The sequence below is a fragment of the Capnocytophaga sp. G1920 genome (genome assembly GCF_051417515.1).
The window spans coordinates 1-57,671 of the sequence record NZ_JBPRKH010000004.1 but is presented as its reverse complement, the minus strand read 5'-3'; the positions used below and the strand labels follow the sequence as shown (position 1 = coordinate 57,671).

49 protein-coding genes and 1 pseudogene (1 of these 50 running past the window's edge) are annotated in these 57,671 nt (G+C 40.4%); 27 read left to right on the top strand and 23 right to left on the bottom strand.

Features of this window, described 5'->3' with window-relative positions:
* The 5 genes from ACSQ7D_RS03910 to ACSQ7D_RS03890 form a co-directional block, all read right to left on the bottom strand.
* Positions 1-1,759, bottom strand: the 5' portion of a protein-coding gene (locus ACSQ7D_RS03910; protein WP_264852996.1) for an ABC transporter ATP-binding protein. 8 nt of this gene lie to the left of the window's left edge; the window shows 1,759 of its 1,767 coding nt (coding positions 1-1,759); it begins with the start codon at positions 1,757-1,759; its stop codon lies beyond the left edge, outside the window.
* A gap of 229 nt (positions 1,760-1,988) precedes the next feature.
* Positions 1,989-2,468 carry a DUF5018-related domain-containing protein gene (locus ACSQ7D_RS03905; RefSeq protein ID WP_009417582.1) on the bottom strand — a complete coding sequence of 160 codons (480 nt, stop codon included), beginning with the start codon at positions 2,466-2,468 and terminating at the stop codon, positions 1,989-1,991.
* A gap of 21 nt (positions 2,469-2,489) precedes the next feature.
* Positions 2,490-4,367, bottom strand: a complete 1,878-nt coding sequence (locus ACSQ7D_RS03900; protein WP_437135441.1) for a RagB/SusD family nutrient uptake outer membrane protein — start codon at positions 4,365-4,367, stop codon at positions 2,490-2,492.
* 12 nt (positions 4,368-4,379) lie between these two features.
* On the bottom strand, positions 4,380-7,136 hold the full coding sequence (locus tag ACSQ7D_RS03895) for a SusC/RagA family TonB-linked outer membrane protein (protein WP_437135483.1): 2,757 nt from the start codon (positions 7,134-7,136) through the stop codon (positions 4,380-4,382).
* 26 nt (positions 7,137-7,162) lie between these two features.
* Positions 7,163-7,462 (bottom strand): carboxypeptidase-like regulatory domain-containing protein, encoded by a 300-nt coding sequence (locus ACSQ7D_RS03890; protein WP_437135440.1) that lies wholly within the window; start codon positions 7,460-7,462, stop codon positions 7,163-7,165.
* Between the two features lie 878 nt (positions 7,463-8,340).
* Here ACSQ7D_RS03890 and ACSQ7D_RS03885 point away from each other — a divergent pair.
* The 7 genes from ACSQ7D_RS03885 to rpe all read left to right on the top strand — a co-directional run bounded on the left by ACSQ7D_RS03885 (position 8,341) and on the right by rpe (position 15,626).
* Complete coding sequence (locus ACSQ7D_RS03885; RefSeq protein ID WP_048746579.1) at positions 8,341-8,820, top strand: Dps family protein; 480 nt, start codon at positions 8,341-8,343, stop codon at positions 8,818-8,820.
* Positions 8,821-8,964: 144 nt separating this feature from the next.
* Positions 8,965-9,819 carry a hypothetical protein gene (locus ACSQ7D_RS03880; RefSeq protein WP_278589090.1) on the top strand — a complete coding sequence of 285 codons (855 nt, stop codon included), beginning with the start codon at positions 8,965-8,967 and terminating at the stop codon, positions 9,817-9,819.
* Positions 9,812-12,100, top strand: coding sequence for a DUF5682 family protein (locus ACSQ7D_RS03875; protein ID WP_437135439.1), 2,289 nt, complete (start codon positions 9,812-9,814; stop codon positions 12,098-12,100). The genes ACSQ7D_RS03880 and ACSQ7D_RS03875 overlap by 8 nt, the downstream gene beginning before the upstream one ends.
* Positions 12,101-12,104: 4 nt before the next feature.
* Positions 12,105-12,578, top strand: a complete 474-nt coding sequence (locus ACSQ7D_RS03870) for a DinB family protein (protein WP_009421924.1) — start codon at positions 12,105-12,107, stop codon at positions 12,576-12,578.
* A 120-nt stretch (positions 12,579-12,698) separates the two neighbouring features.
* Entirely contained in the window at positions 12,699-13,253 is a 555-nt protein-coding gene (locus ACSQ7D_RS03865) for a TlpA family protein disulfide reductase (protein WP_009417578.1), read from the top strand.
* A 160-nt stretch (positions 13,254-13,413) separates the two neighbouring features.
* On the top strand, positions 13,414-14,886 hold the full coding sequence (gene sufB / locus ACSQ7D_RS03860) for a Fe-S cluster assembly protein SufB (protein ID WP_437135438.1): 1,473 nt from the start codon (positions 13,414-13,416) through the stop codon (positions 14,884-14,886).
* Between the two features lie 89 nt (positions 14,887-14,975).
* Positions 14,976-15,626: a ribulose-phosphate 3-epimerase gene (rpe, locus tag ACSQ7D_RS03855; protein WP_437135437.1), complete on the top strand. Its 651-nt coding sequence runs from the start codon at positions 14,976-14,978 to the stop codon at positions 15,624-15,626.
* Positions 15,627-15,701: 75 nt separating this feature from the next.
* On the opposite strand, the gene topA is transcribed toward rpe, so the two are convergent.
* Positions 15,702-18,179, bottom strand: a complete 2,478-nt coding sequence (gene topA, locus ACSQ7D_RS03850) for a type I DNA topoisomerase (RefSeq protein ID WP_437135436.1) — start codon at positions 18,177-18,179, stop codon at positions 15,702-15,704.
* A 736-nt stretch (positions 18,180-18,915) separates the two neighbouring features.
* On the opposite strand from topA, the gene ACSQ7D_RS03845 reads away from it, so the two are divergent.
* The 9 genes from ACSQ7D_RS03845 (at position 18,916) to ACSQ7D_RS03805 (ending at position 29,522) form a co-directional block, all read left to right on the top strand.
* A complete protein-coding gene (locus tag ACSQ7D_RS03845) occupies positions 18,916-19,704 on the top strand; it encodes a tetratricopeptide repeat protein (RefSeq protein ID WP_181831112.1) in 789 nt (262 codons plus the stop codon).
* A gap of 3 nt (positions 19,705-19,707) precedes the next feature.
* Positions 19,708-20,193, top strand: coding sequence for a 6,7-dimethyl-8-ribityllumazine synthase (gene ribH, locus ACSQ7D_RS03840; RefSeq protein WP_178976876.1), 486 nt, complete (start codon positions 19,708-19,710; stop codon positions 20,191-20,193).
* Positions 20,194-20,288: 95 nt separating this feature from the next.
* Positions 20,289-21,002, top strand: a complete 714-nt coding sequence (locus ACSQ7D_RS03835) for a DUF4294 domain-containing protein (protein WP_437135435.1) — start codon at positions 20,289-20,291, stop codon at positions 21,000-21,002.
* Positions 21,003-21,057: 55 nt separating this feature from the next.
* The gene (locus ACSQ7D_RS03830) at positions 21,058-22,362 is read left to right on the top strand and encodes a cation:proton antiporter (protein ID WP_437135434.1); all 1,305 of its coding nucleotides are present in this window, start codon (positions 21,058-21,060) and stop codon (positions 22,360-22,362) included.
* A gap of 14 nt (positions 22,363-22,376) precedes the next feature.
* Positions 22,377-24,212 carry a GNAT family N-acyltransferase gene (locus ACSQ7D_RS03825; RefSeq protein ID WP_437135433.1) on the top strand — a complete coding sequence of 612 codons (1,836 nt, stop codon included), beginning with the start codon at positions 22,377-22,379 and terminating at the stop codon, positions 24,210-24,212.
* A gap of 13 nt (positions 24,213-24,225) precedes the next feature.
* A complete protein-coding gene (locus ACSQ7D_RS03820; protein WP_437135432.1) occupies positions 24,226-24,972 on the top strand; it encodes a hypothetical protein in 747 nt (248 codons plus the stop codon).
* A gap of 4 nt (positions 24,973-24,976) precedes the next feature.
* The gene (locus ACSQ7D_RS03815) at positions 24,977-25,411 is read left to right on the top strand and encodes a DUF4268 domain-containing protein (RefSeq protein WP_009417960.1); all 435 of its coding nucleotides are present in this window, start codon (positions 24,977-24,979) and stop codon (positions 25,409-25,411) included.
* 181 nt (positions 25,412-25,592) lie between these two features.
* Entirely contained in the window at positions 25,593-26,342 is a 750-nt protein-coding gene (locus tag ACSQ7D_RS03810) for an SDR family oxidoreductase (protein ID WP_437135431.1), read from the top strand.
* A gap of 21 nt (positions 26,343-26,363) precedes the next feature.
* Positions 26,364-29,522 (top strand): efflux RND transporter permease subunit, encoded by a 3,159-nt coding sequence (locus ACSQ7D_RS03805; protein ID WP_437135430.1) that lies wholly within the window; start codon positions 26,364-26,366, stop codon positions 29,520-29,522.
* Between the two features lie 726 nt (positions 29,523-30,248).
* Here the strand turns inward: ACSQ7D_RS03805 and ACSQ7D_RS03800 are convergent.
* From ACSQ7D_RS03800 to pbpC, 10 genes are all read right to left on the bottom strand, one after another.
* Complete coding sequence (locus ACSQ7D_RS03800; protein ID WP_437135429.1) at positions 30,249-31,412, bottom strand: OmpA family protein; 1,164 nt, start codon at positions 31,410-31,412, stop codon at positions 30,249-30,251.
* A 267-nt stretch (positions 31,413-31,679) separates the two neighbouring features.
* A complete protein-coding gene (groL, locus tag ACSQ7D_RS03795; protein ID WP_437135428.1) occupies positions 31,680-33,314 on the bottom strand; it encodes a chaperonin GroEL in 1,635 nt (544 codons plus the stop codon).
* Positions 33,315-33,338: 24 nt separating this feature from the next.
* Positions 33,339-33,617, bottom strand: coding sequence for a co-chaperone GroES (locus ACSQ7D_RS03790; RefSeq protein ID WP_002673428.1), 279 nt, complete (start codon positions 33,615-33,617; stop codon positions 33,339-33,341).
* 204 nt (positions 33,618-33,821) lie between these two features.
* Positions 33,822-34,199: a preprotein translocase subunit SecG gene (gene secG, locus ACSQ7D_RS03785; RefSeq protein WP_009417952.1), complete on the bottom strand. Its 378-nt coding sequence runs from the start codon at positions 34,197-34,199 to the stop codon at positions 33,822-33,824.
* An 11-nt stretch (positions 34,200-34,210) separates the two neighbouring features.
* Positions 34,211-35,047 carry a hypothetical protein gene (locus ACSQ7D_RS03780; protein ID WP_002673420.1) on the bottom strand — a complete coding sequence of 279 codons (837 nt, stop codon included), beginning with the start codon at positions 35,045-35,047 and terminating at the stop codon, positions 34,211-34,213.
* 27 nt (positions 35,048-35,074) lie between these two features.
* Positions 35,075-35,566, bottom strand: coding sequence for an LptE family protein (locus tag ACSQ7D_RS03775; protein WP_009419020.1), 492 nt, complete (start codon positions 35,564-35,566; stop codon positions 35,075-35,077).
* Positions 35,567-35,647: 81 nt separating this feature from the next.
* Positions 35,648-36,088 carry a PIN domain-containing protein gene (locus ACSQ7D_RS03770; protein ID WP_437135427.1) on the bottom strand — a complete coding sequence of 147 codons (441 nt, stop codon included), beginning with the start codon at positions 36,086-36,088 and terminating at the stop codon, positions 35,648-35,650.
* Positions 36,085-36,351: a hypothetical protein gene (locus tag ACSQ7D_RS03765; protein ID WP_437135426.1), complete on the bottom strand. Its 267-nt coding sequence runs from the start codon at positions 36,349-36,351 to the stop codon at positions 36,085-36,087. Before ACSQ7D_RS03765 ends, ACSQ7D_RS03770 begins: the two co-directional genes overlap by 4 nt.
* Positions 36,352-36,368: 17 nt before the next feature.
* Positions 36,369-36,953, bottom strand: coding sequence for a Holliday junction branch migration protein RuvA (gene ruvA, locus ACSQ7D_RS03760; protein WP_437135425.1), 585 nt, complete (start codon positions 36,951-36,953; stop codon positions 36,369-36,371).
* A gap of 672 nt (positions 36,954-37,625) precedes the next feature.
* Positions 37,626-40,004 carry a penicillin-binding protein 1C gene (gene pbpC, locus ACSQ7D_RS03755; RefSeq protein ID WP_437135424.1) on the bottom strand — a complete coding sequence of 793 codons (2,379 nt, stop codon included), beginning with the start codon at positions 40,002-40,004 and terminating at the stop codon, positions 37,626-37,628.
* 293 nt (positions 40,005-40,297) lie between these two features.
* On the opposite strand from pbpC, the gene ACSQ7D_RS03750 reads away from it, so the two are divergent.
* Positions 40,298-41,089, top strand: a complete 792-nt coding sequence (locus ACSQ7D_RS03750; RefSeq protein WP_128091032.1) for a DUF3108 domain-containing protein — start codon at positions 40,298-40,300, stop codon at positions 41,087-41,089.
* A gap of 75 nt (positions 41,090-41,164) precedes the next feature.
* Positions 41,165-43,600: a tetratricopeptide repeat protein gene (locus ACSQ7D_RS03745; protein ID WP_437135423.1), complete on the top strand. Its 2,436-nt coding sequence runs from the start codon at positions 41,165-41,167 to the stop codon at positions 43,598-43,600.
* Positions 43,601-43,776: 176 nt separating this feature from the next.
* Here ACSQ7D_RS03745 and ACSQ7D_RS03740 read toward each other — a convergent pair whose 3' ends face one another.
* Complete coding sequence (locus tag ACSQ7D_RS03740; protein ID WP_437135422.1) at positions 43,777-44,643, bottom strand: geranylgeranylglycerol-phosphate geranylgeranyltransferase; 867 nt, start codon at positions 44,641-44,643, stop codon at positions 43,777-43,779.
* A 28-nt stretch (positions 44,644-44,671) separates the two neighbouring features.
* Positions 44,672-45,994 carry a transglycosylase SLT domain-containing protein gene (locus tag ACSQ7D_RS03735; protein WP_437135421.1) on the bottom strand — a complete coding sequence of 441 codons (1,323 nt, stop codon included), beginning with the start codon at positions 45,992-45,994 and terminating at the stop codon, positions 44,672-44,674.
* A 361-nt stretch (positions 45,995-46,355) separates the two neighbouring features.
* On the opposite strand from ACSQ7D_RS03735, the gene greA (ACSQ7D_RS03730) reads away from it, so the two are divergent.
* From greA (ACSQ7D_RS03730) to ACSQ7D_RS03720, 3 genes are read left to right on the top strand one after another with little or no spacing between them, the layout of a single operon-like run.
* Positions 46,356-46,829 (top strand): transcription elongation factor GreA, encoded by a 474-nt coding sequence (gene greA / locus ACSQ7D_RS03730; protein WP_002673366.1) that lies wholly within the window; start codon positions 46,356-46,358, stop codon positions 46,827-46,829.
* A gap of 58 nt (positions 46,830-46,887) precedes the next feature.
* The gene (locus ACSQ7D_RS03725; RefSeq protein WP_437135420.1) at positions 46,888-47,127 is read left to right on the top strand and encodes a hypothetical protein; all 240 of its coding nucleotides are present in this window, start codon (positions 46,888-46,890) and stop codon (positions 47,125-47,127) included.
* A 30-nt stretch (positions 47,128-47,157) separates the two neighbouring features.
* On the top strand, positions 47,158-47,544 hold the full coding sequence (locus tag ACSQ7D_RS03720) for an HIT family protein (RefSeq protein ID WP_437135419.1): 387 nt from the start codon (positions 47,158-47,160) through the stop codon (positions 47,542-47,544).
* An 83-nt stretch (positions 47,545-47,627) separates the two neighbouring features.
* Here the strand turns inward: ACSQ7D_RS03720 and trxA (ACSQ7D_RS03715) are convergent, their stop codons facing one another.
* Entirely contained in the window at positions 47,628-47,948 is a 321-nt protein-coding gene (trxA, locus tag ACSQ7D_RS03715) for a thioredoxin (protein ID WP_002673363.1), read from the bottom strand.
* On the opposite strand from trxA (ACSQ7D_RS03715), the pseudogene ACSQ7D_RS03710 reads away from it, so the two are divergent.
* Positions 47,949-48,146: pseudogene (locus ACSQ7D_RS03710) on the top strand (DUF3108 domain-containing protein); the annotation flags it as partial.
* A 75-nt stretch (positions 48,147-48,221) separates the two neighbouring features.
* Positions 48,222-50,657, top strand: coding sequence for a tetratricopeptide repeat protein (locus tag ACSQ7D_RS03705; protein ID WP_437135423.1), 2,436 nt, complete (start codon positions 48,222-48,224; stop codon positions 50,655-50,657).
* A 176-nt stretch (positions 50,658-50,833) separates the two neighbouring features.
* Here ACSQ7D_RS03705 and ACSQ7D_RS03700 read toward each other — a convergent pair whose 3' ends face one another.
* The gene (locus ACSQ7D_RS03700) at positions 50,834-51,700 is read right to left on the bottom strand and encodes a geranylgeranylglycerol-phosphate geranylgeranyltransferase (RefSeq protein WP_437135422.1); all 867 of its coding nucleotides are present in this window, start codon (positions 51,698-51,700) and stop codon (positions 50,834-50,836) included.
* A gap of 28 nt (positions 51,701-51,728) precedes the next feature.
* Positions 51,729-53,051: a transglycosylase SLT domain-containing protein gene (locus ACSQ7D_RS03695; protein WP_437135421.1), complete on the bottom strand. Its 1,323-nt coding sequence runs from the start codon at positions 53,049-53,051 to the stop codon at positions 51,729-51,731.
* 361 nt (positions 53,052-53,412) lie between these two features.
* Here ACSQ7D_RS03695 and greA (ACSQ7D_RS03690) point away from each other — a divergent pair, with 361 nt between their 5' ends.
* From greA (ACSQ7D_RS03690) to ACSQ7D_RS03680, 3 genes are read left to right on the top strand one after another with little or no spacing between them, the layout of a single operon-like run.
* Entirely contained in the window at positions 53,413-53,886 is a 474-nt protein-coding gene (gene greA, locus ACSQ7D_RS03690; protein WP_002673366.1) for a transcription elongation factor GreA, read from the top strand.
* 58 nt (positions 53,887-53,944) lie between these two features.
* A complete protein-coding gene (locus tag ACSQ7D_RS03685) occupies positions 53,945-54,184 on the top strand; it encodes a hypothetical protein (RefSeq protein WP_437135420.1) in 240 nt (79 codons plus the stop codon).
* 30 nt (positions 54,185-54,214) lie between these two features.
* On the top strand, positions 54,215-54,601 hold the full coding sequence (locus ACSQ7D_RS03680) for an HIT family protein (RefSeq protein ID WP_437135419.1): 387 nt from the start codon (positions 54,215-54,217) through the stop codon (positions 54,599-54,601).
* An 83-nt stretch (positions 54,602-54,684) separates the two neighbouring features.
* On the opposite strand, the gene trxA (ACSQ7D_RS03675) is transcribed toward ACSQ7D_RS03680, so the two are convergent.
* Together trxA (ACSQ7D_RS03675) and ACSQ7D_RS03670 are read right to left on the bottom strand one after the other, a co-directional pair.
* Positions 54,685-55,005, bottom strand: coding sequence for a thioredoxin (trxA, locus tag ACSQ7D_RS03675; protein WP_002673363.1), 321 nt, complete (start codon positions 55,003-55,005; stop codon positions 54,685-54,687).
* Positions 55,006-55,112: 107 nt separating this feature from the next.
* Entirely contained in the window at positions 55,113-55,913 is an 801-nt protein-coding gene (locus tag ACSQ7D_RS03670) for a DUF4476 domain-containing protein (protein ID WP_264852974.1), read from the bottom strand.
* A 382-nt stretch (positions 55,914-56,295) separates the two neighbouring features.
* On the opposite strand from ACSQ7D_RS03670, the gene ACSQ7D_RS03665 reads away from it, so the two are divergent.
* The gene (locus ACSQ7D_RS03665) at positions 56,296-57,162 is read left to right on the top strand and encodes a lysophospholipid acyltransferase family protein (protein WP_437135418.1); all 867 of its coding nucleotides are present in this window, start codon (positions 56,296-56,298) and stop codon (positions 57,160-57,162) included.
* Positions 57,163-57,671: the final 509 nt, after the last annotated feature.

The following is a 57,671-nucleotide window of genomic DNA, read 5'->3' as shown; positions in this document are numbered from 1 at the left end:
TGTATTTCACTTCTTCCAAAAACTGCACCTCATACAAGTTGCGGTAATAGCCGTTTTCTATTTGCAACAACTCCTCGTGATTGCCTATTTCCACTATCTTCCCTTTGTCTAATACTATTATTCTATCAGCTTTTTTTACGGTGGTAAGGCGGTGTGCAATGATGATGGACGTGCGTCCTTCGGTCATCTTATCGGTAGCCTCTTGTATGAGCTTTTCCGAATGCGAATCTACTGAAGACGTTGCCTCGTCCAAAATAAGAATTTGCGGTTTGTGTACGTAGGCGCGCAAGAAAGCTATCAGCTGGCGTTGTCCTGCCGAAAGCATAACCCCACGCTCTTTCACGTTGTAATGATATCCCTCTGGCAAACTCATCAAAAAGTTGTGAACTCCTATACTCTTAGCAGCCGCAATCACTTCCTCTTCGGTGATAGCAGGATTTTTCAAGGTGATATTGTTGTAAATACTATCGGCAAATAGGAATACGTCTTGCAACACGGTAGCAATGTGCTCTCGTAGCGAACTGAGAGTATACTCCTCAATGTTCACCCCATCGATGTAAATCGCCCCCGAAGTCAAGTCGTAAAAACGGTTTAGCAAATTAGTGATAGTGGTCTTCCCTGCACCCGTTGCCCCTACAATCGCAATGGTTTCGCCTTCTTTTACTTCAAAACTAATGCCGTGCAAGATTTCTTCCCCTGCTACGTATTCAAAACGGACGTCTTCAAACTTAATATTACCTTTCACCTCCTTCAACTCTTTCTCACCTCCGGTTTCAGTATCCGTTTCAGTATCCAAAATAGCAAATACGCGGTCAGAAGCGATAATGCCCATCTGCAAAGTGTTGAACTTATCGGCTATATGCCTAATAGGTCGGAATAACTGTTGCGAAAGCTGTATGAAAAGGAAGATATTCCCTAAGTCGTACACGTTATCCCCTATAATTTGCCGACCGCCAAACCACACAATCAGCGCAATGGTAATCGATACACACAAGTCGCCAATCGGAAAGAAAATAGAGTTGTACCATATCGTTTTCAGCCACGCCTGTTTGTGTTTCTCGTTTATCTTTTTGAAATTCTCCAATTCTTCGCGCTCTTGCGCAAAAAGTTGTAATACTTTAATACCCGAAATGCGCTCTTGTACAAAGGCGTTTAGGTTTGCCACTTGGTGACGTACCTCCACAAAAGCAGCGTTCATTGAACGTTGAAACCAACGCGTAAAGTACAAAATCAGAGGCATCGTAGCATAGCTGATAAGCGCCAATTTCCAATCAATCACAAACATTACAATCGTGATAACAAACATTTTCAGTATATCGCTTGCCATCTCAAAAAGCCCCGAACTGAAAATTTCGCCTATCCGTTCCATATCGTTCACCGCACGCGTTACCAATACCCCTATGGACGATTTGTCAAAATACCGCATCTTAAAGCGCAACAAGTGCGCAAAAAGCTTTTCTCGCACATCGCGTATTACCGTTTGTCCTAGCCAGTTAGAGTAATAAGAAAACAGAAACTGCATTGTTACTTCCGCGCATAGTAAAGCTATGAGTATGTACACAATGCGCACTAAACCCTCGTAATCCTTAGGAGTGATATAATTGTCAATCGCTACTTTTATCAGGTAAGGTTGTGCGGTCGAAAAGATAGACGATAGCACTGCAAAGAGAGCTACGGCTATAAATACCCCACGATAAGGTTTTACAAAGCGCGACAGCTGACGAAAAGTATGTTTAGTCCGAGATGTTTTTTCTGACATTGTTTTCTTTTAAGGTGGCAAAATTACGAACTAATTCCCAAATCCCCAAATTTAACACTCGTCATTTATTCCCCGTTTCTTCTATCTCACCCCAGTTCTACCTCGTCTCACCAGTTCTCATTTGCTAATTTTCAAATCTGCTAATTAAATTGTCTTTCGTGCTACGACTATATAAAAAAATCGCTACAACCTGTGTAGCGATTTTCCTTATAAAAATTTAATAACCAAGTTACTTAGTAACGTTTGTTACTTCTACTGTCCACTCAGCGGTATTGCCATTAGCTGCCTCAATCTTGTATTTATGTGGGTTTGTCCAGTCTCCTGGAGTGCCCAATCGTGGTGCATCGCCTATCGGGAATACACGAGCAGCGGTGGAAACCGATAGAATAACAGTGAGATTAGCTTTGCTTACTTTATCTCTTTCCACGGTCGGGAAATCGCTATTGGCAGCAGGTACTGTTACTTCTATTTTTACAGTTTTATCGGTCTTGTTAATCTCCTTCTTGTTCACTGTTAAATTGATGAATTTCACAATCTTTTGGTTACTTGCCTTCGATATTTCATCGCTGATAAACCGATATTCCACTCTGTCTACATTGGTAACATCATTTTCTTCAAAGGCAGGCAACTCTTCCAAATTGCTTTTCAAACAACTGTTAAAGCCTATCGCTAAGATAGCAAAAAGTGCATATAATATATATCTTTTCATTTTTCTTTCGTTTTTAAGTTATTACCAACCTGGGTTTTGTGCGTCGTTTATACCACTTGCCGAGCGCTGGTCTAAAGTACCTTGTGGAATAGGCATCAAGTAGCGTTTAGTAGTAAAAGTGCGTTCCCACGCCCCGTTGCGGGTAATTTGGGCTACCATAAACTGCTTGCGGTCTTTGGTGATTTGTATCTTGTGCACAGGGGTGTTAAGTGCGTTTATCACTGCTCCTGCTGCAGCTCCGTCATTAGCATCACCTCCATATTGTCCCCAGCGCAAGAAACTCCAGTATAGGTCACCTTCGTAAGCCATTTCCACACGGCGTTCGCGTATGTAATCTTTCCAAGCATCGGCTAAGGTGGCTGCTGTCGAAGCAGGTAAGTTTCCGTGGGTTACGCGTGTTCTGTTAAGAGCGGTAACCGCTTGTGCCACATCACCTTTTAGCAAATAGGCTTCTGCCAAGTTCATATACATTTCACCCAATCGCGCTATTACAAAATGGTAATCTGTATTATTGCTTACGTACACGCGGGGTTCAACTTGCACCACAGCTTTGCGCCAGTAGTACCCCGAAGCGGTAGTATACCAAGAGTCCGATTGCCCTTCACGCACTCCTGCCCATAGGTTACCGCAAATATTGGTTTCCACCTCTTCTTTTAGCCAATTACTTTGGTCGTATACAACGGTTTGATAGAAACGGGCATCGCGGTGCTGATACATTAGCTTGCTGATGTTAGTCTCTGTGGCACTACTTTTTATTTTCCCGTAACGGGTGATGATATTCCCTTTGGCATTGGTTCCCAAATCGGCAGCTTCAGGTACATTGTGGCGCACGGTGTTTAAAGCGCCTTCAGTAAGCGATGAAATATCTCCGTTTTCCACATTGTTGAGGAACTGTGAAGTTTCATACCAAGGTTTAGCCGTGTGGTCTGCTTGGTCTACCACCAAATATTGGTCTATTAAATCTTGTGTAGGGAAGTAACTTGCCCAACCTTCAAACGAACGTCCTTTGGCATCGGCAAATTCTTTACCGCCTACAAATTTCACTTCGTTATTGTTGATATTCGGTACAACTCTTATCATCTCGTTAAAATTACCCACCGTTGTATTGAGGCTCAAGCGATAATGAGCTAAGATAATCTCCTTGTCATACTTGCCTGCCTCTACAAACATATTGCCGAAGTTTTCTGCCGAAGTAAGGGCGTATTTGCCTGAATTAATCACTGCTTTTGCCGATTCAATAGCGATATCTAAATAATGAGCGTCTTTGGTATAAGCGTAGGCTTGCAAGGCAGCACGGCTTCTAAAAGCGTGAGCTGCGTACTTGTTGGCTCTCCCTGGTGCCGAAGTCTCTGGCATTCCTTGGGTGGCTTTGGTCAAATCGTCCATTACATATTTGTAGCTCTCGGTAGGATTTTTGGTGTAGAGTGTCCTAAAAGCCTCTTTGTCTTTGGTGTTGAGCACCCTTAAAATGGGTACAAAACGTCCTTGCCAGCGTGTTTGGTGGAAAAATAATACCCCTCTTAGCAAATAACCTTCGGCTTTTAACGCCTCAGTAGGAGCTTTCTCTATAATCATATTGCACTCGCGCAAGTTGGCAAAAAAGTCATCAAGCCCTTGTGCCGAACCTGTAAATCTATCAAATCGCTCCACAGGAAATACATCTAAGTTGTTTAAATCGCTGTGGATACCATTAGGCGTAATACTTTCTGAATAAGCATAACCTGTAAAGTTGGTAATAGTGCCGTTATAAGAGTTGATTACAAACGACTCAGCCGACTCTTTACTGCCCCAAACCGTCTCGTCGTCATAACTCTCAAATGGTTTGGTATCAAGTTCATTACAAGCAGTGAGCCCTGTTAGAACTACCGCTATACTGATATATTCGATATATTTTTTCATATACTCTTGTTTTTATAGTGCGACATTTAAACCTAATGAAAACATTCGCTCATTAGGATATCCAAAGAAATCACTGTTCACTATTTCAGGATCCATACCGTACTTAGTGGCTTCCGAAATAGTAAATACATTTTGTCCGCTAAGGGTAAGCTTCATAGCGTATATCCACTTGTAGTCCTTCAAAGCGGCTTTCTTCAAATCATAAGAAATTGAAAAGTCTTTCAATCGCAAATAAGCCCCATTGATGAGCCAATGGTCACTACTTGCCACGTTATTATTGCCGTTTACTGAATGCGAAGATACTAATCGTGGAAACTTAGCTCCTGTATTGTCGGGGCGCCAGTAATCCAATTGGAACTCGTAGAAAGGCGTAGTACCCGCATTGGCACTTTGTCCCAAAATAGTACTACCTAAATAAATATCAAAACGTGTAGCCCCTTGTAAAAGCATATTAAACGAAAAAGCTTTATAGCTCACTCCTAAATTGATTCCATAGTTAGCTCGTGGGAAACCGTTTTTACCGATACGCGCAAAGTCAGCTCCATCAATCTTACCGTCTCCATTGAAGTCTTCGTATTTGATGTCTCCTCCTGTTAAGTGATGTGAGTTCACGCGCTTAGGATTGTTGTACACATCGTTAGCGTCTTGGTAATACCCCAAGGTGCGATAACCTGTACCGTAGTAACCTACTTGTTGAGTGGTACGCAAATACGGGTTTTTACGGTTTTCCAAGCTCTCATCAGGGTTATTAGCCCATAATTGGTCAAAGAAAGTAGTGTTCACCGAAACACTGTATTTCAGTTCGCCTATGTTGTCTTTCCAACCCAATTGCACTTCGTAACCCGCACGACGGTGTTCTTTGTTAGAGAGTACTTTAGGTAACGACTTTCCAAGAGGGGCGGTATACCCTACTTCCAATGGGTCTGGCGCGGTAAGATAACCAGTAGTTTTGTAGAAAAAGTAGTCAAACGAACCGTACAAGCGATTCCTGAGCGACTCGAAATCAAAACCTATGTCGGTTTGTTTGGTGGTATACCACGTAATATCGGACGAAGGAATATCGCCTTCCGAAAAACCTTGATAAAACTTGCCGTCAATCACATAACTTGTATTATTCAGGTTATAAGAGGGCAAATAAGCAAAACGCCCTACACCACTGTCCAAACCCACTTCTCCATAAGAACCGCGTAGTTTAAGCAAGTCGGAAATATGGCGCTCTTTAAGCGTTTTCATAAACACCTCATCCGAGAGTATCCAGCCGAATGAACCTGAGAAGAAGGTACCCCAACGCCTATCCTTAGGAAAGAGGTCTGACGCATCGTGGCGCATACTGCCTTCCACAAAATAGCGTTTGGCATAATTGTATTTCACTTGTCCCACAACACCAGCTCTACCGTTTTCGCTCTCTCCACCGCCTCCGTCCATACCTTCTTTAGGTCCTGGATTAAATTGGTCGATAGGAAAATTGTAGTTAATTCGCTTATGCCATAGGTTATTGTTAAAACCATAAGAGGCTTCATAACCCGCAAGTGCTGAAATACCGTGCTTGTTAAAATCCTTAACGTACTCAGCAAAAGCTTGATAAGTATACGTATATGCATTGCCAATCGATTTGTTGAGTTGCGGTTTGGCTACAGCTGCGGGCGTAGTGCTATCCCAGTCGTACTGTTTAGCATCTTTACGCCAAGACTTATCTTCTGAGCTCATATAACGATAGTTGAAGTTACCTCTCACTTTCAAACCGCTTACCCAAGGCAATGCCCATTGCAAGCCTATCTGTCCGTTAATATGTTTGTAGTTTTGGCGTGAATACCCTGCATCTCTCGAAGTCTCGGCTACAGGGTTATCGGTAGTGTTTACATAAGGAAGTCCATATTTGTTCACCGCAGGAGTCAGCGGATTGTGGTTTACCAAAGTATGGCTAAACACTTGGTAATAGCCACTTGCAGTCGATGAATAAGGGTGTTCGTTTTCTTTTAAATAACCGTCGATAGAGGTATTACCCGAAAGTCCCGTACCGGGTATGTCGAACTCTTGGTTCACACGGAAGTTAATCGTCTCCATATGGTGCGTACCACTGCGGTAGAGTGAACCCTTATGCAAATAACCTAACGAAGCCAAATACTTGTTGTGTTCTTTACCTCCTGTTATTTGCAAATTGTGCCGATATTGCTGTGCAAATTCTTTTAAGATAAGTTTTTGCCAATCGGTATTGGGGTAATTCAGCTGGTCGCTACCATCTAAAATCTTTTGCAATTTGTCATCGGTATAGGTAATGGGCAAATTGTCGTTCTGTTTAGCGATATTGTTTTGCACCGCCCACTGATAGGCATCTAAGCGTTTAGGAAGAAACGAAGGCTGTGAAATGGTTACAGAGTGATTGTACTCAATGGTAGTAACCCCCTCTTTACCACGCATAGTGGTCACTTGCAAAATACCATTAGCAGCACGCGCTCCATACACCGCCGTTGCCGAAGCGTCTTTCAATACCGAAATAGATGCGATGTCCTCGGGAAGCAGATTTACAAAATCGTCGTAATCGCGTATAATGCCATCAATTACTACCAATGGCGTACCTCCCCCGCGAATAGAAATCGTACTGCGGTTGTCAAGCCCAGCCGAGCCTTTCACTATCAACCCTGGTGAACGCCCTGCCAATCCTTGCGTGATATTAGTTACAGGAATTTCTTTTAACTCCTCTGTCTTAACAGAAGATACTGCAGAAACAAGAGATCTTTTAGTAGATGTGGTATAACCTACCACCACCACATCGCCCAACTCTTGTACTTGAGATTTTAGTAAAGTGTTGATTGTAAGTGATTTACCCCCCCCCCATTTACGGCTACTTTCTTAGTCTGTGTTTCGTAACCTACTGAACTAAACTCCAATACAGCATTATTAGGTACATCAATGCTGTAATTACCGTCAAAGTCTGTTGCTACCCCGTGAGTAGTCCCTTTTATCAGTACACTTACTCCAGGCAGTGGACTTTTATGCTCATCGGTAACAACACCGGTTACCTTAATTTGAGCTCTACCTACTTGTGTACAGAAGACCAGCACAAGCAGTAACAAACAATAAATGCATTTGTTCATATAACAAGAAAAATTTTGGTTAACTAAATCAGGAAATTTTCAACGCTACAAAAGTATAACACTTTTTTAACACGTACAAGTTTTTTGCCAAATATTTTTACGAAAACTTTCTCTATTCTTTCCTTATTATTCATTTATAAGCAATTATACGAACGCTTTTCTTCTTATTTATCTAAAAACAACCACTACCAAAAATCCTTTTTCCCATCGCTATACTCCCATCTTAGATTCGCCTTACCATCATCTCATCGACGAGGTTTTCACCACATTACCCTCGACTTTCCCGTCGCTATATTCCCTCTTTGAAGGTAGCCAGCGACAGCTGGGTATGTGTAAAGGGAGATGTTATCTCCTAGTGCCTATGCCCTAAGACCTCACACTTCTTCATTTACTAATTTACTAATTTACTAATTATCCCTTCTCCTTTTCCGTCATACTCCCCCTAGTGCCTATGGCCTAAGGCCTAGTGCCTTTTCCCTTTCTTTCGCCTCGAAATCCCGATTTTAACATTTTTAGGGCTGTTGTATTATATTATGAATCAACTATTTATATACCCTTTCTATACCAATCGTCCAAGATTCGTATAAGCTTCCTATAAGCTCCCTATAAGCTACCTCCACCCTTCTCATAGCATTTTTTCATCAAAATTCCTCTTAACTCACTTCTGATATCTTTCGTTTTTCTCCGCCTCCATTTACTAATCTGCTAATTTTCTCATTCTCTCATTTTCTCATTCTCTCATTTTCTCATTTTCTCATTTTCTCATTCTCTACTATTAATTACCATTATTTTAAAATTAAAAAAATCTATAAATCCAGTACTCTTCTTTGCAAAAAAACTGCTACCTTTGCACCGTAGAATTTTTAAAATAACAAATTATGAGTTTAAATACCTTAGGGCTTGATAAAGCCAAAGTAGAAAAAGAAATCGGCTTGCTAAATGTACTGCTTGCCAATTATCAAACGTATTATCAAAACTTGCGCGGTGTACACTGGAACGTAAAAGGAAAACGCTTCTTTGAACTACACGTGAAGTTCGAAGAACTTTATAATACCGCACAAGAACAAGTCGACGAAATAGCTGAGCGTATTCTTACCCTCGGTGGCGTGCCTTTTCACACTCTCGAAAGCTATGTAAAGCACACTTCTGTTCCCGTAGGCGAAAACATTTTCGACGATGATAAAACCGTACGCCTGATAATCAATACCATTAGCACTTTATTACCTTTGGAAAGAGAACTTTTGAACTTCTCTGATGAAATAGGTGATGAAGGGACTAATAATCTAATGAGCGACTTTGTAACCGAACAAGAGAAAACCGTTTGGATGCTCAAAGCCTACCTCAATGAAGTAATTTAATACTGAATTTTGATTAAACGAGGAAGAGGAATTGACTAAAAATAATCAATTCCTCTTTCTTTTTTTGCCAATTCATAATTAATCCCTACCTTTGCACAACTCATAACTCTTAATTGATAACTCATAACTTTTAACTCATAACTAATGAAATATTTAATCACATCTATCCTATTTATCGCAACCACTATCCTCACCGCTCAACACAAAGCCCCTACCGATTGGGAACTCTCAGGACTCAAAGGAAAAGTGAAAAGTCAGCGCAGTATCCCTTATGAGGTAGTTACCCAAGGAAAAACATTCGTAAAAGGAGCTATCGACCGCGATTTGGATACAGTAGTCAAGATAGGTAACCTCGACAATCTTCAAAAAGATTTCAACCCCAATGGATATCTCACTCAAATGCGTTTTTTCTTCAAAAACGGTGAGTTGTACAGTCGTATGGAATACTATTACAATCCCCAAGGGCAACTGTTTGAAACCCGTTACAATTCCGATAAAACCCTTTATGTCTACAACCCCGAAGGCTATCTTATCAAAGATGCGACCTACTCACCTGGGGGCTTCTTAAAAACACATTACAACTATCAAGTAGATACCAATGGCAAAGTGCTAAAAGAGGAAACTTATCACGCCAATCAGTTAGAGTCTACCATAGCTTATACTTACAACAAACAAGGCGACCCTGTCGAGATGCGTTACTACGATGCTCAGGGCAATCTGTTGCAAAGGGTAGAAAGCAAGTTCAATAAACAGCATTTAGCCGAACGCAATCGCACTTACGACAAAGACAATAAGTTGGTGAATATTACTACCAAAAAATACAATAGTCAAGGAGATTGTATCAAACTACAAGCAGAAAATAAACTACCTCAAAAACAGAAGAATGTAGCGACTTACGAGTATAAATACGATAATCAAGGTAATTGGATTGCCAAAACGACCTTCATCAACGGTGAACCTCGACAAATTATAGAACGCACCCTCAGTTATTATGAATAACATTCACTTTTTCGGTGTAAGGCATCTGTCGCCTTCGGCAGCCTATCATTTAATTGCCTTCTTAGAGGAAAACAATCCCAAGTGTATTCTCATCGAAGGTCCTGCCGATGCTACCCCTCTGATATCTCAAATAGCGCAAAAGGGGGTAAAACCTCCTATCGCTATGCTGGGTTATACTACCGAATTGCCTATCGAAACAGTGCTCTATCCATTGGCATCTTATTCTCCCGAATATCAAGCAATATGTTGGGGAGTAAAGAAGAAGGTAACACTTCGTTTCATCGATTTGCCTTCGGAGAATATGCTGAAATTGAAGCAGGAGCAACGCACGGAGGAAGAAGCCGAAAAAGCCAAAGATTTTTATCTCTACCATAATACCCTCTACAAGCAAATAGCCGAAGAGGGGGACGAAACCGACTATGAAGATTATTGGGAACGCCATTTTGAACACAATCTCAATCCTGATGCTTTTGCACCCACACTTGCCTTACAATCGGGTGAAATGCGCCAAATGGTCATAGATAAAGAATATGAAGACGCGCCTTTCGATTTCTCGTATAATCTCATTCGTGAGGCATATATGAAACGTGAGATTGCTAAGGCTTGCACCGAGTTCAAACCCGAAGAAATAGTAGTAATTGTAGGGGCTTACCACTTATCAGGTATCCAAAACAGCCTACCTGCTATAACTGATGACGAGCTCAAAAAGCTTCCCAAAGCTACCTCTCAACTCACCCTAATGCCTTATTCCTATTTGCGTCTCAGCAGTCGTACGGGGTACGGAGCGGGCAATACGGCTCCTTATTACTTTGAACTGATGTGGCAAGCGATGCACGAAAACACCCTCAATCAGCTCTCAGCTGTCTATCTTACTAAAGTAGCCAAAATCTTGCGTGCTCAAGGGCAAAATGCCTCTTCTGCTAGCGTAATTGAAGCGGTGCGTCTTGCTAATGTGCTTTCGGCTATGAAAGGCGGTACTTACCCTGTGTTGCAAGACCTCCACGATGCAGTGGTTACTTGTTTTGGTGGGGGAGACCTTGCTGTGGTAGCCGAAGCAATCAATAAGGTAGATATCGGTACAGCTATTGGGGCATTACCCGAAGGAGTGAGCCAGACGCCCGTACAAGAGGATATGAACCAAGAGCTGAAACGCTTAAAGCTCACCAACTACAAATCGGCAGTAGCGCAAGACCTCACCCTCGACCTGCGTGAGAACTTAAAAGTAAAAACCAAAGAAGCTGCTTTTATAGACCTAAATCGCTCTACATTCCTTCATCGCTTGGAAGTGTTGGGCATTCACTTTGCCACTCAGCAGCACGTACAGCAGGATAAAGCCTCGTGGGCAGAGAAATGGGTGTTGCAGTGGAGTCCTGAGGTCGAAATAGAAATCGTAGAAGCTAACCTTAAAGGTGAAACTCTTGAAATAGCAACCGCCTTTGTACTCAAAGAACAGCTCAACGAAAGCACCGACCTTTCAGTAGTAGCTAAAATCATTAGGCAGGCTTGCGAATGTCAGCTTACGCATATTTTTAGCAATGCGCTCAGCACCTTGCAACGCCTTTTGGTAGATAGTAATAGTTTTGCCGAAACTGCCTTTGCCGCACACGAGCTCTCGGTGCTTATACAGTATGGCGACCTGCGTCAGTTCAATCTCGAACCGCTGAAACCTATCTTGCAACAGCTTTTCCTCCGTGCTTCGTTATTACTTATAGATGCTTCATCTTGTGATGACAAAGCTTCTAAACAAATTGTAGAAGCTATCAATACTATGGAGTTCATAGCCGAACAGCAATACGAATTGGTAGATACCGAAACGTGGCAAAAAGAACTTACCTACCTTGCGTGGCGCGACGATGTGAACACCAAGCTCTCGGGGGTAGCCTTTGCTATATTGTTAGAGCACAATTTAGCTACTGAAGAACAATGTGGCAAAGAAGTGTCTCGTCGCCTTTCAGCAGGTGTTCCCGCCGATTTAGGAGCCTCGTGGTTTGAAGGCTTTTCAGGGAGAAATAGATACGCATTGTTATCGCGTACGATTATATGGCAAGAGTTAGACAACTATGTACGCCAATTAGACGAAGAGCAGTTTATGCGCTCGGTAGTGTTCTTGCGCCGTGCTTTTTCCGATTTTGAGCCTAACCAAAAAAACAGTATCGCTGAACTTTTAGGAGACCTTTGGGGTACTGGCAAAGAAGCTACTGCCGAACTCTTGCAAGAAGTGCTTACGGAAGAAGAGAATACTAAATTAAACGAACTCAACGACTTTGATTTTGATTTTTAAATATATGAAAGAAGTATTTACTTTATACCGAAAATTGCGTGAGCGACAACTCAAATTGCTCAATAGCTTTACCCCCGAAGAATTAGCAATCATTCCTGCGGGCTTTAAAAACAATATCTTGTGGAATCTCGCTCACTGTGTGGTTACCCAGCAAAATTATTGCTATGCCAATAGCGACCTGCCTACTTATCTCACTCCTGAATTTGTAGAGCGTTATCGCAAAGGCACAATTCCCGATGGACATATCCCTACTTCTGCCGAGATAGAGGAACTAAAAGAGCTTCTCATCAGCACTGTAAATTGGCTCGAAACTGATTATCAAAAAGGAATTTTTAAGCACTATAATCATTATGTAACGGGCATAGAGTACGAACTCAATACTATTGAAGAAGCTATTTACTTCAATATTTCACACGAGGGAGTACATTTGGGAAGTGTATTAGCTTTAAAATGTGCAATTACAGGAAGCAAAAAGTAATTGATTATAAATTAAATAGATGAGTAACACGAAAAGCTATTTGATTTCTGATATTGAAGTAAGTTTCTCAATTAGAAAAAAAAGTATTACCTTTGCAATCGCTATCAATAAAATTAGTTTATGAAAAAACGTACCATACTCAACCTACTGCTTATTCTTTTTGTGCTCTCTTTCTTTGTAACTCCTTTGGGGTACGAAAGTAAGATATTACTACAGCGTGTCTTTGCTGGCTCGGTAGATATTATTCCCGCTGATAAAGCTCGTAAAATAGACTTCGATTGGCAACTGAAAGACCGCAATAATGTGCAGTTTAACTATTCCCAAACCGAAGGTAAGAAACCATCATTTGTATACTTCTTTTCTTCTTGGCGTGAAATCAGTGTAGCCGATCTTTATGCAGTCGAAAAACTCTACGATGCTTATAAGGATAAAGTGGATTTTTACATCATCACCAATGAGCTTCCCGAGCCAGTAGATGAAATGATGCAAAAGCGCAATTTTCATTTCAAAGTTACCTACCTCATTATCGAAGCTCCTAAAAAACCTTTTGACCCCGATAAGATTCCTGCAGGTTATATAGTAGATAAAAACGGTTATGTACGCGCTCAGAAAGACGGTATTGCACGCTGGAATAGCGATGCAGTACATCAGTTGTTAGACAGTCTTACCCAATAGCTTAACTATAGGCAAACTCTATCTCTCAAACAAAATAATTATAAAGATAGTATTTTAGATTCAATTTAAAGTACTATCTTTGCGCTTTGTAAAATCGCATCTCGGTATAAATAAGAGGAGTTTTTACCTCTTATTTCTTACCTCTTATCTAAAAGCAATTATGACTAAATATACAGAAGAAGAACTTAAAGAAGAATTAGAAAACAGCGAATACAAATACGGCTTTTATACAGATATCGAATCAGAAACTTTTCCTAAAGGGCTCAACGAGGAAGTGGTAATAGCCCTTTCTAAAAAGAAAAACGAACCCCAGTGGATGACCGATTGGCGCTTAGAAGCATTCCGTGCATGGCAAGCGATGGAAGAGCCTCCTCATTGGGCAAATCTCAAGTTTGAAACTCCCGACTTTCAAGATATTGCTTATTATTCTGCTCCTAAACAGAAACCTAAACTTAACAGCCTTGATGAGGTAGACCCTCAGCTATTGGAAACTTTCCAAAAACTCGGTATCTCTCTTGAAGAACAAAAACGCCTTGCGGGAGTAGAAGAAGAAAAACCTGCCGTAGCAATGGACGTAGTGATGGACTCAGTTTCAGTAGCGACCACTTTTCAAAAAACATTGGCAGAACGAGGCATTATCTTCTGTTCCATCTCCGAAGCGATACAAAAACACCCCGACTTGGTGCGTAAGTACCTTGGTACCGTCGTACCTAAAACCGATAATTTCTACGCAGCTCTTAACTCAGCAGTCTTTTCTGATGGGTCTTTTTGTTATGTACCCAAAGGGGTGCGTTGCCCTATGGAGCTTTCTACTTATTTCCGTATCAATCAAGCAGGAACAGGACAGTTTGAGCGAACCCTCCTCATTGTTGATGAAGGTGCTTACGTCTCTTACCTCGAAGGTTGTACGGCGCCCAAACGCGACGAAAACCAATTGCACGCCGCAGTGGTAGAACTCATCGCAATGGAGGGAGGCGAAATTAAATACTCTACCGTTCAAAACTGGTTTCCTGGTGATAAAGACGGTAAAGGCGGTGTATATAACTTCGTAACCAAGCGCGCTTTGGCTGAGAGAAATGCCAAAATATCGTGGACACAAGTAGAAACAGGCTCTGCTATTACTTGGAAATACCCTTCAGTAGTGCTCAAAGGGGATAATTCTATAGGCGAATTTTACTCTATTGCGGTTACTAACCACTTCCAACAAGCCGATACGGGTACTAAGATGATACACTTAGGCAATAACACCAAATCTACGATTATCTCTAAGGGTATTTCGGCGGGAAAATCACAAAACAGCTACCGCGGATTGGTGAAAGTAGTGCCTAATGCTAAAAATGCACGCAATTTCTCTCAATGCGACTCCCTGTTGATGGGTAACCTCTGTGGAGCGCACACTTTTCCTTATATAGAAGCTAAAAATCCTACTGCTCAAATAGAACACGAAGCTACTACCTCTAAGATTGGTGAAGACCAGATTTTCTACTGCAATCAGCGGGGTATTGATACCGAGAAAGCGATTTCACTCATCGTAAATGGTTTTGGCAAGGAAGTGCTTAACAAGCTCCCTATGGAGTTTGCTGTTGAAGCTCAAAAACTCTTAGAGATTTCGCTAGAAGGAAGTGTTGGCTAATGACGAATTACGAATGACGATGGTATACTAAAAATTGCTTTTGCTTCATAAAATAAATCACTAAACATTAATCATTAAACATTAAAAATATGATTCTCGCTCCTTCATTATTAGCTGCCGATTTCAGCAACCTGCAACAAGCCGTGGAAATGGTAAACGCCAGCAATGCCGATTGGTTTCATATCGATATTATGGACGGTGTTTTTGTGCCTAATATCTCTTATGGTATGCCCGTGCTTTCAGTGATTCACAAACACGCTACCAAGCCGTTAGATGTTCACTTGATGATTATTGACCCCGACCGCTATATTAGCACTTTTGCTAAGCTCGGTAGTAATATTCTCACTGTGCATTACGAGGCGTGTACGCACTTGCATCGCACTATACAAGCAATTAAAGCAGAGGGAATGAAAGCAGGGGTAGCCCTCAATCCGCATACACCTGTCGCCTTGTTGGAAGATGTTATTCAAGATATAGATGTACTCTTGCTGATGAGTGTGAACCCTGGATTCGGTGGACAGTCATTTATTGAAAATACTTATAAGAAAGTGCATCAAGCTAAAGCACTTATTGAACAAGTAGGGGCACACGCACTTATAGAAATAGATGGTGGAGTGAGTTTAAAGAATGCCAAAGCACTTGTAGAGGCAGGTGCTGATGCCTTAGTAGCAGGCAGTTTTATCTTCAATGCTACTAACCCTACCCAAACGATTGCGGAATTGAAAAAATCAGTATTATAAAAATACTTATTTTATGATACAAAATAGGCTATCAAGAAAGAAATCTTATCTTTTTGATAGCCTATTATTATTGTATTATTTCTTTTTAGAAGGGGCTTTTTTAGGTTTAGGCTCTTTCTCGGTAAGGAGGGCAAGAGCTTGTTCTTTGGTGAAAGTTGCTATATCGGTGTCTTTGGGGAGTTCTACTTTGGTTTTACCTTTGAGGAGGGTAAAACGTCCCCAGCGAGCTTTCTCTATACGGATAGCTCCTTCTTCCCATTCTTTCACTACCTTTTCCGATTCTTTTTTGAGCTTATCTTCTATAAGTTCTTCTACATCTTGCTGACTAAGATGTTCGAAATTGTACTTTTTGGTAACGTTTATATAAGTGTTGTTCCACTTAATAAAGGGACCAAAACGACCTACACCTTTGGTAACTTCCACTCCTTGATAGGTGGCAATAGGAGCGTCAGCTTTTTTCTTCTCACCGATGAGTTGCTTAGCCCGCTCGAGAGTTACACTGAAAACGTCTTCACCTTTATCAAGTGATATGAAAGCATCGCCGTAGCGCACATAGGGTCCGAAACGCCCTACATTCACTTCTACATTCTTACCATCGACAATGCCTAACTGACGAGGAAGCTCGAAGAGTTTGAGGGCTTCTTCAAAAGTAATCGTTTCGATAGACATACCTGCCAATAGACTTGCATAAATAGGCTTTTCGGCATCGTCGGGATTCCCTATTTGCGCCATAGCTCCATAACGACCTAAGCGTACGCTGAGAGGGCGACCTGATTTAGGGTCGGTACCCAGCACGCGTTCACCTGTTTCACGACCTGTATGCTTTTCAACATTTTCTACTACGGGGTGAAAATGATTATAAAACTGTGTGAGCATCTTTGTCCAATTCTCAGTGCCTTCGGCTATTTCGTCGAAGCTATTTTCTACTTTGGCAGTGAAATTATAGTCCATTATCGTATCGAAATGGGAAACGAGAAAATCGTTTACTACACTACCTATATCGGTGGGGACTAGCTTGCCTTTATCGGCACCTACTCGTTCGCTAAGGGTTTGTGTTTTGATAGTATTGCCTGCAAGGGTGAGTTGCTGATAGGGGCGCACTTCACCTTCGAGTGTGCTACGTTCCACATAACCGCGATTTTGAATCGTAGAAATGGTAGGAGCATAAGTAGATGGGCGTCCGATACCGAGTTCCTCTAACTTTTTCACCAGCGAAGCCTCAGTATAACGAGGTAATGGACGAGTGAAACGCTCGGTAGCAGTAATATAGCGATGCGTAAGAGCTTCTCCTTTTTTGAGATTGGGGAGCATTCCTTCTTGTTCTTCTTCCTCGTCGTCGGTACTTTCTAAATACACTTTTAAAAAGCCATCGAACTGTACCATTTCACCATTGGCTACGAAGTGTTCTTTGTGCTTATCAGCTTCTATCTTTACGGTAGTGCGCTCTATTTGAGCATCTGCCATTTGTGAGGCAAGGGTGCGTTTCCATATCAGTTCGTATAACTTATTTTGGTCGGGTTCAGCAGCGATAGAGGAGCGACTCATATCGGTAGGACGAATCGCTTCGTGCGCCTCTTGTGCGCCTTTGCTTTTAGTTGCGAACTTGCGCACTTGACTGTACTGAGCTCCGAAGAGTTGCACGATAGCGTTTTTGGCAGTGTTGAGCGCTTCTTGTGAAAGATTCACGCTATCGGTACGCATATAGGTGATAAAACCAGATTCGTAGAGGCGTTGGGCTACCGTCATTGTTTTGCTTACTGAGAAGTGCAGTTTGCGTGCGGCTTCTTGTTGGAGGGTGGAAGTAGTGAAGGGGGGCGCAGGCATTTTCTTGGCTGGTTTGGTTTCTAATGATTGCACTTTGAAATGCGCTCCGATATTCTGTTGCAAGAAGTTTTCGGCTTCGGCTTGTGTGTTGAAATTCTTAGGCAAAGAGGCTTTTACAACTTTGCCTTCTGAGGTGATAAATTCGGCAGTAATTCGGTAAGAGGATTGCGTTTTGAAGTCTTGTATTTCGCGTTCGCGTTCTACGATAAGGCGTACTGCTACCGACTGTACGCGTCCTGCTGAGAGTCCGCTTTTAATTTTTTTCCACAGTACGGGAGAGAGTTCATAGCCCACGAGGCGGTCGAGCACACGGCGTGCTTGCTGAGCATTCACCAGATTATAATCGATACCACGAGGGTTTTTAATAGCGTTTTCAATAGCCGATTTGGTAATGGAGTTAAAAACGATGCGCTTGGTATTTTCCTTTTTTAGTTTGAGTGTTTCGGAAAGATGAAACGCAATAGCTTCTCCTTCACGGTCTTCATCGGAAGCGAGCCATACTACTTCGGCTTTGGACGTGAGTGCTTTGAGTTCTTTTACAAGATTTTTTTTGTCGTTAGAGATGAGGTAATTAGGTTTAAAACCGTGCTGGATATCTACGCCCAGTTCATTGGAGGGCAAATCGACAATATGCCCATAGCTGGACACTACTTTGTAGTCCTTACCTAAGAACTTTTCAATGGTTTTAGCCTTGGCGGGCGACTCTACAATCACTACATTCTTAGCCATACGCTTGTTTGTTTTTTGAGTTATTGGGTGCAAAAGTACAAAATAATTGCGAAATAGCAATGAGGGAAATGCCAATAATACCGGAAATACCAGTAATCAACTTTGCCAAAGGAGCGAGCCGCACAGGCAGTCGTAGCACGACGGGCAGTAATGGAGTTCTCGGACGATTCAGACTTGTCGGACAGAAGTAAGACGAGATTAAAGGATTTATTGGAAAGAGCTAAGGAGATAGAAAGATATCGGAGAGATTCGGAAGTGGTAATTCAGGGAAAAGGTAAAAAATGAGCTGTAAGATAGGTGGGGTTAGCTTATAGAGAGCTTATAGGAAGCTTATACGAATCTTGGACGATTGGTATAGAAAGGGTGTATAAGTGATTGAATAATAGTATAATACAACAGAGCTAAAAATGTTAAAAACGGGGTTTCGAGGCGAAAGAAAAGGAATCCTCACCCCGTCCCTCTCCCAAGGAGAGGGAGAATGTAGCGACAGTAAAAGGGGAATGTGATGACAGTAAAAGGGGAATGTGGCGACGGAAAAAGGGGAATGTGGCGATGGAAAAGGGAAGAAATGAGGAATGACAAGGGACGAATGACGGAGGAGATGTGGAGGAAACTCGCCGTATATTAACTAATAGATAAAATGGGAAAAATGACTAATGAGTAAATAATTTTTTGTGTTTTGCTTTCTAATTAAAATAAAAGTTGTACTTTTGCCGAACTTTAATGAAAATTATATATGGCAACTTACAAAAAGAACAACAACCGACCTAATAGACAAAAAGATACCGAGCATTTAGACGAAGCACAACAGGCTCAATTACACAAAGAAAGTACTACTGCTGAGGTGTTTGATGCCCTCGATGCAGGCGCTACTCGCACCGAAGATTGGGTAAAACGCAATCAGAAGATTATTATTGGAACTCTCATAGCCGTAGCTGTGATAGGCTTGGGTTATTTGCTTTACCAACAGTTTGTGAAAGCTCCTAGGGAAAAGAATGCTGCTAATGAGCTTTTCTTTGCACAACAATTCTTTGATGAAGCGATGGAAGCTACTGATGCTAGAGCGCAGGATTCCCTCTTTAAAGTGGCTATCAACGGTGGAAAAGGAAAATATGGATTTAAGCAAATTGCCGAAAACTACAGCGGTACCAAAGCTGCTAACCTGGCTGAATACGGTATGGGTATGGCTTATATGCGTTTGCGTGACTATAACAACGCAATAAATCACCTCAAAGAGTTTGACTCTACCGATGATATTTTCGGAGCTTTGGCTTACGGAAATATAGGTGATGCTTACCTTCAACAGAAAAATAACGCTGAGGCATTGAAATATTATATCAAAGCCTTTGAACATAGCAAAAATGACTTCGTAACTCCATTATACCTGAAAAAAGCAGGAATAGTAGCTTCTTTGCAAGGTAAAAAAGACGATGCCTTGAAATATTATGAGCGCATCAAAGACGAGTACCCTACCTCAGAAGAAGCACGTACTATCGATATCCTTATAGGGAAAATTAGTCAATAATTAATGGCAACAGAAAACAAAAACTTATCACAATACGATAAAAAAATAATCCCAAATGCGGAATCTCTTCGCTTTGGGATTATTACTTCTCAGTGGAATGAGCAGATAACTTACGGAATGCGCAATGGTGCCATCGAAACCCTTAAAGATTGTGGTGCTATTGATGACAATATACTCTTATGGGAAGTACCAGGGAGCTTTGAATTAGTGCACGCTGCCAAGCGAATGCTCGATACTAACGAGGTAGACGCTATTATTGTAATAGGCTGTGTGATACAAGGAGAGACTCGTCATTTCGATTTCGTGTGCCAAGGTGTTACCCAAGGTATTGCTCAGCTCAATGCGGAACAAAGTAAAGTGCCTATTATCTTCTGCGTTCTCACTGATAATACCTTCCAGCAGTCGCTCGACCGCAGTGGTGGTAAGCTGGGTAATAAGGGCGTGGAGGCGGCTATTACTGCAATAAAAATGGCGGTGTTAGGGAAGTGAAAAGAGAAAAGTGAAACGTAAAAGGTTGGAACAATTTTTGCAATGCAAATGTTGTTAAAGTCGTTAGATTTTAAAAATAAATAAAGAAAATCAGAATGAAATACATCATTGCATCTATACAACATTACCTTTTATTCACTTACCCAGCTATCACTGTTTTTGTCTTTTACCTTTTACCTTTTACTTCTTTCTCGCAGAAGCGTGATACTATTTATATTTTTGACCAGCAATTTTATTCAGGAGATACTATTCGGCTTGCTGAGGTGAGTGTTTTTGGTAAAGAGCATTACTTTGGTGATGCAGAAGCTCAAAAGCGCTATTTGCTTCTCCGCAGTAGGGTGAAACGCGTGTATCCGTATGCCAAAATGGCTGCTGACCGTCTCTATACAATGGAACGTACGATGGATACTATGCAAAATAAACGACAAAAGAAGGTGTACGTAAAACGCACTCAACGCTATATTGAAGACCACTTCACCGACGAACTCAAAAAACTTTCCCGCTCGCAAGGGCGTATTCTCATTAAACTCATTCACCGCCAAACTGGAAAAACGGCTTACGAATTGGTAAAAGACCTGCGCAATGGTTGGAATGCTTATTGGTATAACAAAACCGCGTGGCTGTACGACCTTTCTCTCAAAAAAGGCTATGACCCTATGAATGTAGAAGAGGACTATTGGATAGAGGAAATTATCTTGCGGGCTATCAATAGTGGAGAATTAGAATACCAAACCCCAGCTTTACTATATAACTTCTCAGACCTTGTAGAACAACGACAGAAAAGACTTCAAAAGCAATTAGCAAATTAGCAGATTTGCAAATTAGCAAATTATTTGTACCTTTGCCGAAAATAAAATAGTACTAATGGAGTTATACTACGCTTTTTCAGTAATTATCGTCTTAGCAGCTTTGTTTTCGTACGTGAATGTTCGCTACGTAAAACTGCCTATGACCATAGGTATTATGGTGATTGCTATGATGATATCGGTAGGCGTACGTCTTTTCGGAGGTGAAGTATTTACAGGGCTTGCACACCGTCTTGAATCGCTTTTACAAGGCTTTGACTTCACTGAAATACTGATGGGAGCAATGTTGAACTTCCTTCTCTTTGCAGGAGCTCTCCACATCAATATCAACGACCTAAAAAACTACAAAATCTCCATTTTTACTTATGCAACTATCAGCGTAGTACTTTCGGCTTTCTTTATATCACTCTTGCTGTACTACATTGCTCCTTTGGTAGATATCCATATTCCTTACATTTATTGTCTGCTTTTTGGTACGCTTATTTCGCCAACCGACCCTATTGTGGTATTGGGAATACTCAAACAAGCGAATGTACCTAAACGTATTGAAACTAAGATTACAGGTGAATCACTTTTTAACGATGGGGTAGCGGTAGTAATGTTTGCCGTAGTACTGAAATTGGCTACTAATAGCACTTTTGAGCCTTCGTTCTTCGCTATTACTAAGCTCTTTTTCTTAGAAGCAGGAGGAGGTATTTTCCTCGGAGTGCTCTTCGGTTGGGTAGCTTCTCAAATGATGAAAAAAGCCGATGACTATCACGTGAGTGTACTTGTTACTTTGGCAGTGGTAATGGGAGGTTTTCTTATCACTAAAGCTTCTCACGTTTCTTCGCCTCTGGCAATGGTAATTGCAGGGCTCTTTGTAGGAAATGTAGGCAAGAAAGCCAGCAGTGCAGAGAATAAAGATTACCTTGAAAAGTTTTGGGCAATCATAGACGAGATTATGAATGCTATTTTGTTCCTATTCATAGGATTTGAGATGCTACTGATAGACAATCTAACTGAGCAGTTCCTTTTAGGAGGGGTAGCCATTCTTGTATGCCTCTTGGGGCGTGCACTGGCGCTTTATATTCCCGCCAAAACGATATTACGCAAGGTAACTACCTATTCGCGAGGCTCGCTCATCACAATGGTGTGGGGGGGTATTCGTGGAGGAGTATCCATTGCCTTAGTACTCTCTATCCCTGCTGATAAAGGAGGATTAAAAGAAACACTGTTGCAAATTACTTATATTGTAGTATTGTTTTCCATTTTAGTACAAGGTCTTACCGTAGGCAAAGTAACTACCAAAGTTTTGCACGGCGAAGAAAAGAAGACACGCTTGAAAAGAATGAAGCAACTGCAAAAAGGAAAACAATCATAAGACTTTAAAGAAGAATGAGAAAACAAAAAGATAAAGGATTGGTAAGTGCCAAAGAAGTAGCCAAAGCGATTAATATTGATAAACTTGGCTTCTTGGGTACTTTTGGAGGATGGGCACTGATGAAGTTGCTCCGTATCTCCAAGCTCAATGCTATTTACAACCGAAATAAACACTTTGAAGGGTTAGACTTCCTAAACAAACTGTTAGATGAGTTTGAAATAAAGTTCGAAATACCCGAAGAGGATTTTAAAAATATCCCCAAAGAAGGGGCTTTTATCACCATTTCTAACCACCCACTGGGGGGAATTGATGGTATTCTGCTACTCAAACTACTCTTAGAAAAACGTCCTGATTTCAAGATTATGGCGAATTTTCTCTTGCAACGTATTGAGCCCTTAGCGCCTTATGTATTGCCGGTAAACCCTTTTGAAGACCGCAAAGATGTGAAATCTAGCGTGGTGGGTTTTAAGCATACCATTGCACACCTCAAAGAGGGCAAACCCTTAGGTCTTTTCCCTGCGGGGGAAGTATCGGTAACCAAAGAGGGGCAACTGATGGTGGATAAGCCTTGGGAAGAGGCAGCTATGAAACTTGCTAAAAAAGTGAAAGTGCCTATTGTGCCTATCTATTTTCACGCCAAAAACAGTAAGTTGTTTTACTTCTTGGCGAGTATCAGTGATACGTTGCGCACGGCTAAATTGCCCTCAGAACTGCTTACACAGAAAGAACGCACTATTTATATACGCATAGGTAAGCCTATTTCGGTAGCTATGCAAGATGAGCATACCGATTTGGAAGATTTTACCGAATTTTTACGTAAGAAAACTTATATATTAGCCAATGCTTTAGAGCAAGATAAGAAGTTTTTACCACTCACTAACGTGTTGAAATCAAGCAAGAGCGGTAGCAATCCTCAACAGATAGAAGCACCTATCAAACAAGACCTCATAGAGAAGGAAGTTGATAACATCACTAAAAAAGATTACCGACTGCTCAAAAACAACAACTACGAGGTATTCTTAGCACCTTATCAAGAGATTCCTAATATAATGAAGGAAATAGGACGCTTACGTGAAATTACCTTCCGCGAAGTAGGGGAGGGGACTAACGCCTCGTCTGACTTAGATAAGTTTGACCTCTATTATCATCATCTTTTCCTTTGGGATAACGAAGCTAAGAAGATAGTAGGAGCTTACCGTATGGGCTTAGGGGCTGAAATATTTCCTAAATATGGCATCGAAGGCTTTTATACCCACGATTTGTTCCGTTTTGAGCCCGAATTATACGATATGATGAGTAAAACCATCGAGATGGGGCGTGCTTTTATCATTTCAGAATATCAACAGAAACCTATGCCACTGTTTTTGCTGTGGAAAGGGATTGCTCACACCACTTTGCGTTATCCAGAACACTCATATCTGTTGGGTAGTGTGAGTATTAGCAACCAGTTCTCTGACTTTTCTAAATCGCTGATGATAGAGTTTATGAAGTCGAACTTCTATGACCCTTATATAGCACAGTATGTACGCCCTAAAAAAGAGTTCAAAGTAAAACTCAAAGACGAGGATAAAGATTTTATTTTCGACGAAACCAAAGCCGACCTCAATAAGTTCGACAAACTCATCGACGAACTCGAACCAGGTAACTTGCGTTTGCCGGTGCTCATCAAAAAGTACATTAAGCAAAACGCCAAAGTCATTGCCTTCAACGTCGACCCACTTTTCAACAACTCTGTAGATGGATTGATGTACATTCGCATCTCCGACCTCCCTGAAAGCACTATGAAACCCGTGATAGAAGAGTTTCAAGCCGAACTCGAAGCTCGAATGAAGAATAATGAATATGAATAAATATTAGAAACCAATGAAAAAGATATTATTTTTAGTAGCATTACTACCACTGACTCTTGTTGCACAAACTGTGATTGTGCCTAACCGTTATACTTTTCAAAAGGAGGATAATCAGTACCAGTTGAATGCACTTACGAAGTTTTTACTGGAAAAACAAGGTTTTAAAGCGTATATGGAGAGCGAAGCCCCCGCCGAACTGCTCCAAAATCCCTGCGATGCTTTGAGAGCCGACGTGAAAAACCAATCGAATATGATGACCTCTAAGGTGCAATTTATCCTCACCGATTGTGCTAATAAAACCGTCTTTACTTCCGAGATAGGTAAAAGTCGTGAAAAGGAGTTCAAGAAGTCGTATCAAGAAGCCTTGCGCAATGCCTTTGAAGGGAATGCTTTAGCAACTTTTAAGTCGGAATACAAAGCACCTGTTACTACTCAAACGGCAATGGCTACGCTTACTCCTGCACAACCTACTACCATAGCAAAAAACAATACTCAAATAATAGAAGAAGACCCCTATATAGAATTTTTATATGCTAAAAAAGTGGATTTTTCATACGAATTGTATGATAAGAAGACTAATGAATTGCGTTATAAAATCAAACCGACTCTTACCCCGAATACATTCGTAGCTTATGATTTAAAAAATAATGAATTTGGAGTGCTTGAAAAGGACGGCTCCACGTTCTATAAATTTACTTTGTTTAAAAAAATAGATGATAGAGGTCATACATTTTTAGCAAATATCCAATTCACACTTTAACCCCTTGTACAGCAAAGCTGAAGCAAAAAAACTACGCGAAGACTTCTGGATTTCCTTTGGCAAATCCTTCCCTCGGAAATGGACGCTTTACAATACCAAGATAAAGGATTTCAGCTTTAAGTTTTCATTCGACACCTGTAAAGCACGGGTGCTTCTCGCTGTGGAAGACCCTGACGAGGCAACACGTAGTTTGTACTACAACAAATTGTTGTCGCTGAAAACGATTCTGCAAGAACAGTACCTCCCTAATGTTGTTTTCGAAGAGCACTTTCTCTTGAACAACGGTAAAGAAATCAGCTGTGTGTATGTAGAATTGCCAAACGTAACCATTCACAACAAAGCTACTTGGCAATCAGCGATGGAGTTCCTCTATCAATCGATGTTGCAGTTTGAAACCTTCTGGGCAGAGTACAAAGACATAATACAAGAAGAAAAATAAGCACTACTTACCTCTGTATAATCCTTTGAAACTTTAAGAAAAGATTAACATCGAACCTCATTCTCACGTAACTTTTTTGTCTTACCTTTGCATAGAATAAGGTAACACCCTCAAAGAGGAAGTGTTTTTTACTATAAAAGCACTTCCTTTTCTGTATTTAATATCTAATAAATTGGTAATTATGAAAGAAAACATCAAAGATAAAGTTGTGATTATTACAGGAGCCAGTAGCGGGCTCGGTGAAGCTACTGCTCTTTATTTGGCGCAGTATGGTGCTATAGTCGTAGCGGTTGCGCGCTGTAAAGACCGCTTGGAATCGCTAGTGAAACGCATCGGCTCTCAAGGCGGTAAGGCTCTTGTCATTGTATGTGATGTTACCAAACGTGAGGACTTGGAACGTGTTGCCCAAGAAACGCTCAAAGCTTACGGTCGTATAGATGTGCTGGTAAACAACGCTGGACTGATGGCACAAGCTCCTCTCGAAAAGCTTAAAGTAGACGAATGGGACAGAATGATTGATATCAATATCAAAGGGGTACTCTACGGTATTGCTGCGGTACTCCCAACAATGCAGAAGCAACATAGTGGGCATATCATCAACTTATCCTCAGTAGCAGGTTTAAAGGTGGCGGCAGGTCGTGGTACGGTGTACAGCGGTACTAAGTTTGCTGTAAAAGCTATTAGCGAAGGTTTACGTATAGAAACCGCTAAAGATAACATCCGCGTGACTACCCTTTACCCAGGTGCGGTGGAAAGTGAACTTAAGTATGGTAGTTCCGACCCTGAAACAAGTGCAGGTATTCAGGCTTTTTATAAGGAATATGAGATTCCTGCCGATTCAGTTGCCCGTGCTATTGCGTATGCTGTTGAACAACCAGAGGATGTAGCTATCAATGAGATTACTTTGCGTCCTACTAAACAAGAATTTTAATTCAAGTATAACATCTAACTTATGATAAAAAACTTTATTAACAGACCCGTACTATCAACGGTAGTCTCTATCTTAATAGTGATTTTAGGGGTGTTGGGGATTATCTCTTTGCCTATTTCTCAATATCCTGATATCGCCCCTGTAACGGTACAGGTATCGGCTAACTATGCGGGTGCCAACGCCGAAACAGTGCTCAAAGCGGTGGTGATTCCGCTGGAAGAACAAATCAATGGGGTAGAAAATATGGATTATATTACCTCATCGGCTTCTAATAGTGGTTCAGCAAATATTACTGTGTATTTCAAACAGGGTACCAATGGTGATATCGCGGCGGTAAACGTGCAAAATGCAGTGTCGCGTGCCAACTCTATTTTGCCATCTGAGGTAACCCAATCGGGGGTAACGGTACGCAAACAGAGCTCAGGTAATCTGATGTTTCTCACCTTCTTCTCTGAGAATAAAGAGTTAGACGATGTATTTCTACAAAATTACTTGAGCATCAATGTGATTCCTGCAATCAAACGTATCAGTGGGGTAGGGGATGCCAGTGCTTTTGGAGGTAAAACCTATTCTATGCGTATTTGGTTAAATCCACAAAAACTCCAAGCCTATGGGCTTAATCCTACCGAGGTAACTGCTGCAATTTCAGCTCAGAGTAGAGAAGCGGCTGCGGGTACTTTGGGGCAAAACAGCGGTAGTAGCTATGAATATGTGATTAAGTACAAGGGAAAATACACTCAAGTATCCGAATATGAAAATATAGTGCTTAAAGCGTTAGATGGAGGGCGTATTCTTCGTCTTAAAGATGTAGCTAAGGTAGAACTCGACGCGCTCGGATATACAGGATTTTCTGAAAGCAAAGGTCGTCCTGCTGTGGCAATGGGTATCTCGCAAACACCAGGCTCTAATGCTCACGAGATTATCCAAAATATCGAAAAGCTCTTAGACGAGTTAAAGCCTTCTTTGCCCGAAGGGATTACTTATACTATCAACTATAACGCCAACACTTTCTTAGATGCTGCCATTTCTAAGGTGGTGTCTACTCTCTTAGAGGCTTTCCTTTTGGTGTTCTTGGTGGTATATATCTTCTTGCAAGACTTCCGTTCTACACTCATCCCTGCTATTGCGGTACCAGTGTCTATCGTGGGTACTTTCTTCTTCTTGAACCTCTTTGGCTATTCTGTCAATATGCTTACCCTCTTCGCCTTGGTGTTAGCCATCGGTATAGTGGTGGACGATGCTATTGTGGTCGTCGAGGCGGTGCACGCCAAGATGGAACAAACTCACGAGAAAGCTAAACCCGCTACCATTTCAGCTATGAACGAGATTACAGGGGCGATAATCTCTATCACCCTTGTGATGGCAGCAGTGTTCGTACCGGTAACCTTTATGGGTGGTACTACGGGCGTCTTCTACAAACAGTTTGGGGTAACTCTGATTGTAGCCATCGTGATTTCAGCTATCAATGCACTTACCCTCAGTCCGGTGCTTTGCTCGCTCTTCCTCAGACCTCACGGCAATAAAGAATATGAAGAAAAGTCGTGGTTTGGCAAGTTTTTCCACAAATTTAATATAGCTTTCAATGCCGCTACACGTAAATATGGGCAAACCTTTACCTTCTTCCTTCGCCATAAATGGGTAACCTTAGTGCTCTTACTTATGGCAGGAGGTGGTATCTATTTTGCCAATAAAAGTATGAAATCGGGGTTTGTGCCCAGTGAAGACCAAGGGTTCGTGATGATGGATGTATCGATGATTCCTGGGGCTTCTATGGAACGCGTTGCCAATATTATGCGTGAGGTAAACGAAAGTCTTTCCAATATTCCAGGGGTTGAAAATGTTACCTTTGTTACTGGTCGCGGTATGATTTCAGGCGAAGGTAGTAATAATGGTATGGGTTTCTTCAAACTGAAACCTTTTGAGCAGCGTTCTAAACTCCCCGGTCAAGACATTAAATCAATTATCAACAATGCTTTTCGTGCAGTAGCCAATATCAAAGATGCCAATGTGATTTTCTTCCAACCGCCTTCCGTGCCTGGTTTTGGTGTAGGAGGTGGGGTGTCGTTTGTTCTCTTGGATAAATCCGGAAGTGATATCAGTGAGGTGAACAAGAATGCACAAGAGTTCTTGGGTGCCCTGATGCAACGTCCCGAGATACAGTTTGCCCAAACCTCTTTCAATGTGAACTATCCACAATACCAAATGGATATTAATGTAGAACGCGCTATGCAGTCGGGTATTACAGTGAGCACTATTCTATCGACCTTACAGAATTATATAGGGGGCTTCTATGCAACTGACTTTACCCTTTACGGAAAGCAATACCGTGTAATGGTACAATCGTTGCCCGAAGCGCGTAAAGACCTCAATAGCCTTAATAGCTTATTCGTGAAAACAGGTAGTGGAACGATGGCACCTATTACCGAGTTTGTAACTCTTACACGTACTTTCGGTCCGCAATTGCTCAGCCGTTATAACCTCTTTACTTCGGTGTCTATTTCGGCTCAGAACAACCCCGCCTATAGTACAGGTGATGCTCTGAAAGCGGTACAAGAGGTGGCTGCCCAAACCCTCAATAATAATTATGGAATCGACTATACAGGTTTGACGCGTGAAGAACAGACTGCAGGCTCACAAACCATTCTCATCTTCTTACTCAGCTTGGTGTTTACTTATTTTATTCTTTCAGCACAGTATGAGAGTTACCTATTGCCTCTATCAGTGCTCTTCTCATTGCCTTTTGGTATCTTTGGAGCGTATTTAGGGCAATGGCTTTTTGGGTTGGAAAATAATATCTATTTCCAAATTTCTCTCATTATGCTGATGGGACTCTTAGCTAAAAACGCGATTTTGATTGTAGAATTTGCTGTGCAACGCCGTCGTATGGGGGAAAGCCTATCTAAGGCAGCTATCAATGCCGCAATGGCACGTTTGCGTCCGATTTTAATGACCTCTTTTGCCTTCATCGTTGGTTTGATGCCATTGGTATTTGCCTCAGGCGTAGGTGCAACAGGAAACCGTTCAGTAGCTACGGGAGCCGCTATCGGTCAGCTCATCGGTACTTTTTTCGGACTTGTTGTGATTCCGGTATTCTTTGTATTCTTCCAAGCGATACAAGAAAGTATAAGTGGTCATAAAGAAAAAGAAGAGATATTTGTAGAGCCTACTGGCGAATATTAAAAGCCTGTGGTGCTACGATAAAAAAGGCTGTCTGCTTTTTAGCAGACAGCCTTTTTTATTTCTATTACTAGCATATTATTTTTGAGTCGTTTTTGCGTCCAATACTTTGCCAAAGTTGGAAACTTTGGTAAAGTTGATATCCATTTTGTGTCGCAGTACGTATAAATCACATTTCTTTAGCTACTAAATCCCGCCTTACATACCTCGTAGATTTGTGAAATCTGTGCAATCTGTGGGATTTTTTTAATTATCTGATGTTTTATTATACCGAGCTCACCGTAAAAAGAAAGTAGTAACATTGCTTTTTATCTGTTAAAAACACTATTTTAACACTTTTTCTTCAATAAAGTTATAAGGGCTTTTTACCTATTGATATCCAATATTCTAACACCTTTCCTTCGTCTTAGGTTCGTCTTAGGTTCACCTTAGCTTCGCTCTACCTTCGGTTAAACTTCAATTAAAAGATAACAAAGGTTTTTTCTAATATTTTACTGATAAATAATGTTTTAATGTTTTTGATACCACAAAAGACTATCAAGTGTTCTACTTTCTAAACTTTAAAAAAATTGCAGGGTTTTAAAAGAGATTAACATTTTTTCAGCATTGACCTTGCCTCTTTTAATTCGAGTCAAACTCACGTAATAGAAAATAAAAAAGGCTATCCTAATTAGGATAGCCTTTTTCCTTAATTTTTATTTGTAAGTTCTTATTTTGTAGGGTATTTGATTACTCTACGATATTAGCGATACTTACACGGTTCCAATCTGGTTCACTGAACATATCACCGATACCATTACCTTCAGCTTGGATTCTATCAGCTGAGATTTTGTAACGTTTAACTAAAAGGTTTTTAACAGCTTCAGCACGAGCAGTAGCTAATTGTTTGTTCTTTTCTAAGTTTCCTTCTGGTGAAGCATAACCTTTGATACTAACTTTAGCATTCCTATATTTGTTAAGGTAAGAAGCGATACGCTCTACGTTAGGCAATTGAGATGCATCGATAGTACTTTTAGCTACACGGAAAGTAACTACTGATTCCAAAGTTTTCTTGTTTTTAGTAACTACTTTTTCTACTACTTCTGGCTTCTTGTTGCGAGCTGCTTCTAAGTCATCTTGCAATTTATTAACTTGTCTTTGGCAGTCAGACAATTCTTTGTTTTTGCTGTTCAACTCATCACGGAGTCTACCCAATTCTGCGCTATTGTCAGGATTTTGAGTAGCTGTAGTGAAGTGGTGAGCACCATTGCTTCCTTTAAAACGGTAAACTACACCAACAGTAGCTTGAATGAAAGAGTTCAAGCTGTTTAAGCTGTTTACTGAACTTTTCTCAGTAGGATGGTCTACACCATACACAATAGCAGGACTTAATTTAACTCCCCACGCTTTGCTTTCGCCTAAATTGAACAATAAGTTAGAACCAAACTGAGCAGACATACTGTTGCTTCTGTAGTTTTCTCTATAGTTAGGAGCGATGTCTTGTACATATCTATGCATCCAACCAATTCCTGCAAAACCTTCTACTTCGAAGAAACGAGGAGTTCCTTTGTAACCAGCGATAAGGTTGCTCAAGTTTATAGTACCTACCAAGCTTACATTGGTATTGTCTATAAAGTTACCTGCATCTACATCATTGTCAAGGGCTACGGGACGTACATACGCCATACCTTCAACGCCTAAACGGAAAGCAGGAGAGATTTGTTTACCAATCTCAGCTCCAAAAGTGGCACGGGTGTTTTTAAAGAAAGCTTCATGCTGAGTTTCAGAGAAACCACCAGCTTTAACACCTACTTGCCAGTTGTCAAAAAATTTGCTCTTACTTAGCATATCTTGTGCGTTAGCACTTGTTATCACTGCAACGACAGTTGCAATACTTAATAAGGTTTTTTTCATATAAAAAAATGTTTATTACTTGTGTTTTAAAATTCGGGACAAATATACGACTTTTTTTATTTGTACAATCATTTTTAGTAATAAAATATATGCTTTTCGCATTTTTACCTTGTTTTTTAACGTTTCATTTACAAACTGTTTGCATTTCTTTCACATTTCAGAGAGTTAATATAGTTTTTGGGTATAAAAAATCAGGGAGAGTTTCATTGTAAACTCTCCCTGATTTTCGTGTTAATAAAATATGATAATAATGCTATGAATTTACGATTACATCATTCCTGGCATTCCACCACCCATTGGAGGCATTGCAGCTGCTTTATCGTCTTTGATGTCTACCAAAGCACATTCGGTAGTGAGAATCATACCAGCTACTGAGGCAGCGTTTTCAAGGGCTACACGGGTTACCTTTTTAGGGTCGATGATACCTGCTTTAAACATATCGGTATAAGTACCTGTTTTAGCATTGTATCCGTAAGCATCTCTTGAAGCCTCGAGTACACGAGCTACGATTACAGAACCTTCAACACCTGCGTTTTCTACGATAGTGCGCAAAGGAGCTTCCAATGCTTTGAAGATAATTTTAATACCTGTTTCTTCGTCGGCATTGAGAGGTTTTAGTTTTCCTAATACATTTTTAGCACGAATAAGCGCTATACCTCCTCCTGCTACGATACCTTCTTCAACAGCTGCACGAGTAGCGTGAAGGGCATCATCTACACGGTCTTTTTTCTCTTTCATTTCCACTTCCGAAGCAGCACCTATGTAAAGCACTGCTACCCCACCAGAGAGTTTAGCTAAACGCTCTTGTAGTTTTTCACGGTCATAATCAGAAGTGGTGTTTTCGATTTGTGCTTTGATTTGAGCTACACGCGCTTTGATATCATCAGATTTACCAGCACCATTTACAATAGTGGTGTTATCTTTGTCGATACTTACTCTTTCGGCAGTACCAAGCATATCGATAGTAGCGTTTTCAAGAGTAAAGCCTCTTTCTTCGGCAATTACAGTACCACCGGTTAGGATAGCGATATCTTCGAGCATTGCTTTACGACGATCACCAAAGCCAGGAGCTTTTACAGCAGCGATGCGAAGAGTACCGCGCAACTTGTTTACTACTAAGGTAGCTAATGCCTCACCATCGATATCTTCAGCGATAATCAAAAGAGGTTTGCCAGATTGAGCTACAGGCTCTAATACAGGAAGCAAGTCCTTCATAGTAGAGATTTTCTTGTCGTACAACAAGATATAAGGGTGGTCGAGTTCTGCAACCATCTTTTCAGAATCGGTTACGAAGTAAGGAGAAAGGTAACCGCGGTCGAACTGCATTCCTTCTACTACATCTACGTAAGTATCTGTACCTTTTGCTTCTTCTACGGTGATAACCCCTTCTTTACCTACTTTCTCGAATGCTTGAGCGATAAGTTCGCCAATAGTATCGTCGTTGTTAGCAGAGATAGAGGCTACTTGTTTTATTTTTTCAGAAGAAGAGCCTACTTCTTTAGCTTGTTTAGCCAAATGTTCTACGATTTTTGCTACGGCTTTATCAATACCGCGTTTTAAATCCATTGGGTTAGCACCAGAAGCTACGTTTTTAAGACCTTCTTTTACGATAGCTTGTGCTAATACAGTAGCGGTAGTAGTACCGTCGCCTGCGAGGTCATTGGTTTTAGAAGCTACTTCTTTTACCATTTGAGCGCCCATATTTTCGAGAGCGTCTTCTAGTTCTATTTCTTTAGCAACGGTAACCCCGTCTTTGGTTACTTGTGGTGAACCAAATGATTTGCTAATAATCACATTACGACCACGAGGTCCTAATGTTACTTTTACTGCATTTGCTAATGCATCAACGCCACGTTTTAAACCTTCGCGAGCGTCTATATCAAATTTAATATCTTTTGCCATTTCTTTAGTTTTTAGTTTTTATGTTTAGATAACTGCTAATACGTCGTTTTCACGCATAATAAGGTAGTCTTTACCTTCTAATTTTAGTTCAGTACCGGCATATTTGCCATAGAGTACTGTATCGCCTACTTTTAGGGTTACAGGGTTATCTTTAGTACCTGCTCCAACGGCTACAACCGTACCTTTTTGAGGTTTTTCTTTTGCAGTATCAGGGATGATAATACCTGATGCGGTAGTAGTTTCGGCCACTGCGGGCTCAATCACTACTCTATCAGCTAAAGGTTTAATATTCAATTTTGCCATTATTTGTTTAGTTTTTAGTTATTTTTTTTGTTTAGAAAATAGGAATTAGGTGTTAGGGAATTACATCGCCCGCGCCCCCTTCGAAAGGGGGATGTGGGGATGTTATCTAACCTTTTCATTCAAGTATTTTAATTCCTTTTATAAAAAATCGAAGAGGATATTTCAGAAAGTATGCCAATCTGTAAAAACTGACTTTTTGTCAGTTTAGTTACCTGTATTAGAAGATGTGGCAGGAGTAGCAGGCATTTGGGTAGCATTGTTGGCAGGTGCTTGTTGGTTAAGAGGGTTTTCTATAGGGGTAGCAGGGGTATTGCCATCGAGCAGTTTAGAATCGGCATTTACACCGGTATTGCCTTGTAGTAAGGTGTTGGCGATAAGAATAAGCACTCCTAAAGCAGTAGCAAACGTCCAAGTACTGCGTTCGAGGAAGTCGCCTGTTTTTTTCACGCCACCTACTACTTGAGTATTGCCACCGAAAGTAGAAGAGAGTCCGCCTCCTTTAGGGTTTTGTACCATAATTACTAAAGCGAGTAGCAAACATACTACCACGATAAGCACTAAAAAGATGTTGAATGTAGTCATTTCTCTATAAATTAAAATAAATTATTTTGTTGTAGTTTTTTGATATTTTCTATTTGGGCTGCAAAGTAAGCACTTTTTTCTGGATTTTTCAAAATTAATATTTCATACGCTTGTATAGCTTGCTTAAATTTGCGCTGATTTACATATACTTGTGCCAATGTTTCGGTCATTAATTGTTTAGGGTCTGAGTTTACATCATCGGCTAAATTTACGTTGGATACATAGTCTTTGGAGGCTTCAATCTTAGGATTGTTTTCCAAAAACTTATCAATGAGTTTGAACTTTTCGGCTACCTTGTCGTCTTTATAAGATACTTCGGTATGGTCATCGGAGATGTTTTCTAACCATTGAGAGATATTGTCAGTATCAGTTTTAGGTTTTTCCTCTGTTTTAGGTTCAAAAGCATCGGCTAACTCTTGGTGATTTACCAAATCTTCGGGGAAAATAGGTTCTTCGAAAATAGATTCGGGTACATTAGGGCGATACAAGCGCGGTTCGTGGTCGATGTAACTTACCTTAGGAGGTGTATTCTCAGTTTCTTCGGCTTCTTTGCGTTCTCTCGCTTTGCGAATACGTTCAAAATCACGACGTAGGGCTGAGAAATCAGGGATAATACTTTTAGAATTAATAAAGTCGAACAATACTGAGCGGTCAGTTACGTGTACCGCAGCGAGTTTTAAGGCTTTGTTGTACTTGTAGTTTTCTTCGGAATGCAATATTTTGAGTTGTAACACCCTTGCTGCTTGAAAATAAGGATATTCCTTCACTATCTCGTCGAGTTCATATACTTGATCATCGTTAATAGTGTAGGGATGCCTAATAATCTCTATGAATTGTTTTACTGTCAATCTTACCTTATTGTCTTTACCTAATTGCTACCAATCTGCCAATGAGGCGTTGAAAATATCTTGGGTGATACGCTCGAATATCTGTGGGATAGCTTCGCCTTTTACCGAGTTGAATTGTGTAGCAGCAGGATAATCATAGTAAAAAGAGAAGCGCTTTTCAAAGTCTTTTTTATCTTCTTTATGATTAGTAAAGCGCACATTTACGCCTATGGTTACACGGTTTTGGGCAGCGGTTTGTCCTGCGGTAGCCGTCATAGGGGTAATGTTAAATTCTACGATTTCGCCTTCGTATACAAGGTCGCCATTGCGATCGGTAAGGCTGAGGTTGGTTTGGTTGTTAATCAAATCTTGTAGGGCGATGGTAAAATCGCGGTCGAGGCCAGGTTCTACCAAGGGAGCATCGTTGCGAAAGAAGTTTACTTGAAAAGTCTTTGCATCGCCTGTACTTCCTCCTGTAAAATTGTAGATACCACAACTTATAGCAGTGAAAGCCAAGAGTATATATAAGATATATTTCATTTTACCAATCAATTAGCGGGCAAAGATACGAAAATAATTACGAATGACAAATTACGAATGACGAAATTGCGGTAAAAAGTGTTACTTTTTGTAAATTCTTTGTTTGAGTTCTTCGAGTGTTACAAAAAAATGTCCATACCCTTTTGCAGTAAGTCCTTTTCTGAGTTGCTTATCACCCGACCATATTTTGTGTTTATATTGCAAATGAAAGGCTATAAAAGGAGCATCATCAATATCTATATCAGCTACTATCTCCTGAGCTTTTTTGTCATTCTCTTTTGAAATATTTTTCATTGAAAGGATTTTTACCCCTTCTAAAAGATTAGACAACTCCTTTTTAACCTCTTTCTTTGTTTTATTCAAAAACTTTGAGAGTCGAGGTAAGTGTTCTTCTACTTCATCTAATAAATATTCCGGCACCAAGAATTGTATCTTTTTCTTTTCGTTAAGAATTTTTGCCACGACTCCATCAGGAGAAATAAGTGCGCTAAAAAATATATTGCTATCAGTTATTACTATCATTTTTCAGCATATTTTTTCTTCATAGTCTTGAAATATCGTTTGGCAAAACCTTTTTTTACATCTTGTGATAGTTCCATTATAAAATCGCGATGTGCAATAGGAATACCGTCTTCATCTTCTTCTAATATTTCCATAGAGGGAGCTGATGTTTCTTTCTTGTTCTTAGGCACTTCTACTTTCACAAATGGCAAAGACTTTACATATTCCAAAAAAGCTAAAGCCATTTCACTGCTGTTGTCTACTTTGAGAATGGTTGTATTCATAGTTTTTACTGTTAAATTTACAAGCGTTTGAGGGCTTGCTTGATAATTTCTTCTACTGAAAGCTCTTCGCTGCTTGATTTGATAATGGTATCGACTACCTTTTCGGCTTGTTTGCGCATAAAGCCCAATACTTCTAAGGCGGCAAGAGCTTCTTCTTTGTGGGTGCTTACGGCGTTCATAGGCACCTCTTCAAAGTCTTGAAGCTTGAGCATCTTGTCTTTGAGGTCGAGTACTACACGTTGGGCTGTTTTAGCACCTATGCCTTTTACTGCTTGAATGGTAGCTACCTCGCCATTGATAATAGCATTGCGCACTTGTGCAGCGGTGAGCGATGAGAGCATTGTACGAGCTGTGCTAGCACCTACTCCCGATACCGAAAGGAGCAATACAAACACTTCGCGTTCGGCTTTGGTGAGGAAGCCATAGAGTGTATGGGCATCTTCTTTTATTTGCAAATAGGTGTATAGCTTAATGGCTTCGCCTTCGGGTAGCGCTGAATAAGTATTCAGACTGATATTTACAAAATAGCCGACCCCGTGGCAGTCGATTACTACGTGAGTAGGGTTCTTTTCTACGAGTTTTCCTTGTAATTGTGTAATCATTAGTTCAAATTGTCGATTGAGTAGTGCAAAAGTACAAATAATTAGAGAATTAGCAAATTAGAAAATGAGAGAATTAGAAAATTAGCAAATGGGGTGTGAGTTACAAGCTTGAACTATACGAGATTAACTTTTCTAAAGGAGCGATGCATACGGGCTGTTAAATTAGCAGATTAGCAAATGTAGAGGGTTGAGGGGTTCGGAAAGAAACGGAGAAGTTCGGAAGAGGGGAGGGAGGGGTTTTGATGAAAAAAGAGTGTAAGAAGGGTGGGGGTAGCTTATAGAGAGCTTATAGGAAGCTTATACGAATCTTGGACGATTGGTATAGAAAGAGTATATAAATAATTGATTCATAATATGATACAACAGTGCAAAAAATGTTAAAAACGGGGTTTCGAGGCGAAAGAAAAAGGAATAGGTGCTAGGCCATAGGCCTTAGGCAATAGGGGAGAAGCGACGGTCATTATTGTTGTATAAACATTCTCTTTTCATATACTTCGCTCTCGCGGTGCACATACTCAGCTGTTGCTGGTTATCTTCAAAGGGGAAATTAGTGGCGGGAAGGTTTAATATATTTAACTTTGCCAAAGGTTGTAGAACAACAGACAATTAGGGGAAGACGGATATAAATTGGTAAATTGATAAATTAGCAAATTAGCAAATAGGTAAATTGGGTTATCGGCATATGATGGTAATGGCTCTTTCTTCGCCTTTTTCGTTGATGATACGCAGGGTGTGATTACCTTTGGGGGCAAAGATATTCATTTCGTGAAAGGTTTCGGTGGTGCCGAGAAAAGTATCGTCTAAATACCAAAAAACCTTGCCTTCGCGATTGGCAGCCTTCGCTATAAAGGGTTGTTGCTCGCCTCCAAAAGTTTTAGTGGTGTAGAGTACGCTTTGGTGTTTGGGGTAAACGAAATCCAAGCCTCTTTGCAGATTACCTTGTGTGCAATCGGGACGTAGGGGGGGAAGTGGCTTGTAGTGAATGTGTTGCTGTTTGTAATACCATTCCATTACGGGAGGTAACACGAACCACGCTTTGTTTACAATGTTTTGTGGAGACTCGCACGAGGTGTTTACTTGGTACTGCTCGTCACGGTCGAGATGTACGAGCTTATGATAAGGACATTGCCCCGCTTCCTTAGGAGCGAGAGTGCTGAGTACTGTTTGCTTAGGGCATTCGGGTTTGGCAAGGAAACCAGAATTGGCACAGACGGATACCTCGCGCAGGTCGTCTAAGGGTTCTGAAAACCACGAAGTAGGAGGGAGGGCGTTGAAGATACTGAACATCACCGGAGCGGCATAGGTAGCCCCTGTGAGGGTGGGACGTCCTTCGCCTGTGGCATTGCCTACCCACACAGCCACCACATATTGAGGTGTAGCACCAATCGCCCAGGCATCTTTATTGCCAAAGCTGGTACCCGTTTTCCACGCTATCTTGCGCGACGACTCGTAGTAGCGCCACGCTATATCATCGGTAGGGCGGTTCACTTCCTTCATTGCACTAAACATCTTGTAGAGCGCTCCCGCCCTGAGTGTAGGTAGTTCGCGAGTGTTTTTTCCGAAATCTAAGGGGGCAGTATCGGTATAACGCAAGTGCTGAAATTCCTTAGTACGATAGTGCTGAGTGCGCGCAAAGACTTCCGTTTCCGAAGCCAGATTGGTATACGCCTGTGCCAAATCCCACAGATTGCTCTCGGCACCTCCGAGGATAATGGAAAGACCATAATGGTCGGGGTGGCGGTTGATGTTTTTCAGTTGCAAGTGTTGTAACACATCGTAGAAACGATAGGTAGTAAACTGCTTTAAGAGCCATACAAACGGAATGTTTAGCGATTTGGCTAAAGCCATATCGGCAGAGACAGCACCTTCAAAACTATTGCTAAAATTCTGAGGTGAATAGCCTCCTATTTGAGTAGGAACATCGGGTACTAACTGGGTGGGAAGGAGTTCTCCCTCGTGCAACATCGCTGCATAGAGAAAAGGTTTGAGCACACTGCCCGTACTGCGAGGTGCGTGCACGATATCCACATCTTTTTGATGGTCGGTATCGGTAGGGGTATTGCCTACGTAGGCGAGCACTTTTCGTGTTTTTACCTCTACCACCAAAGCTGCCATATTATAGATTTCAGATTGCGAGTAGTGGGTGTAATACCCTGCTATAAGGCTGTTTACCTTCTCTTGCAAGTTTAACGACACCGTAGAGCTAATGCGCTCACCTTCTTGGGTTTTAGAAGCAAAAATAAGTAGGTGAGGCGCGAGTTGTGGAATAGGGTGAGGTTCAGCAGGAAGAGGTTCGAGAAGTGCCAAATCGTATGTTTCTTTATCGATGATATTTTTAAGGAGGAGTTTGTAAAGCAACGCATTGCGTTTCTGCAAGAGACGTTCTTGGTTTTTACCAGGAAAGATAAGGCTGGGTGCATTAGGGAGGACTGCCAATGTAGCCGATTGTGCCCACGAGAGCTGATGAGGAGCGACACCAAAGTAACGCCAGGCTGCCATATCGAGTCCCACAACGTTGCCACCAAAGGGCGCGTGAGAGGCGTAGAGTTTGAGAATACTCTCCTTAGAATAACGGAACTCCAAGCGGGTAGCCCATATCATTTCGATGAGTTTCTCAAAATAAGTGCGCTGTTGGTGCTCACGAGCGATGCGTATCACCTGCTGGGTGAGCGTACTACCCCCGCGCTGTACTTTACCACTACTCACATTGCGATAGAGAGCCTTGACTACCGATATGGGATTTACCCCCCAATGGTAATAAAAATGAGCATCTTCGAACTGTAATACCGACATTTTAAAGCGGTAGGGCACACTGTCTACTTCAGGAAAACGCCATTGTCCGTCGTTTGCAATCTTAGCCCCAAGTAATTTACCCTCGCTACTTTCCAACACCGTGGCATAAGGTTGTGGGAAGAGCTGACGAGGTAGACAGAAAGCATACCACACAAAACATAGCACTGCTATCGCTGTTTTGATAGGGTGGTGGCGGAGTTTTTGCTTTGTTAAGAAAAGGATATGTAAAATTTTATTTTTCAATTGTTTTTGCGTCACGGATTTTGTAAAAGCCTAAGAGACTTTGACAAAGAGTATTTAAAGTCTCTCACGGATTACGCGGAAGCCCCCAAGCCCTCGAAAGGAGACAATCCACGAAGGGATTTATAATTAGTGTTATATATTGAAATACTATTGATCAACGCTATCATAACACGAATAACCTATAAAAAATCGGGCAAATGTAACATAAAAAAATGAGATGGAAGTCACAAGGCTGTTGAAAAGTGGCACGTTAATTGCTCTTTGGCACATTAATTTATTGTCTTATTGACAGATTAACACGTTAATATATGAAACATTTAAGTATTGTTATTGTCTTTTTTTCGTTATTAGTAAGCCCCATAGTAGGGGCTCAAACTGCTGAACTACCTTTCAAAGGAGGAGAATGGTTGCGTTTTAAAGTAAAATATGGTGTATTTAACGCCAGCATTGCTACAATGGCAGTTAATGAAGAGATGTATAACGGCGAAAAGGTGTTTCACGCAGTGGGTAAAGGTGCCACTACTGGTTTGGCACGTATATTTTTCAAAGTAGATGATACTTATGAGAGTTATTTTGGCATAACAGATGGCAAACCACGACTTTTTATAAGAAATATTTACGAAGGAGGATACACTAAATACCTCAAAATGTATTTTAATCATACTAGCAATAAGGTAAAAATAAACAATGTAGAAAACGGCAATATTACCGAAATAAACTTTCAGCCAGGTTTACAAGATGTAATATCAGCGTTCTATGCACTTCGTCATCACCCTAATATCGAAAATATGAAAGTAGGGGGGCAGATATCTATGGATATGATTTTTGATGATGACGAGGTGTACAAGTTCAAACTAAAACTATTAGGTCGCGAAAAAGTAAAGACACATTTTGGTACGGTTAATACCTTAAAGTTCTGTCCGTTAGTACAAGATGGGCGCGTGTTTAAGGAAGAAGAAAGCATCACGATGTGGATTACCGACGACAAGAATAAAGTGCCTGTGAAGCTAAAAGCCTCGTTGCGTGTAGGTTCGTTGGTAGCTGAGCTTGATGGCTTTAATAATCTTAAAAATGACACAAATTTGAAAAAAAAGAAATAATTGTGTAGTTAGTTTATTTTTTTACGTATATTTGTCGCCTCAAAGCGTAAGTAATCAAAAATAAACAAATATACTATGAAAAACTTGTTTTTAGCAATCTCTGTTTTTCTTGTTACGTTATCGTATGGGCAAGATGCGAATGTGAAAAAACTCATCAAACTTGCCGAGAAGGGAGATGTACAAGCACAAACTGAATTAGCTGATGCTTATTTTAAAGGAAAGGGTGTAAGGCGCTCTTATCAGGAAGCCGTAGTATGGCTTGAAAAAGTAGCCGAGACAGGCGATTTGAATGCACAATACCAGTTGGCACAATGCTATTTTAACGGTAAAGGCGTACCAAAATCACCACAAAAAGGAGTGGAATGGCTCACCAAAGTAGCCGATGCGGGGAACCCCGAAGCACAACGTGAGTTGGCACTATGCTACCGCGATGGTAAAGGCGTAGAGCAATCGAAAGAGAAGTATTACGCACTTATAGAGAAGCACGCTGAGAAAGAGAACCCTGAAGTGCAGTTAGACCTTGCTAAGGCGTACCACTCAGGAGAAGGAGTTACTAAAGATGTGAATAAGGCTAAGTATTGGGCAGAACAAGCCTCAAAGAACGGCAACTCGGAAGCGGAATTGCTATTAGCTTCTTGGACATATGAAGTCAATGCATCAAACCCAGAAGCTATAAAGCGTTTAACCCAAGTGGCTAATAAAGGCAATACCGAAGCGCAAAGAATGCTTGCTGATGCTTACTTAGAAGGTAAAGGCGTAGAAAAATCGGAAGCTAAAGCTATTGAAATGCTTGAAAAAGCAGCCAAAGGAGGCGATGCTGAAGCAATGTATCAATTAGGAAACTTTTACTTCTATGGCAACAGTCCGCTTATAGGGAAATACTACAAGAAAGCAATTAATTACTATACCCAAGCCGCTAACAAAGGCAATGCAGCAGCACAAGCACAGTTGGCACTTTGCTTCTACAATGGCATAGGCACCAATGCTTCCCCGAAAGATGCTTTCAGTTGGATACTCAAATCAGTAAATACCAATCCTACTCCTAAAGCGCAAAATAACTTAGGGGTATGTTATGCAGTGGGGATAGGAGCACACCCCTCAAACGCTCAAGCCTTAGAGTTTTTCCAAAAAGCTGCTGAAGCAGGTGATGTAACAGCGCAATACAACTTAGGAAATATGCTTTTGCAAGAGGGACAGTTAGACGTTAAAAAAGGCTTTGACTACCTCGAGAAAGCAGCTGCGGCTAATTATCTTTTAGCTCTTAAGAAATTAGGTGATTTATACTTCAACGGGAAATACACCAATCAATCGTTCGAACGAGCCTTTGAATATTATACTAAGGCTTCTAAACAAACACCTACTCCACAAAAGGAAATGTTAGACTACTTCTACCAAGGACAAGAAGAAGCGTATGCCGATGTGTTATACAATCTTTCACAATGCTATGCCGAAGGTAAAGGAGTGAAGAAATCGATGAGAGAAGCCAGCAAGTGGGCAGTAAAAGCTGCTGGGCTTTCTAATAAATACGCTTTTGATTGGCTTAATAAAATAGTTGAAAAGAATGACCCAAAAGAGAGTCCGGAAGTGATATTGGCAGTAGCTGATGGTTATTTCTATGCTAAGGGAACAAGAAAACAAAATGATAAAGCCTTTCCTCTCTATGAAAAATTAGCCAAACAACAAGATAATACCACTGCACAAAAACGTTTGATGGAGTATTATTTTGAAGTAAAGAATCCAGATAAGAACGATGAGAAAGCAGTTTATTGGGCAGAGAGAGTGGCTAAGAAAGGAGATGCTTCTACTCAATTCAGCTTAGGGAAATACTATATGACAATGGTACCCGATGTGAAGCCACAACCGGCAACTCCCGCTCCTAAGCCAACCCCTAAAAAGCCAGCTGCTACCGCTACGCCTACTGTTGCTGTTACCTCATCACACAATATAGAGCCTAATAGTCCTGAAGCCGAAGCACGTGCTGAGTTACTTCGCAGACAAAGAGGAGGCAAGAATGTTACCCCAGCTAAACAGCAATATGCTGTGAGAGCAAGTACACGACCTGCCGTAGCGCAAAACGCTCCGAAAACACCTATGAAACACCTCAATGAAACCAAAGGGGTACATTGGCTTGCTAAAGCAGCTGAACAAAACAATGTGGAAGCACTTAATGAGTTAGGCTCTTATTATTTTGAGAAGCAAAACTTTGGTCAGGCATTGGCTAACTTCCAAAAGTCGGCACAACGTGATTACGCTCAAGGACAATACAACTTAGCTAACTGTTACTACAATGGGAATGGTATAGACCGTTCGTATGAGAAAGCCGCTAATTACTACAAATTATCTGCACGTAAGGATTATGCTCCTGCGCAATTCCGTTTAGGACACTGCTATTATCACGGTGAAGGCATAGAACAATCGGATAGTAGAGCTGCCGATTGGTTTGAACAAGCTTGTGATAACGGTGAGAAGAAAGCTTGCGATATGCTGAAAGTAGTTACCGCTAAAAAGTAAACTCTCCTTTTTCAAATAATAAATGCGGAAAGAGCTGTCTTATTAAGACAGCTCTTTTTGTTATTTAGCGAGAGTTTGATGTAAGAGAGAAGTAACTATCCAAAGAGTTAAATTTGGTAAAACACTGTAACTGCAAAAGTGTTTGAATATTAATAAATCGTTACATTGAACTGAGATTATTTTACAGTAAGTGCTACGCTGAATATGCCTGCTACTAATATCAATTTAAGCATATTGTGGAGCAATGCATAATGTTTTTGGTCTTTACTTCGCCAAAGAAGACATACAAAAATACATAAATATATAAGCATAAACCAAAGGAAATAGGTTAAATTCCCTATGGGAAAGTAATTAAGTAATACGTAAATAGGTAAGGCACACAACACGACGCTTAGGGTAATGAGCTTTTTGGAGAAGGATTCTCCATATACTACGGGTATAGTAGCGTAGTTATGAGCTAAATCTCCTTTGATATTTTGTAAATCTTTAATAAACTCCTTGATAAGGATAAGCAGAAAGATAAGTAGGGCGTGTACGAAAATTATCGCCTCGAAGTTGCGGTAATACACAAAGATGGCAAAGAAGGGTATAATAGCTAATACTGCCGAAGTGAGGTTGCCAAAAAACAATAACTTCTTGATACGGTGAGAATAGAGCCACATCGTGAAGATATATCCTGAGAAGAAAACCACTGCTCTGAATGATACATAACTGGCTACAATTACTGAAAGGAAGTTAAGCAAAAAGTAAAGAGTGAGTTTAGTATTTTGACTTACCAGATGGTCTATCATTGTTTTGGTGGGCTTATTGATAAGGTCTTTTTCTTTGTCGTAAAAACCATTGATAATATAGCCTCCTGCGATAGCCAAAGCTCCTGCAATGACGAGCATCAGTAAAGAATCGTCAAAAATTACCTCACGCCAAGGTTTATGTGAAAGCACAAAGATAGCAGCTAAATATTGGGCGAGGCATACTATCATTATATTATAACCTCGTACAGCCGAAAAAATCCCGATGAGCTTTAATAAGGTAGTTCTCCTCATTATGCGTATGTTTTGTGCTTGTTAGCCGTTACCTATAGATAGAGAGCCTTTGTCCTACACGAATATTACTGCCCTTGATACGATTCCAGCGTTTGAGATTAGAAACTGTTACTCCGTGTCGTGTAGCAATCTTTCCTAAATTATCTCCTTTCTTTACTGTGTATATTGTTTTCTTAGAAGATCTGCCTCCTGCATATTGGTCGCCTTTTACCACTTGAGGGAGAGGTTGCTCACGGTTTGCTTTCTCTTCATTAAGGTAAGCATAGATAGCCTCTTCGTTGGCTACAAACTTACCTATCTCGGAAATAGGTAAGCGCACGGCGTAGTTACGACCTTCAACATAAGGGACAACATCTAATTGATAGGAAGGGTTAAAAAACTGAATATCTTTTACGTCCATACCTGTAATATCGGAAATGTCTTTAAAAGATATAGCTTGCTTTACGCGGACAGTATCGGTTTCAAAAACGTGATTAGCGCGCTTTTGAGGTTTGAAGCCGTGTTCTTTGGCATATTCAAAAATATAGAGAGTTGCCAAGAAAGCCGGTACATATCCAGCGGTTTCTCTGGGAAGATAAGGGCGCAAATTCCAATAGTTAGTCTTGCCATTGGAACGGCGAATGGCTTTGGTTACATTACCTGGTCCTGAATTGTAAGCGGCAAGAGCTAAATCCCAGTCGCCAAATATTTTATAGAGTTCATTTAGATATTTTGCAGCTGCTTTGGTAGAGCGAATGGGGTCGCTACGCTCATCAACATAGTTATTTACTTCTAAGCCATAACCTTTACCTGTACTGTACATAAACTGCCATAAGCCTGTAGCCCCTGCACGCGAACGAGCCTTAGGGTTTAGAGCCGACTCGATAATGGCTAAATACTTCATCTCCAAAGGAATCTTTTGATTACTCATCTCTTGTTCAAACATCGGGAAATAATAATCACTAAGAGTCATTAGGCGCTCTAAAGAAGAACGGCGATTTTTGAGGAACGACTTGATTACCTGTTCCAAGATAGGATTATACTCTACATTGAAAGGAGTTTTCTGGTTAAGTTTCTCTAATCGTTTTTTGAGGACTTCAGTAGGAAGTTCGTCGTAGGTTACATCGGTGGGGGTAGCAGCAATATCTTCACTCATTTGCTCGAATAAATCAGAATTAGAGAGTTCTTTTAGCCATTTTTCATCGTATTTTCTTGCTTTAGGGTTGTCGTTTAGTTTGCGAAGAGCTTCGCGTTTGTTGTTAGCAATAGTTTGATTGATGGTATCTTTGGAGAACGAGCTCTGCGCTTCAACGGATAAACTACCGATTAAAAAACAAAAAAGAGTTCCCAATGTATATTTTTTAAGTGTCATATTATTGTTGAGTGTTTTTTAACTTAGATTTAGCAAGGGGACAAAGTTATTAAAAATATTGAAATGCAACAAATATATAGTTATTTTTTTCAAAAACCTCACTGAATTGATACCAAAAGTGTGCCAAGATTTGTTATTTTGGGGTAAAGGTATTTTTAGATAAGAGGTAGCTTATACAAAACCTATGTTAATTGATATTGGTGATTTTATATTTGATATCAAAAGAAGAAAAGCGTACTACTTTGTTATAAAAAGTTTGTCAGTTTAAAAAAAAGTATTACCTTTGCCCGCAGAAATCCTCAGAGAGACTATTTGAGGATTTTTTATTTTTATATAAACATAACAACATTAAAAGGATATTATGAAGAAAGTATCATATTACACTGCTGAAGGGCTGAAAAAGCTTCGTGATGAGCTCAATCAGCTGAAAGATGTGGAGCGCCCTCGTGCTTCTCAAGCTATTGCTGAGGCACGTGACAAAGGAGACCTTTCAGAAAACGCCGAGTATGACGCAGCTAAAGAAGCACAAGGTTTATTGGAAATGAAGATTGCCAAACTCGAAGAATTGGTAGCTAATGCTCGCATTATCGATGAATCACAACTTGATGTGAGCAAAGTGCTTGTACTCTCTACCGTAAAATTGAAAAATCTCGCTAACAAGATGGAGATTACTTATACCCTTGTAGCAGAAAGTGAAGCCGACCTAAAAGCAGGGAAAATATCGGTAAGTTCTCCTATTGGCAAAGGACTCTTAGGCAAATCAGTAGGTGAAATAGCTGAGATTAAGGTACCTAATGGCACTCTTAAATTGGAGATTCTTGAGATAAGTAGGTAATTAATTTGTTCAGTACAAAAATGTTTTGTACCTTTGCGGAAACTAAACAAATCAGATTATGACACTTACAGTAACTCAATTATATCAATTACTAAGTGAGAAAATTGATGCTCAGACAGCAGAGGCTCTTACTACTTATGTTTCTGAAAAAGTAAAATCAGAAATTGATGTAAGAACACAAACTCTTGCAACAAAGCAGGATTTAGCGCAAGCTAAATTAGATATCATAAAATGGGTGGTGGGATTATTTATTACTCTTGCCCTTATGATTGTTGGTTTATACTTAAAGATTGGCTAAGTCCTAAAACCTGAACTAACAAATAAAAAAATGAGTATTTTTACAAAAATTATCAATGGGGAAATTCCTTGCTACAAAGTAGCAGAAGACGATGAGTTTATCGCTTTTTTCGATATTAACCCTAATGCCAAAGGACATACCCTCTGCGTGCCTAAACAAGAAATCAGCTATATTTTTGATATGGATGACGACCATTACTTGCGCTTGATGGCTTTCTCAAAACGTGTGGCCAAAGCTCTTGAAAAGGTAGTGCCTTGTAAGCGCATAGGGATAGCTGTGGTGGGACTTGAAGTACCTCATACACACGTGCACCTCATTCCTATCAGCGAGATGGAGGAAATGACCTTCCAACACAAAGTAAAACTTACTGATGAAGAGTTTAAAGCGCTTGCGCAGAAAGTAAGAGAAGCGTTTTAGCCTTAAAGAAGACAATACAAAAAAGGCTATCAACAATTACAATAAGTTGTTGATAGCCTTTTTTGTTGTAACACGACAAGCAATTAAGACAATAATCCGTCTAATGCATCGGTGTAAGTCTTTTTAGGAGCTACTCCCACTTGGCGACCTACTACCTCTCCATTTTGAAATACCAATACGGTAGGGATATTGCGAATGCCATATTTAGCAGCAAATTCTTGGTTGTTATCCACATCTACTTTGCCTACTACTACTCTACCTTCGTATTCTTTAGATATTTCTTCTACAACGGGAGCGAGCATACGGCAAGGTCCACACCACACTGCCCAAAAGTCTACTAATACAGGCTGGGTACTTTTAAGCACCAAGTCTTCAAAATTTCCATCTGTTATTTCTAATGCCATAATACCTTAAAGTTCTGTCCGTTAGTACAAGATGGGCGCGTGTTTAAGGAAGAAGAAAGCATCACGATGTGGATTACCGACGACAAGAATAAAGTGCCTGTGAAGCTAAAAGCCTCGTTGCGTGTAGGTTCGTTGGTAGCTGAGCTTGATGGCTTTAATAATCTTAAAAATGACACAAATTTGAAAAAAAAGAAATAATTGTGTAGTTAGTTTATTTTTTTACGTATATTTGTCGCCTCAAAGCGTAAGTAATCAAAAATAAACAAATATACTATGAAAAACTTGTTTTTAGCAATCTCTGTTTTTCTTGTTACGTTATCGTATGGGCAAGATGCGAATGTGAAAAAACTCATCAAACTTGCCGAGAAGGGAGATGTACAAGCACAAACTGAATTAGCTGATGCTTATTTTAAAGGAAAGGGTGTAAGGCGCTCTTATCAGGAAGCCGTAGTATGGCTTGAAAAAGTAGCCGAGACAGGCGATTTGAATGCACAATACCAGTTGGCACAATGCTATTTTAACGGTAAAGGCGTACCAAAATCACCACAAAAAGGAGTGGAATGGCTCACCAAAGTAGCCGATGCGGGGAACCCCGAAGCACAACGTGAGTTGGCACTATGCTACCGCGATGGTAAAGGCGTAGAGCAATCGAAAGAGAAGTATTACGCACTTATAGAGAAGCACGCTGAGAAAGAGAACCCTGAAGTGCAGTTAGACCTTGCTAAGGCGTACCACTCAGGAGAAGGAGTTACTAAAGATGTGAATAAGGCTAAGTATTGGGCAGAACAAGCCTCAAAGAACGGCAACTCGGAAGCGGAATTGCTATTAGCTTCTTGGACATATGAAGTCAATGCATCAAACCCAGAAGCTATAAAGCGTTTAACCCAAGTGGCTAATAAAGGCAATACCGAAGCGCAAAGAATGCTTGCTGATGCTTACTTAGAAGGTAAAGGCGTAGAAAAATCGGAAGCTAAAGCTATTGAAATGCTTGAAAAAGCAGCCAAAGGAGGCGATGCTGAAGCAATGTATCAATTAGGAAACTTTTACTTCTATGGCAACAGTCCGCTTATAGGGAAATACTACAAGAAAGCAATTAATTACTATACCCAAGCCGCTAACAAAGGCAATGCAGCAGCACAAGCACAGTTGGCACTTTGCTTCTACAATGGCATAGGCACCAATGCTTCCCCGAAAGATGCTTTCAGTTGGATACTCAAATCAGTAAATACCAATCCTACTCCTAAAGCGCAAAATAACTTAGGGGTATGTTATGCAGTGGGGATAGGAGCACACCCCTCAAACGCTCAAGCCTTAGAGTTTTTCCAAAAAGCTGCTGAAGCAGGTGATGTAACAGCGCAATACAACTTAGGAAATATGCTTTTGCAAGAGGGACAGTTAGACGTTAAAAAAGGCTTTGACTACCTCGAGAAAGCAGCTGCGGCTAATTATCTTTTAGCTCTTAAGAAATTAGGTGATTTATACTTCAACGGGAAATACACCAATCAATCGTTCGAACGAGCCTTTGAATATTATACTAAGGCTTCTAAACAAACACCTACTCCACAAAAGGAAATGTTAGACTACTTCTACCAAGGACAAGAAGAAGCGTATGCCGATGTGTTATACAATCTTTCACAATGCTATGCCGAAGGTAAAGGAGTGAAGAAATCGATGAGAGAAGCCAGCAAGTGGGCAGTAAAAGCTGCTGGGCTTTCTAATAAATACGCTTTTGATTGGCTTAATAAAATAGTTGAAAAGAATGACCCAAAAGAGAGTCCGGAAGTGATATTGGCAGTAGCTGATGGTTATTTCTATGCTAAGGGAACAAGAAAACAAAATGATAAAGCCTTTCCTCTCTATGAAAAATTAGCCAAACAACAAGATAATACCACTGCACAAAAACGTTTGATGGAGTATTATTTTGAAGTAAAGAATCCAGATAAGAACGATGAGAAAGCAGTTTATTGGGCAGAGAGAGTGGCTAAGAAAGGAGATGCTTCTACTCAATTCAGCTTAGGGAAATACTATATGACAATGGTACCCGATGTGAAGCCACAACCGGCAACTCCCGCTCCTAAGCCAACCCCTAAAAAGCCAGCTGCTACCGCTACGCCTACTGTTGCTGTTACCTCATCACACAATATAGAGCCTAATAGTCCTGAAGCCGAAGCACGTGCTGAGTTACTTCGCAGACAAAGAGGAGGCAAGAATGTTACCCCAGCTAAACAGCAATATGCTGTGAGAGCAAGTACACGACCTGCCGTAGCGCAAAACGCTCCGAAAACACCTATGAAACACCTCAATGAAACCAAAGGGGTACATTGGCTTGCTAAAGCAGCTGAACAAAACAATGTGGAAGCACTTAATGAGTTAGGCTCTTATTATTTTGAGAAGCAAAACTTTGGTCAGGCATTGGCTAACTTCCAAAAGTCGGCACAACGTGATTACGCTCAAGGACAATACAACTTAGCTAACTGTTACTACAATGGGAATGGTATAGACCGTTCGTATGAGAAAGCCGCTAATTACTACAAATTATCTGCACGTAAGGATTATGCTCCTGCGCAATTCCGTTTAGGACACTGCTATTATCACGGTGAAGGCATAGAACAATCGGATAGTAGAGCTGCCGATTGGTTTGAACAAGCTTGTGATAACGGTGAGAAGAAAGCTTGCGATATGCTGAAAGTAGTTACCGCTAAAAAGTAAACTCTCCTTTTTCAAATAATAAATGCGGAAAGAGCTGTCTTATTAAGACAGCTCTTTTTGTTATTTAGCGAGAGTTTGATGTAAGAGAGAAGTAACTATCCAAAGAGTTAAATTTGGTAAAACACTGTAACTGCAAAAGTGTTTGAATATTAATAAATCGTTACATTGAACTGAGATTATTTTACAGTAAGTGCTACGCTGAATATGCCTGCTACTAATATCAATTTAAGCATATTGTGGAGCAATGCATAATGTTTTTGGTCTTTACTTCGCCAAAGAAGACATACAAAAATACATAAATATATAAGCATAAACCAAAGGAAATAGGTTAAATTCCCTATGGGAAAGTAATTAAGTAATACGTAAATAGGTAAGGCACACAACACGACGCTTAGGGTAATGAGCTTTTTGGAGAAGGATTCTCCATATACTACGGGTATAGTAGCGTAGTTATGAGCTAAATCTCCTTTGATATTTTGTAAATCTTTAATAAACTCCTTGATAAGGATAAGCAGAAAGATAAGTAGGGCGTGTACGAAAATTATCGCCTCGAAGTTGCGGTAATACACAAAGATGGCAAAGAAGGGTATAATAGCTAATACTGCCGAAGTGAGGTTGCCAAAAAACAATAACTTCTTGATACGGTGAGAATAGAGCCACATCGTGAAGATATATCCTGAGAAGAAAACCACTGCTCTGAATGATACATAACTGGCTACAATTACTGAAAGGAAGTTAAGCAAAAAGTAAAGAGTGAGTTTAGTATTTTGACTTACCAGATGGTCTATCATTGTTTTGGTGGGCTTATTGATAAGGTCTTTTTCTTTGTCGTAAAAACCATTGATAATATAGCCTCCTGCGATAGCCAAAGCTCCTGCAATGACGAGCATCAGTAAAGAATCGTCAAAAATTACCTCACGCCAAGGTTTATGTGAAAGCACAAAGATAGCAGCTAAATATTGGGCGAGGCATACTATCATTATATTATAACCTCGTACAGCCGAAAAAATCCCGATGAGCTTTAATAAGGTAGTTCTCCTCATTATGCGTATGTTTTGTGCTTGTTAGCCGTTACCTATAGATAGAGAGCCTTTGTCCTACACGAATATTACTGCCCTTGATACGATTCCAGCGTTTGAGATTAGAAACTGTTACTCCGTGTCGTGTAGCAATCTTTCCTAAATTATCTCCTTTCTTTACTGTGTATATTGTTTTCTTAGAAGATCTGCCTCCTGCATATTGGTCGCCTTTTACCACTTGAGGGAGAGGTTGCTCACGGTTTGCTTTCTCTTCATTAAGGTAAGCATAGATAGCCTCTTCGTTGGCTACAAACTTACCTATCTCGGAAATAGGTAAGCGCACGGCGTAGTTACGACCTTCAACATAAGGGACAACATCTAATTGATAGGAAGGGTTAAAAAACTGAATATCTTTTACGTCCATACCTGTAATATCGGAAATGTCTTTAAAAGATATAGCTTGCTTTACGCGGACAGTATCGGTTTCAAAAACGTGATTAGCGCGCTTTTGAGGTTTGAAGCCGTGTTCTTTGGCATATTCAAAAATATAGAGAGTTGCCAAGAAAGCCGGTACATATCCAGCGGTTTCTCTGGGAAGATAAGGGCGCAAATTCCAATAGTTAGTCTTGCCATTGGAACGGCGAATGGCTTTGGTTACATTACCTGGTCCTGAATTGTAAGCGGCAAGAGCTAAATCCCAGTCGCCAAATATTTTATAGAGTTCATTTAGATATTTTGCAGCTGCTTTGGTAGAGCGAATGGGGTCGCTACGCTCATCAACATAGTTATTTACTTCTAAGCCATAACCTTTACCTGTACTGTACATAAACTGCCATAAGCCTGTAGCCCCTGCACGCGAACGAGCCTTAGGGTTTAGAGCCGACTCGATAATGGCTAAATACTTCATCTCCAAAGGAATCTTTTGATTACTCATCTCTTGTTCAAACATCGGGAAATAATAATCACTAAGAGTCATTAGGCGCTCTAAAGAAGAACGGCGATTTTTGAGGAACGACTTGATTACCTGTTCCAAGATAGGATTATACTCTACATTGAAAGGAGTTTTCTGGTTAAGTTTCTCTAATCGTTTTTTGAGGACTTCAGTAGGAAGTTCGTCGTAGGTTACATCGGTGGGGGTAGCAGCAATATCTTCACTCATTTGCTCGAATAAATCAGAATTAGAGAGTTCTTTTAGCCATTTTTCATCGTATTTTCTTGCTTTAGGGTTGTCGTTTAGTTTGCGAAGAGCTTCGCGTTTGTTGTTAGCAATAGTTTGATTGATGGTATCTTTGGAGAACGAGCTCTGCGCTTCAACGGATAAACTACCGATTAAAAAACAAAAAAGAGTTCCCAATGTATATTTTTTAAGTGTCATATTATTGTTGAGTGTTTTTTAACTTAGATTTAGCAAGGGGACAAAGTTATTAAAAATATTGAAATGCAACAAATATATAGTTATTTTTTTCAAAAACCTCACTGAATTGATACCAAAAGTGTGCCAAGATTTGTTATTTTGGGGTAAAGGTATTTTTAGATAAGAGGTAGCTTATACAAAACCTATGTTAATTGATATTGGTGATTTTATATTTGATATCAAAAGAAGAAAAGCGTACTACTTTGTTATAAAAAGTTTGTCAGTTTAAAAAAAAGTATTACCTTTGCCCGCAGAAATCCTCAGAGAGACTATTTGAGGATTTTTTATTTTTATATAAACATAACAACATTAAAAGGATATTATGAAGAAAGTATCATATTACACTGCTGAAGGGCTGAAAAAGCTTCGTGATGAGCTCAATCAGCTGAAAGATGTGGAGCGCCCTCGTGCTTCTCAAGCTATTGCTGAGGCACGTGACAAAGGAGACCTTTCAGAAAACGCCGAGTATGACGCAGCTAAAGAAGCACAAGGTTTATTGGAAATGAAGATTGCCAAACTCGAAGAATTGGTAGCTAATGCTCGCATTATCGATGAATCACAACTTGATGTGAGCAAAGTGCTTGTACTCTCTACCGTAAAATTGAAAAATCTCGCTAACAAGATGGAGATTACTTATACCCTTGTAGCAGAAAGTGAAGCCGACCTAAAAGCAGGGAAAATATCGGTAAGTTCTCCTATTGGCAAAGGACTCTTAGGCAAATCAGTAGGTGAAATAGCTGAGATTAAGGTACCTAATGGCACTCTTAAATTGGAGATTCTTGAGATAAGTAGGTAATTAATTTGTTCAGTACAAAAATGTTTTGTACCTTTGCGGAAACTAAACAAATCAGATTATGACACTTACAGTAACTCAATTATATCAATTACTAAGTGAGAAAATTGATGCTCAGACAGCAGAGGCTCTTACTACTTATGTTTCTGAAAAAGTAAAATCAGAAATTGATGTAAGAACACAAACTCTTGCAACAAAGCAGGATTTAGCGCAAGCTAAATTAGATATCATAAAATGGGTGGTGGGATTATTTATTACTCTTGCCCTTATGATTGTTGGTTTATACTTAAAGATTGGCTAAGTCCTAAAACCTGAACTAACAAATAAAAAAATGAGTATTTTTACAAAAATTATCAATGGGGAAATTCCTTGCTACAAAGTAGCAGAAGACGATGAGTTTATCGCTTTTTTCGATATTAACCCTAATGCCAAAGGACATACCCTCTGCGTGCCTAAACAAGAAATCAGCTATATTTTTGATATGGATGACGACCATTACTTGCGCTTGATGGCTTTCTCAAAACGTGTGGCCAAAGCTCTTGAAAAGGTAGTGCCTTGTAAGCGCATAGGGATAGCTGTGGTGGGACTTGAAGTACCTCATACACACGTGCACCTCATTCCTATCAGCGAGATGGAGGAAATGACCTTCCAACACAAAGTAAAACTTACTGATGAAGAGTTTAAAGCGCTTGCGCAGAAAGTAAGAGAAGCGTTTTAGCCTTAAAGAAGACAATACAAAAAAGGCTATCAACAATTACAATAAGTTGTTGATAGCCTTTTTTGTTGTAACACGACAAGCAATTAAGACAATAATCCGTCTAATGCATCGGTGTAAGTCTTTTTAGGAGCTACTCCCACTTGGCGACCTACTACCTCTCCATTTTGAAATACCAATACGGTAGGGATATTGCGAATGCCATATTTAGCAGCAAATTCTTGGTTGTTATCCACATCTACTTTGCCTACTACTACTCTACCTTCGTATTCTTTAGATATTTCTTCTACAACGGGAGCGAGCATACGGCAAGGTCCACACCACACTGCCCAAAAGTCTACTAATACAGGCTGGGTACTTTTAAGCACCAAGTCTTCAAAATTTCCATCTGTTATTTCTAATGCCATACTAATATGTTTTTATATTGTAATTAAATTTGAGGCAAAGATACAAACTTTATTAAAAATACAAAACCTCACGGTAATAGTTTTTTGTTATACTACTATAACGTTTGTTATCTGCGCACTGATTGTAGGAACTCTGATAGTTTCTTTTTACCAGATGGGAAAGTGAATTTGGCTTGCAACTGGTAATAGTTTTGAGGGTCGACGACATTAGGATAGGCTTCTTGTGCGATGATGAGTTTATTGTCGTCAAAAGAAAGTTCTTCCATCAGTTCACCTATTTGCTCAGTGGTAAACGATACGATATTCTTTTGGGCACGGAAGAAAGCCAGCTTATCTTTATCGAAAGTTTCGTCCTTGTACATCTTAAAGAAGTTATTAAAATCACCTTGACGCATCATAGGAGCACCTCCATAGCCTCCACCGTATGAGCGATTCCACACATCATTCCATTGACGACCGTGATAGGAGGGCTGATTGTTGTTCAAGCTAATTTCGTCTAACAAATAGAGTCCTTCGCGTGAAAAGAAGTCCATTATCATACGGGTGTTGTTACGGGGATTGATAGTTACTCGATAAATGAGTGTACGTCCTTGCCAAATGCTGAGTGGTTGCGGGGCAGCTGTTACGTCGAAGAAGCGGTACATACCAGTAGTACTGGTGATTTCTTGGTCGCCTATACTCACTGTAAAGCGGTCGCGTTCAGGAATACGGATAAAGACTTCGGCATAACCGCCGTTATAGTCGTATTCCCAATCGATATTTACTGAGATACCACCACGCCCAATGACAGCGCGCGCTTGTTTGTTTGGGTGGTATTCGTTTTGCAACAAACGACCTGCTGAGCCTACTTCTTGTGCCCAGCTTACTGAGGTTAAAACCCCTAAGCAAAGTAATAATAACTTTTTCATAAGTGTATGTAGATTAAAAAGCCTCCGAACCCCCGAAGGGGGACAATCCGCAAAAGCGATAAATGTTTTAAAATCTCGCACGGATTTCACAGATTTCACGGATTCTTCGGCAATAAATTTAAGTAAATAACATATTAATTCACGGATTTCTCACCTAAAGGTGAGGGATTTTACGGAATTTATGACTTTACATCTTCTTTATAGTAAATAGCGAATTTCGTGCCAAAGTCGTAGCACGACAGGCAAGTTGTAGCACGACAAGCAATTTAAAACTTTGGTAAAGTTTGCCACGAACTTCCTTCCTTGCGAAAATACAAAAATCACAGATTTACTTTTTTGGATAATATTAAATTATTAACTTTGCCACAAAATTAGGGACAGAATGAATTTATTAATTTATATTATTGCTTATCCTATTGTTTGGGGGATTTCGCGATTGCCTTTTTGGCTTCTTTACAGAGTATCGGATTTCTTTTATTTTATACTTTATACTCTATTGAAATACAGGGTGAAAGTGGTACGCAAGAACCTCCATACGGCTTTTCCTTTTAAAACAGAAGCGGAACTTAGAACGATAGAACGCAAATTTTATCATCACTTTTGTGATACTTTATTAGAAATGGTGAAATCATACGGAATGAGTGAAAAAGAGATGAAGAAGCGTATGGTGTATCCTAATCTTGAAGTGCTCAAAAAGTATGAAGAAGAGGAGCGTAATATCCTCATTATGTGCAGTCATTATGCGAGTTATGAGTGGTTGTTGTCTTTGGCTTATTTTCTTGAACACAGGTCGTATGCGCTTTATACTCCGCTGAGCAATAAGTATTTTGATAGATTGTTACAAAAAATACGAATGAAACACCACAGTTACCTTTTGCCTCGCTATACGGCGCATAGAGAGATGAAAAAACACAAAGATGCGCACGGGGTGTATTGCTATGGTTTTGCCTCTGACCAGATTCCTAATAATAAGAAGAACTATCGGCGTCCGTTTTTAGGGCTTAATGTGCCTGTATTTACAGGGGCGGAACGCTTGGGAAAGGCACTCAATACGGTGATTGTATTTGCTAAAATAGAAAAGGTAAAGCGCGGTTATTACCAAACGACTTTTGAAGTATTGGCAGAAAATCCTACTGAATACGTGGATTTTCAGATAACAGATATGTTTTTTGAACGTATCAATAGGCAGATTTACGACAAACCAGAGTTTTACCTGTGGACGCACAATAGGTTTAAGAGAATGCAATAAGAGTTCGAAAATTAGCAAATGAGGTGCGAGCCGCACGGGCAGTGTGAGCCACACGGGCAGAATTTTTGGCAAAGTGTATACCCCTAAAAGTGACACATCTGAGTTATCGGAAGGAAACGGAGAAGAACGGAAGGGAGTTGAGAGGGATTTTGGTGAAAAAAGGCTGTAAGAAGGGTGGGGTTAGCTTATAGAGAGCTTATAGGAAGCTTATACGAATCTTGGACGATTGGTATAGGAAGGGTGTATAAGTTGTTGATTCATACTATGATACAACAGCATTAAAAATGTTAAAAACGGGGTTTCGAGGCGAAAGAAAAAGAAAAGGCACTAGGCCTTAGGCCATAGGCACTAGGAGGGAATATGATGAAAAATCAAAAGGAACCTCCCCCTTGCCCCCTCAGAGAGCAGGGCTGTTACATAGAGTTACAAATGTTTGATTTATAATATATTAAATTCATAAGTTCTTTGAAATTAATGATACTCCATTCCATAGCTGACTTGATAGAGTC

Bases quoted from the DNA above. Each gene is read 5' to 3' on its own strand.
- ACSQ7D_RS03905 (WP_009417582.1), bottom strand. From the start codon at position 2,468: ATGAAAAGATATATATTATATGCACTTTTTGCTATCTTAGCGATAGGC.
- ACSQ7D_RS03900 (WP_437135441.1), bottom strand. From the start codon at position 4,367: ATGAAAAAATATATCGAATATATCAGTATAGCGGTAGTTCTAACAGGG.
- ACSQ7D_RS03890 (WP_437135440.1), bottom strand. From the start codon at position 7,462: ATGAACAAATGCATTTATTGTTTGTTACTGCTTGTGCTGGTCTTCTGT.
- ACSQ7D_RS03885 (WP_048746579.1), top strand. From the start codon at position 8,341: ATGAGTTTAAATACCTTAGGGCTTGATAAAGCCAAAGTAGAAAAAGAA.
- ACSQ7D_RS03880 (WP_278589090.1), top strand. From the start codon at position 8,965: ATGAAATATTTAATCACATCTATCCTATTTATCGCAACCACTATCCTC.
- ACSQ7D_RS03875 (WP_437135439.1), top strand. From the start codon at position 9,812: ATGAATAACATTCACTTTTTCGGTGTAAGGCATCTGTCGCCTTCGGCA.
- ACSQ7D_RS03870 (WP_009421924.1), top strand. From the start codon at position 12,105: ATGAAAGAAGTATTTACTTTATACCGAAAATTGCGTGAGCGACAACTC.
- ACSQ7D_RS03865 (WP_009417578.1), top strand. From the start codon at position 12,699: ATGAAAAAACGTACCATACTCAACCTACTGCTTATTCTTTTTGTGCTC.
- sufB (WP_437135438.1), top strand. From the start codon at position 13,414: ATGACTAAATATACAGAAGAAGAACTTAAAGAAGAATTAGAAAACAGC.
- rpe (WP_437135437.1), top strand. From the start codon at position 14,976: ATGATTCTCGCTCCTTCATTATTAGCTGCCGATTTCAGCAACCTGCAA.
- topA (WP_437135436.1), bottom strand. From the start codon at position 18,179: ATGGCTAAGAATGTAGTGATTGTAGAGTCGCCCGCCAAGGCTAAAACC.
- ACSQ7D_RS03845 (WP_181831112.1), top strand. From the start codon at position 18,916: ATGGCAACTTACAAAAAGAACAACAACCGACCTAATAGACAAAAAGAT.
- ribH (WP_178976876.1), top strand. From the start codon at position 19,708: ATGGCAACAGAAAACAAAAACTTATCACAATACGATAAAAAAATAATC.
- ACSQ7D_RS03835 (WP_437135435.1), top strand. From the start codon at position 20,289: ATGAAATACATCATTGCATCTATACAACATTACCTTTTATTCACTTAC.
- ACSQ7D_RS03830 (WP_437135434.1), top strand. From the start codon at position 21,058: ATGGAGTTATACTACGCTTTTTCAGTAATTATCGTCTTAGCAGCTTTG.
- ACSQ7D_RS03825 (WP_437135433.1), top strand. From the start codon at position 22,377: ATGAGAAAACAAAAAGATAAAGGATTGGTAAGTGCCAAAGAAGTAGCC.
- ACSQ7D_RS03820 (WP_437135432.1), top strand. From the start codon at position 24,226: ATGAAAAAGATATTATTTTTAGTAGCATTACTACCACTGACTCTTGTT.
- ACSQ7D_RS03810 (WP_437135431.1), top strand. From the start codon at position 25,593: ATGAAAGAAAACATCAAAGATAAAGTTGTGATTATTACAGGAGCCAGT.
- ACSQ7D_RS03805 (WP_437135430.1), top strand. From the start codon at position 26,364: ATGATAAAAAACTTTATTAACAGACCCGTACTATCAACGGTAGTCTCT.
- ACSQ7D_RS03800 (WP_437135429.1), bottom strand. From the start codon at position 31,412: ATGAAAAAAACCTTATTAAGTATTGCAACTGTCGTTGCAGTGATAACA.
- groL (WP_437135428.1), bottom strand. From the start codon at position 33,314: ATGGCAAAAGATATTAAATTTGATATAGACGCTCGCGAAGGTTTAAAA.
- ACSQ7D_RS03790 (WP_002673428.1), bottom strand. From the start codon at position 33,617: ATGGCAAAATTGAATATTAAACCTTTAGCTGATAGAGTAGTGATTGAG.
- secG (WP_009417952.1), bottom strand. From the start codon at position 34,199: ATGACTACATTCAACATCTTTTTAGTGCTTATCGTGGTAGTATGTTTG.
- ACSQ7D_RS03775 (WP_009419020.1), bottom strand. From the start codon at position 35,566: ATGAAATATATCTTATATATACTCTTGGCTTTCACTGCTATAAGTTGT.
- ACSQ7D_RS03770 (WP_437135427.1), bottom strand. From the start codon at position 36,088: ATGATAGTAATAACTGATAGCAATATATTTTTTAGCGCACTTATTTCT.
- ACSQ7D_RS03765 (WP_437135426.1), bottom strand. From the start codon at position 36,351: ATGAATACAACCATTCTCAAAGTAGACAACAGCAGTGAAATGGCTTTA.
- ruvA (WP_437135425.1), bottom strand. From the start codon at position 36,953: ATGATTACACAATTACAAGGAAAACTCGTAGAAAAGAACCCTACTCAC.
- ACSQ7D_RS03750 (WP_128091032.1), top strand. From the start codon at position 40,298: ATGAAACATTTAAGTATTGTTATTGTCTTTTTTTCGTTATTAGTAAGC.
- ACSQ7D_RS03745 (WP_437135423.1), top strand. From the start codon at position 41,165: ATGAAAAACTTGTTTTTAGCAATCTCTGTTTTTCTTGTTACGTTATCG.
- ACSQ7D_RS03740 (WP_437135422.1), bottom strand. From the start codon at position 44,643: ATGAGGAGAACTACCTTATTAAAGCTCATCGGGATTTTTTCGGCTGTA.
- ACSQ7D_RS03735 (WP_437135421.1), bottom strand. From the start codon at position 45,994: ATGACACTTAAAAAATATACATTGGGAACTCTTTTTTGTTTTTTAATC.
- greA (WP_002673366.1), top strand. From the start codon at position 46,356: ATGAAGAAAGTATCATATTACACTGCTGAAGGGCTGAAAAAGCTTCGT.
- ACSQ7D_RS03725 (WP_437135420.1), top strand. From the start codon at position 46,888: ATGACACTTACAGTAACTCAATTATATCAATTACTAAGTGAGAAAATT.
- ACSQ7D_RS03720 (WP_437135419.1), top strand. From the start codon at position 47,158: ATGAGTATTTTTACAAAAATTATCAATGGGGAAATTCCTTGCTACAAA.
- trxA (WP_002673363.1), bottom strand. From the start codon at position 47,948: ATGGCATTAGAAATAACAGATGGAAATTTTGAAGACTTGGTGCTTAAA.
- ACSQ7D_RS03705 (WP_437135423.1), top strand. From the start codon at position 48,222: ATGAAAAACTTGTTTTTAGCAATCTCTGTTTTTCTTGTTACGTTATCG.
- ACSQ7D_RS03700 (WP_437135422.1), bottom strand. From the start codon at position 51,700: ATGAGGAGAACTACCTTATTAAAGCTCATCGGGATTTTTTCGGCTGTA.
- ACSQ7D_RS03695 (WP_437135421.1), bottom strand. From the start codon at position 53,051: ATGACACTTAAAAAATATACATTGGGAACTCTTTTTTGTTTTTTAATC.
- greA (WP_002673366.1), top strand. From the start codon at position 53,413: ATGAAGAAAGTATCATATTACACTGCTGAAGGGCTGAAAAAGCTTCGT.
- ACSQ7D_RS03685 (WP_437135420.1), top strand. From the start codon at position 53,945: ATGACACTTACAGTAACTCAATTATATCAATTACTAAGTGAGAAAATT.
- ACSQ7D_RS03680 (WP_437135419.1), top strand. From the start codon at position 54,215: ATGAGTATTTTTACAAAAATTATCAATGGGGAAATTCCTTGCTACAAA.
- trxA (WP_002673363.1), bottom strand. From the start codon at position 55,005: ATGGCATTAGAAATAACAGATGGAAATTTTGAAGACTTGGTGCTTAAA.
- ACSQ7D_RS03670 (WP_264852974.1), bottom strand. From the start codon at position 55,913: ATGAAAAAGTTATTATTACTTTGCTTAGGGGTTTTAACCTCAGTAAGC.
- ACSQ7D_RS03665 (WP_437135418.1), top strand. From the start codon at position 56,296: ATGAATTTATTAATTTATATTATTGCTTATCCTATTGTTTGGGGGATT.